40 protein-coding genes (1 of these 40 cut by a window edge) are annotated in these 57671 nt (G+C 68.1%); 18 read left to right on the top strand and 22 right to left on the bottom strand.

What is annotated here, in order from left to right; genetic code table 11:
- Positions 1-25: 25 nt before the first annotated feature.
- Positions 26-421: a holo-ACP synthase AcpS gene (gene acpS, locus CAURIS_RS02715; RefSeq protein WP_290342705.1), complete on the bottom strand. Its 396-nt coding sequence runs from the start codon at positions 419-421 to the stop codon at positions 26-28.
- Positions 422-574: 153 nt separating this feature from the next.
- On the opposite strand from acpS, the gene CAURIS_RS02710 reads away from it, so the two are divergent.
- Entirely contained in the window at positions 575-2200 is a 1626-nt protein-coding gene (locus CAURIS_RS02710) for an acyl-CoA carboxylase subunit beta (protein ID WP_290342704.1), read from the top strand.
- A 39-nt stretch (positions 2201-2239) separates the two neighbouring features.
- Positions 2240-11194 carry a type I polyketide synthase gene (locus CAURIS_RS02705; protein WP_290342703.1) on the top strand — a complete coding sequence of 2985 codons (8955 nt, stop codon included), beginning with the start codon at positions 2240-2242 and terminating at the stop codon, positions 11192-11194.
- 123 nt (positions 11195-11317) lie between these two features.
- Here the strand turns inward: CAURIS_RS02705 and CAURIS_RS02700 are convergent, their stop codons facing one another.
- The 5 genes from CAURIS_RS02700 to CAURIS_RS02680 form a co-directional block, all read right to left on the bottom strand.
- Entirely contained in the window at positions 11318-14446 is a 3129-nt protein-coding gene (locus CAURIS_RS02700) for an exonuclease domain-containing protein (protein WP_290342701.1), read from the bottom strand.
- A gap of 88 nt (positions 14447-14534) precedes the next feature.
- A complete protein-coding gene (locus CAURIS_RS02695; protein ID WP_290342700.1) occupies positions 14535-15461 on the bottom strand; it encodes a polysaccharide deacetylase family protein in 927 nt (308 codons plus the stop codon).
- Positions 15462-15511: 50 nt separating this feature from the next.
- Positions 15512-16675, bottom strand: coding sequence for a type II toxin-antitoxin system HipA family toxin (locus CAURIS_RS02690; RefSeq protein WP_290342699.1), 1164 nt, complete (start codon positions 16673-16675; stop codon positions 15512-15514).
- Positions 16672-16884 carry a type II toxin-antitoxin system Y4mF family antitoxin gene (locus tag CAURIS_RS02685; protein ID WP_290342698.1) on the bottom strand — a complete coding sequence of 71 codons (213 nt, stop codon included), beginning with the start codon at positions 16882-16884 and terminating at the stop codon, positions 16672-16674. Before CAURIS_RS02685 ends, CAURIS_RS02690 begins: the two co-directional genes overlap by 4 nt.
- A 214-nt stretch (positions 16885-17098) precedes the next feature.
- The gene (locus tag CAURIS_RS02680; RefSeq protein ID WP_290342697.1) at positions 17099-18667 is read right to left on the bottom strand and encodes an NAD-dependent epimerase/dehydratase family protein; all 1569 of its coding nucleotides are present in this window, start codon (positions 18665-18667) and stop codon (positions 17099-17101) included.
- Positions 18668-18845: 178 nt separating this feature from the next.
- On the opposite strand from CAURIS_RS02680, the gene CAURIS_RS02675 reads away from it, so the two are divergent.
- The 5 genes from CAURIS_RS02675 (at position 18846) to CAURIS_RS02655 (ending at position 23312) form a co-directional block, all read left to right on the top strand.
- A complete protein-coding gene (locus CAURIS_RS02675) occupies positions 18846-19898 on the top strand; it encodes a GIY-YIG nuclease family protein (protein WP_290342696.1) in 1053 nt (350 codons plus the stop codon).
- 124 nt (positions 19899-20022) lie between these two features.
- On the top strand, positions 20023-21537 hold the full coding sequence (locus CAURIS_RS02670) for an acyl-CoA carboxylase subunit beta (protein WP_290342695.1): 1515 nt from the start codon (positions 20023-20025) through the stop codon (positions 21535-21537).
- A gap of 12 nt (positions 21538-21549) precedes the next feature.
- Entirely contained in the window at positions 21550-21753 is a 204-nt protein-coding gene (locus CAURIS_RS02665; protein ID WP_290342694.1) for an acyl-CoA carboxylase subunit epsilon, read from the top strand.
- The gene (locus CAURIS_RS02660; protein ID WP_290342693.1) at positions 21753-22343 is read left to right on the top strand and encodes a Maf family protein; all 591 of its coding nucleotides are present in this window, start codon (positions 21753-21755) and stop codon (positions 22341-22343) included. Before CAURIS_RS02665 ends, CAURIS_RS02660 begins: the two co-directional genes overlap by 1 nt.
- 570 nt (positions 22344-22913) lie before the next feature.
- Positions 22914-23312, top strand: a complete 399-nt coding sequence (locus tag CAURIS_RS02655; protein ID WP_290342692.1) for a DUF3151 domain-containing protein — start codon at positions 22914-22916, stop codon at positions 23310-23312.
- An 8-nt stretch (positions 23313-23320) separates the two neighbouring features.
- On the opposite strand, the gene CAURIS_RS02650 is transcribed toward CAURIS_RS02655, so the two are convergent.
- Both CAURIS_RS02650 and CAURIS_RS02645 read right to left on the bottom strand, forming a co-directional pair.
- The gene (locus tag CAURIS_RS02650; RefSeq protein ID WP_290342691.1) at positions 23321-25045 is read right to left on the bottom strand and encodes a cation:proton antiporter; all 1725 of its coding nucleotides are present in this window, start codon (positions 25043-25045) and stop codon (positions 23321-23323) included.
- A 14-nt stretch (positions 25046-25059) separates the two neighbouring features.
- Entirely contained in the window at positions 25060-26121 is a 1062-nt protein-coding gene (locus CAURIS_RS02645) for a Cj0069 family protein (RefSeq protein WP_290342690.1), read from the bottom strand.
- A 281-nt stretch (positions 26122-26402) separates the two neighbouring features.
- Here CAURIS_RS02645 and CAURIS_RS02640 point away from each other — a divergent pair, with 281 nt between their 5' ends.
- The gene (locus CAURIS_RS02640; RefSeq protein WP_290342689.1) at positions 26403-27284 is read left to right on the top strand and encodes a sulfurtransferase; all 882 of its coding nucleotides are present in this window, start codon (positions 26403-26405) and stop codon (positions 27282-27284) included.
- Between the two features lie 113 nt (positions 27285-27397).
- Positions 27398-29152 carry an acetyl/propionyl/methylcrotonyl-CoA carboxylase subunit alpha gene (locus CAURIS_RS02635; protein WP_290342688.1) on the top strand — a complete coding sequence of 585 codons (1755 nt, stop codon included), beginning with the start codon at positions 27398-27400 and terminating at the stop codon, positions 29150-29152.
- A 341-nt stretch (positions 29153-29493) separates the two neighbouring features.
- Here CAURIS_RS02635 and CAURIS_RS02630 read toward each other — a convergent pair whose 3' ends face one another.
- Positions 29494-32904: a pyruvate carboxylase gene (locus CAURIS_RS02630; protein ID WP_290342687.1), complete on the bottom strand. Its 3411-nt coding sequence runs from the start codon at positions 32902-32904 to the stop codon at positions 29494-29496.
- Between the two features lie 175 nt (positions 32905-33079).
- Between CAURIS_RS02630 and CAURIS_RS02625 the strand changes: the two genes are divergently transcribed.
- On the top strand, positions 33080-34423 hold the full coding sequence (locus tag CAURIS_RS02625; RefSeq protein ID WP_290342686.1) for a M20 metallopeptidase family protein: 1344 nt from the start codon (positions 33080-33082) through the stop codon (positions 34421-34423).
- 360 nt (positions 34424-34783) lie between these two features.
- Here the strand turns inward: CAURIS_RS02625 and CAURIS_RS02620 are convergent, their stop codons facing one another.
- The 3 genes from CAURIS_RS02620 to prpD are packed head-to-tail and all read right to left on the bottom strand — an operon-like array spanning position 34784 to position 38380.
- Complete coding sequence (locus CAURIS_RS02620; protein WP_290342684.1) at positions 34784-35932, bottom strand: bifunctional 2-methylcitrate synthase/citrate synthase; 1149 nt, start codon at positions 35930-35932, stop codon at positions 34784-34786.
- A 13-nt stretch (positions 35933-35945) separates the two neighbouring features.
- Complete coding sequence (gene prpB, locus CAURIS_RS02615) at positions 35946-36869, bottom strand: methylisocitrate lyase (protein WP_290342683.1); 924 nt, start codon at positions 36867-36869, stop codon at positions 35946-35948.
- Positions 36869-38380, bottom strand: coding sequence for a 2-methylcitrate dehydratase PrpD (prpD, locus tag CAURIS_RS02610; protein ID WP_290342682.1), 1512 nt, complete (start codon positions 38378-38380; stop codon positions 36869-36871). The genes prpB and prpD overlap by 1 nt, the downstream gene beginning before the upstream one ends.
- A gap of 168 nt (positions 38381-38548) precedes the next feature.
- Between prpD and CAURIS_RS02605 the strand changes: the two genes are divergently transcribed.
- Entirely contained in the window at positions 38549-39838 is a 1290-nt protein-coding gene (locus CAURIS_RS02605) for a short-chain fatty acyl-CoA regulator family protein (RefSeq protein ID WP_290342681.1), read from the top strand.
- A gap of 9 nt (positions 39839-39847) precedes the next feature.
- Here CAURIS_RS02605 and CAURIS_RS02600 read toward each other — a convergent pair whose 3' ends face one another.
- From CAURIS_RS02600 to upp, 4 genes are all read right to left on the bottom strand, one after another.
- The gene (locus CAURIS_RS02600; protein WP_290342680.1) at positions 39848-41254 is read right to left on the bottom strand and encodes an NAD(P)H-quinone dehydrogenase; all 1407 of its coding nucleotides are present in this window, start codon (positions 41252-41254) and stop codon (positions 39848-39850) included.
- Between the two features lie 79 nt (positions 41255-41333).
- Positions 41334-42539, bottom strand: coding sequence for an amidohydrolase (locus tag CAURIS_RS02595; protein ID WP_290342679.1), 1206 nt, complete (start codon positions 42537-42539; stop codon positions 41334-41336).
- A gap of 43 nt (positions 42540-42582) precedes the next feature.
- Positions 42583-43047, bottom strand: coding sequence for a helix-turn-helix domain-containing protein (locus CAURIS_RS02590; protein WP_290342678.1), 465 nt, complete (start codon positions 43045-43047; stop codon positions 42583-42585).
- A gap of 63 nt (positions 43048-43110) precedes the next feature.
- Positions 43111-43746 carry a uracil phosphoribosyltransferase gene (gene upp / locus CAURIS_RS02585; protein ID WP_290342677.1) on the bottom strand — a complete coding sequence of 212 codons (636 nt, stop codon included), beginning with the start codon at positions 43744-43746 and terminating at the stop codon, positions 43111-43113.
- Between the two features lie 70 nt (positions 43747-43816).
- On the opposite strand from upp, the gene CAURIS_RS02580 reads away from it, so the two are divergent.
- The 3 genes from CAURIS_RS02580 to CAURIS_RS02570 are packed head-to-tail and all read left to right on the top strand — an operon-like array spanning position 43817 to position 46329.
- A complete protein-coding gene (locus CAURIS_RS02580; protein WP_290342676.1) occupies positions 43817-44125 on the top strand; it encodes a hypothetical protein in 309 nt (102 codons plus the stop codon).
- Positions 44125-45060 carry a C40 family peptidase gene (locus tag CAURIS_RS02575; protein ID WP_290342675.1) on the top strand — a complete coding sequence of 312 codons (936 nt, stop codon included), beginning with the start codon at positions 44125-44127 and terminating at the stop codon, positions 45058-45060. The genes CAURIS_RS02580 and CAURIS_RS02575 overlap by 1 nt, the downstream gene beginning before the upstream one ends.
- A gap of 30 nt (positions 45061-45090) precedes the next feature.
- Positions 45091-46329: a SatS C-terminal domain-containing protein gene (locus CAURIS_RS02570; RefSeq protein ID WP_290342674.1), complete on the top strand. Its 1239-nt coding sequence runs from the start codon at positions 45091-45093 to the stop codon at positions 46327-46329.
- A gap of 13 nt (positions 46330-46342) precedes the next feature.
- Here CAURIS_RS02570 and CAURIS_RS02565 read toward each other — a convergent pair whose 3' ends face one another.
- The 5 genes from CAURIS_RS02565 to CAURIS_RS02545 all read right to left on the bottom strand — a co-directional run bounded on the left by CAURIS_RS02565 (position 46343) and on the right by CAURIS_RS02545 (position 51131).
- Positions 46343-47044: a VIT1/CCC1 transporter family protein gene (locus CAURIS_RS02565; protein ID WP_290342673.1), complete on the bottom strand. Its 702-nt coding sequence runs from the start codon at positions 47042-47044 to the stop codon at positions 46343-46345.
- Positions 47045-47168: 124 nt separating this feature from the next.
- Positions 47169-48263, bottom strand: coding sequence for a YhjD/YihY/BrkB family envelope integrity protein (locus CAURIS_RS02560; protein WP_290342672.1), 1095 nt, complete (start codon positions 48261-48263; stop codon positions 47169-47171).
- Between the two features lie 66 nt (positions 48264-48329).
- Positions 48330-49340 carry a tryptophan--tRNA ligase gene (gene trpS / locus CAURIS_RS02555; RefSeq protein ID WP_290342671.1) on the bottom strand — a complete coding sequence of 337 codons (1011 nt, stop codon included), beginning with the start codon at positions 49338-49340 and terminating at the stop codon, positions 48330-48332.
- A gap of 76 nt (positions 49341-49416) precedes the next feature.
- On the bottom strand, positions 49417-50223 hold the full coding sequence (locus tag CAURIS_RS02550) for a trimeric intracellular cation channel family protein (RefSeq protein ID WP_290342670.1): 807 nt from the start codon (positions 50221-50223) through the stop codon (positions 49417-49419).
- Positions 50223-51131, bottom strand: coding sequence for an exodeoxyribonuclease III (locus CAURIS_RS02545; protein ID WP_290343283.1), 909 nt, complete (start codon positions 51129-51131; stop codon positions 50223-50225). The genes CAURIS_RS02550 and CAURIS_RS02545 overlap by 1 nt, the downstream gene beginning before the upstream one ends.
- A gap of 124 nt (positions 51132-51255) precedes the next feature.
- Between CAURIS_RS02545 and CAURIS_RS02540 the strand changes: the two genes are divergently transcribed.
- The gene (locus CAURIS_RS02540; RefSeq protein WP_290342669.1) at positions 51256-53472 is read left to right on the top strand and encodes an NADP-dependent isocitrate dehydrogenase; all 2217 of its coding nucleotides are present in this window, start codon (positions 51256-51258) and stop codon (positions 53470-53472) included.
- Positions 53473-53480: 8 nt separating this feature from the next.
- On the opposite strand, the gene CAURIS_RS02535 is transcribed toward CAURIS_RS02540, so the two are convergent.
- Positions 53481-54506, bottom strand: a complete 1026-nt coding sequence (locus tag CAURIS_RS02535) for a LacI family DNA-binding transcriptional regulator (protein WP_290342668.1) — start codon at positions 54504-54506, stop codon at positions 53481-53483.
- A 581-nt stretch (positions 54507-55087) separates the two neighbouring features.
- Between CAURIS_RS02535 and CAURIS_RS02530 the strand changes: the two genes are divergently transcribed.
- The 3 genes in view from CAURIS_RS02530 to CAURIS_RS02520 are tightly spaced (at most 3 nt apart) and all read left to right on the top strand, a layout consistent with a single transcriptional unit that may run on beyond the window.
- A complete protein-coding gene (locus CAURIS_RS02530) occupies positions 55088-56170 on the top strand; it encodes an ABC transporter ATP-binding protein (RefSeq protein WP_290342667.1) in 1083 nt (360 codons plus the stop codon).
- The gene (locus tag CAURIS_RS02525; protein WP_290342666.1) at positions 56167-57069 is read left to right on the top strand and encodes a carbohydrate ABC transporter permease; all 903 of its coding nucleotides are present in this window, start codon (positions 56167-56169) and stop codon (positions 57067-57069) included. The genes CAURIS_RS02530 and CAURIS_RS02525 overlap by 4 nt, the downstream gene beginning before the upstream one ends.
- Before the next feature lie 3 nt (positions 57070-57072).
- A protein-coding gene (locus CAURIS_RS02520) for a carbohydrate ABC transporter permease (protein ID WP_290342665.1) crosses the window boundary here: on the top strand, positions 57073-57671 show its 5' portion. It continues 232 nt past the right edge of the window; only the first 599 of its 831 coding nucleotides appear in the window; it begins with the start codon at positions 57073-57075; the stop codon falls past the right edge of the window.

Raw genomic sequence — 57671 nt, 5'->3', positions numbered from 1 at the left:
TCCAACTAGTGAACTTTAATGTTCATCACATTGAATTCTCGCGCGGGAGAACCACGCACACCGCCACCGCATAGTCCCCGTCGTGGGACAGCGACAGCGACACCACAGGCGGCCCCACCCGCGCCAGCGCGCCGCGCAGCACGATGGCGACGCGCCCGAAGGCGTCGGGCACAACCTCGATCTCGGCGAAGTCCACGGCGTCCGCGGCGACGGGCGGCGGGGAGCCGTAGAGCGACTGGGACCACGCCTTGATATAGGCCTCCTTCGCCGCCCACCGAGCCGCGAGAGAGGCCGCGCGGTTGGGCTTGGCGGCGCAGGCACGCAGCTCGCGCTCGCTGAAGACCGCGCTAAAGCGCGACCCGGGCGTGGCGAGCTGCTCCGCGCACCCCGGGATGTGCACTATGTCCGTCCCGACGTACATCCTGACTCCTTCACAGCAATAGAGTGGCGAAAATCACACCGGCAGCATATCAGCACGGCAACGCCATAACTTACCTTTCAGTAACCTACCAATTCGTAGGTTTTGGTGGTTTGCTGGTTCTAACGAGCGCGGCCAAACCTTAGACTCCCCCGCATGACGGTTTCTTCCCACCTCAGCGAACTGGACGCCCTCGACGGGCCCCAGACCACTGCCCAGAAGATCGCGGACCTGAAGAGGCGCCGCGCCGAAGCACAGACCCCGATGGGCGAGAAAGCTCACGAGAAGGTGCGTGAATCCGGGCGCCTCACCGCCCGGGAGCGCCTGGACTACCTCCTCGACGAGGGCTCCTTCGTCGAGACCGACCAGCTGGTGCGCCACCGCACCCACGAGTTCGGGATGCAGGCGCGGCGCCCGCTCACCGACGGCATCGTCACCGGCTGGGGCACCATCGACGGCCGCGAGGTCTGCGTGTTCTCCCAGGACGGCACCGTCTTCGGCGGGGCGCTCGGCGAGGTCTACGGCGAAAAGATGGTGAAAATCCAACAGCTCGCCGTCACCACCGGCCGCCCGCTCATCGGCCTCTACGAGGGCGCCGGGGCCCGCATCCAGGAGGGCGCGGTCTCCCTCGACTGGATCGCCCAAACCTTCCGCCAGAACGTCGAGGCCTCCGGCGTCGTTCCGCAGATCTCCGTGATCATGGGCGCCTGCGCCGGCGGCAACGCCTACTCCCCTGCGCTGACGGACTTCGTGGTCATGGTGGACCAGAAGTCGCGCATGTTCGTCACCGGCCCCGACGTCATCACCACCGTCACCGGCGAGCAGATCACCCAGGAGGAACTCGGCGGCGCGTGGGTGCACATGACGCAGGCCGGCAACTGCCACTACGTCGCCTCCTCCGACGAGGACGCCCTCGATTGGGTCACCGACCTCGTCGGCTACTTGCCCTCGAGCGCGCGCCACACTCCCCCGGCCGAGCCCGCGGACCCCGAGCCCGAGATCACAGCCGCCGACCTCGAGCTCGACGAGATCATCCCCGACTCGCCCAACCAGCCCTACGACGTGCGCGAGGTGATCACGCGCCTCGCCGACGACGGGGAGTTCTTCGAAATCATGGAAAAGCGCGCGGAGAACGTCGTCACCGCGCTCGCGCGTATCGACGGCGAAGTCGTCGCCTTCCTGGCCAACCAGCCGAGCGTCTTCGCCGGCTGCCTCGACATCGACTCCAGCGAGAAGGCCGCCCGCTTCGTGCGCACCGTCGACGCCTTCAACATCCCCCTCGTGCTGCTCGTCGACGTGCCCGGCTTCCTGCCCGGCGCGAGCCAGGAGCACGGCGGCATCCTGCGCCGCGGCGCGAAGCTGCTCTACGCCTACGCCGAGGCCACGGTGCCCAAGATCACCGTCACCATGCGCAAGTCCTACGGCGGCGCCTACTGCGTGATGGGCTCGAAGGGCCTAGGCGCCGACGTCAACCTCGCGTGGCCCACCGCGCAGATCGCGGTGATGGGCGCGGCGGGCGCCGTCGGCTTCATCAACCGCAAAGAAATCAAGGCCGCCCGCGAGTCCGGGATGGACGGCGAGGAGCTCGCCGAGCTGATCAAGAGCTACGAGCGCGAGTACGAAGACGCCATCTTGAACCCCTACCGCGCCGCCGAGCGCGGGCTGATCGACGCCGTCATCCTGCCCTCGGAGACCCGCCAGGCCGTGGCCGCCAACCTGCGCCTGTACCGGGACAAGACCGTCTCTCGCCCCGCCCGCAAGCACGGCAACATGCCGCTTTAACCCCCGCCCCTTTCTCTTCTCACGAAAGACTTTTCGCCGATGTCGCTCACTCCCCTTTCCTCCATCACCACCCCCGCCATCGTCTTCCAGGGCCAGGGCAGCGCCTGGCAGGCCGCGCTTTCCGACGCCACCACTAGCCCCCTCCTCCACTCCCAGCTGACCGGGCTGCTCGCCGCGGCCCGCGAGCTCACCGGCCCGGTCGCCCGCCCGCTGGCCTCCGCGGTACCGGGGGCCGCCCAGCGCCTGCGCACGCTCATAGACCCGGACCAGCCCGCCGACACCGCGGACATCGACGCCTTCCCCGCCGTCAGCGTGCCCGGCATCGTCCTCGCCCAGATCGCTGCGGTGGAGCAGCTGCGCTCGCTGGGCCTCGACGTCGACGGCGCGATCCTCGCCGGCCACTCCCAGGGCAGCCTCGGCGTGGCGGCGGTGCGCCACCCCGAACACGCGCTCGCCTTCGCGCTCATCCTGGGCGCCGCCGCCTCCGCGACCCACGGGGCGGGCGACACGGCCCCCCGGATGCTCAGCGTGCGGGGGTTGCACCGGGGGGACGTCGACAAGCATGCGGGCGAGCTCGTCTCGGTGATCAACGGGCCGCACCACGTCGTGCTGGCGGGCGAGCCCGGCGAGCTCGACGCCGCCCGCGGGCGCATCGAGGCCTTCGCCGCGGCGTACAACGCGCGCCTTGAGGCGGCGGAGTTCGGCGGTTCCGAAATCGCCCCGCTTTTCGACGCCCTCCCCGTCGCCTACCCCTTCCACTCGCCCACCAACACCGCGGCCGTCGAGCTGGCCGCCGAGTGGGCAGAAAAATGCGGCATTGACCTCGGCGAGGACTCCCCGCGCGAGCTGGCCCAGGCGATCCTGGTGGACACCCACGACTGGCCCGCGAAGGTGCGCGAGCTCCTCGGCGCCGCTCCGAGCCACATCCTCTCGCTCGACTCTGCGGTGTCCACCATTACCGCGAAGCTCACCGCGGGCACCGGCGTGGCCGTGGTTACGGTCGATTCCGCCGCCAAGCGCGACAACCTGGCCGTGCCCGGCGCGAGCCTGCCGCAGGCGGCCGACTACTCGCGCTACGCCCCGCGCCTGGTTCGCCTGCCCGACGGCAAGACCTACACCCAGACGCGCTTTTCCACGCTCACGGGTCTATCGCCGGTCATCCTCGGCGGCATGACGCCCACCTCCGCCGACGGCGAGATCGTCGCCGCGGCTGCCAACGCCGGCTACTGGACGGAACTCGCCGGCGGCGGCATGTACTCCGAGGACGTATTCAACGAGCACAAGAACACCCTCGTGGAGCGGCTTGAGCCGGGGCGCACCGCGCAGTTCAACACCATGTTCTTCGACCGCTTTTTGTGGAACATGCACTTCGGGCAGACCCGCATGGTGCCCAAGGCCCGCGCCGCCGGGGCCCCCTTCAACGGCGTGTGCGTCTCGGCCGGCATCCCCGAGGTCGAGGAGGCCACCGAGCTGCTCGCGCAGCTGCACGCCGACGGCTTCCCCTACGTTGCCTTCAAGCCCGGCACCACCAAGCAGATCCGCGACGCGCTGGCCATCGCGGACGCCAACCCCGAGGTGCCCATCATCCTCATGATCGAGGACGGCCACGCCGGCGGCCACCACTCGTGGGTGGACCTGGACGACATGCTCATTGACACCTACGCCGAGGTCCGCTCCCGCGACAACGTCTACCTCGCGGCCGGCGGCGGCATCTTCTCCCCCGAGCGCGCCGCCGAGCTCATCACCGGCAGCTGGGCCGCCCGCTGGGAGCTGCCGCACATGCCCGTCGACGCCGTCTTCATCGGCACCGTCGCCATGGCCACCAGGGAGGCCAAGGCGACCGACTCCGTCAAGGACCTGCTGGTCAACACCGCCGGGATCAAACCGGAGGACAACGGCGGCTGGGTCTCGCGCGGCACCGCCCGCAACGGCGTCGCCTCCTCCCAGAGCCACCTGCTGGCGGACATCCACGACCTGGACAACTCCTTTGCCAAGGCGTCGCGGCTGATCACCAACATGCCCATCGAGGACTACGAGCCCCGGCGCGAGGAGATCATCGCCGCGCTGGCAAAGACCTCCAAGCCCTACTTCGGCGACGTGGAGACCATGACGTACGCCGAGTGGGTCGAACGCTTCGTGGAGCTGGCCCACCCGTTCGTCGACGCCTCCTGGCACGCGCGCTTCCACTCGCTGCTCCAGCGCGTCGAGGCGCGCCTGAACGAGGCCGACCACGGCGAGATTGACACCCTCTTCCCGGAGGCGGGGGTGGACGCCCCTCGGGCCGTCGAGAAGCTGCTCGCGGCCTACCCGCAGGCGCGGGAGGCGACCGTCTCCCCGCGCGACGCCGCGTGGTGGATCGGCCTGCACTACGCCTACCCCAAGCCGATGCCGTGGGTCCCGGCGATCGACGGCGACCTGAAATCGTGGTTTGGCAAGGACACGCTGTGGCAGGCCCAGGACGAGCGCTACACCGCCGACCAGGTGCGCATCATCCCCGGCCCCGTGGCGGTGGCGGGTATCACGAAGAAGAACGAGCCCGTCGCCGAGCTGCTCGCCCGCTTCGAAGGAGCGGCAACGCAGTCGCTTCAGGGCGCCGGCACCCCCGTCCACGGCCTCTACTCCCGCCTCGCGGACGCGGAAAGCGTCGAGGAGTACCTGCGCGCCGCGCCGACGCTGGTCTGGCACGGCCACCTCATGGACAACCCCGCGCACACGATGCGGCCCGAGGCCTACGAGATCGTCCGCGAGGATGACGGCTGGGCCATCCGGGTGATCACCGACTCCGCCTGGGACGACCTGCCGGAGAGCCAGCGCCCCTTCTACGTGCGCGAGGTGACCATCCCCATCGACCTGCCCTCTGGCGTGGCCACTGGCGGCTCGCCGGTGGTCTCCGACGAGCGCCTGCCGCGCTCCGTGTACACGCTGCTCGCCGGGCTGGCCGGCGTGGGCTCCACCTCCGAGGCGGGCGACGCCATCACCGAGATGCCGCGCATCGCCGAGGGCTCCGTCACCGCCGACGCTCCCTTCGGCGTGGCCACCTCGTCCTTCACCTTCCCCGCCTCCCTGCTCCGGGTGCACACCGCCGTCACCGGCGCGGCGCTGGGCACGGACGTGCCCGCCGGCACCCCGGACGCGCTCGTCGGGCCGTGCTGGCCCGCGATCTACACCGCGCTCGGCTCCGGCCTGCTGCCCAGCGGCTTCCCCGTCATCGAGGGCCTGCTCAACGCGGTGCACCTCGACCACGTCATCGACCTGCGCGTGCCGCTCGCTGAGCTTGCCGACGGCCGCACCATCACCGTCACTTCCCGCTGCAGCGCCATCGACGAGTCCGCCTCCGGGCGCATCGTCACCGTGGAGCTCGAGCTCCGCGACGGCGAGCGGCTCGTGGCCACCCAGATGCACCGCTTCGCCATCCGCGGGCGCGCCACCGTGGCCACCCCGCCGCAGCCGGCCCCCGCCTTCGGCGGCGGCGCCGACGCCGGGCTCGTGGAGGCCACGCCGCGCTCCTTCGTCGACCGCGCCACGGTCACCGCCCCGCACGACATGACCCCCTTTGCGCTGGTCTCGGGCGACTACAACCCGATCCACACCTCCTTCAACGCCTCCGGCCTGGTCGGCCTCAAGGCCCCGCTGGTGCACGGCATGTGGCTCTCGGCCACCGCGCAGCACCTCGCCGGGCGCCACGGGGCCGTGACCGGCTGGACCTACTCCATGTACGGCATGGTGCAGCTCGACGACGAGGTGGAGATCACCGTCGAGCGCGTCGGCCGCGTCGGCGTGCGCCCCGCACTGGAGGTGACCTGCCGCATCGGCGGCGAGGTCGTCTCCCGCGGCCAGGCGCTGCTCGCCCAGCCGACGACCGCGTACGTCTACCCCGGCCAGGGCGTGCAGTCCGAGGGTATGGGCGCCGCCGACCGCGACGCGAGCCCGGCGGCCCGCGAGATCTGGCGCCGCGCCGACCGCCACACCCGCTCCCACCTCGGCTTTTCCATCCGCCGGATCGTAGACGAGAACCCGACCTCCCTCACGGTGCGTGGCACCGAGTTCAAGCACCCGCAGGGCGTTTTGCACCTGACGCAGTTCACCCAGGTGGCGCTCGCCGTCGTCGCCTACGCGCAGACGGAGCGCCTGCGGGTGGGCAACGCCCTGGCGTCGGGGGCGTTGTACGCCGGTCACTCTCTCGGCGAGTACACCGCGCTGGCCTCCCTGGCGAACATCTTCGACCTCGAGGCCGTCATCGACATCGTCTACTCCCGCGGCTCCGCGATGGGCTCGCTCGTGCCGCGCGACGCCGAGGGCAACTCCGAGTACGGCATGGGGGCGCTGCGCCCGAACATGATCGGCGTCGCCGCCGACGAGGTCGAAGGCTACGTCGCCCGCGTGGCGGAGCGCACCGGGGAGTTTTTGGAGATTGTCAACTACAACATCTCCGGCCAGCAGTACTCCGTGGCCGGCACGAAGAAGGGCCTGACCGCCCTGGCGCAGGCCGCGAACTCCGTGCGCGAGCGCGCCTTCGTCACCGTCCCCGGCATCGACGTGCCCTTCCACTCGCGCGTGCTGCGCGACGGCGTGCCCGCCTTCGCCGACAAGCTCGACGAGCTGCTGCCCGCCACCATCGACGCCGACACCCTCGTCGGGCGCTACGTGCCCAACCTCGTGGCCCGCCCCTTCGAGCTCACGCAGGACTTCGTCGACGCCATCACCGCCGTCGTGCCCGCCGAGCGCCTGCGCGGCCTCGACGTGGGCGCCGCCGAGCGCGACGAGCTGGCGCGCACCCTCCTCATCGAGCTTCTGGCCTGGCAGTTCGCCTCCCCGGTGCGCTGGATCGAAACCCAGGACCTGCTGCTCGAGCGCGTCGACCAGATCATCGAGGTCGGCCTCGCCTCCTCCCCGACGCTCACCAACCTGGCCAAGCGCGAGATGGACGTCGTGGGCCGCCACGTGCCGGTGCTCAACGTCGAGGCGGAACAGGACCGCGTCATGCTCAACGACGTCGTCGCCGCTCCGGAGCCCGAGGTGGCCGAGCCGGAGCCGGACGTGTCGGAGCCGGACGTGTCGGAGCCCGCCCCCGCCGCGGCGCCCGCTGCAGAGCCCGCGGCGCCCGCGGCCCAACCCGCCCCGGAGGCGGCCGGGACCCCCGCCACCGACCTGCCCTTCGGCGCCGCCGAGGCGATCACGGTGCTCTTCGCCTTCCAGAACAAAATCCGCCCCGAGCAGATCTCCGCTTCGGACACCATCGAGGAGCTCACCGGCGGCGTGTCCTCGCGCCGCAACCAGCTGCTCATGGACATGTCCGCCGAGCTGGGCGTGCCCGCCATCGACGGCGCCGCCGAGGCCGACGTGGCCACCCTGCGCGAGCGCGTCACCACCGCCGCGCCCGGCTACTCCCCCTTCGGCAGCGTCCTGGGCGAGGCCATCACCTCCCGCCTGCGCACACTCCTCGGCGCCGCGGGCCTGAAGCCCGGCTACGTGGCCGAGCAGGTCACCGGCGCCTGGGGCCTGCCCGCCAGCTGGAGCGCGCACGTGGAGGCGGAGATCCTGCTGGGCACTCGCGCGGAAGAATCGGTGCGCGGCGGCTCGCTGACCACGCTGCCGGGCGTGGCCTCCAAGGCGGACGCGGCGGCGCTCGTCGACGCGGCCGTGGGCAACGTCGCCGCCCGCCACGGCCAGGCCGTGTCCAAGGGCGCGGCCGCCACCGGCTCCGGCGGCGGGGTGGTCGACTCGGCGGCGCTGGACGCCTACCGGGCCGAGGTCACCGACACGCTCGTGTCCACGGCGCGCACCCTGTTGAGCAAGCTCGGCGTCGAGGAGGCCTACCCCGAGGTCGAGGCGCCGGACACGACGGTGCTCGACACCATCGAGGCCGAGCTCGGCGCCGGCTGGGTCGAGCAGGTCACCCCGGTCTTCGACGAGCGCCAGGCCGTGCTTTTCGACGACCGCTGGGCGCAAGCCCGCGAGGACCTCGCGCGCGTGGCCCTCGGAGAGGCCGACATCGCGGTCGAGCGCTTCGCCGGCACCGGGCCCGTCGTCGCCGAGCAGGCGCAGTGGTACGCCGAGCGCGGCTACTCCGGCCCGCTGGCGCGGATCGCCGAGGCGGCGCTCGACAGCCCGCAGCTGCCGTACGCCGGCGACGTCGCCCTGGTCACCGGCGCCGCCCCCGGCTCGATTGCCACGGCGCTGGTGGAGCGGCTGCTCGAGGGCGGCGCCACCGTGATCATGACGGCCTCGCGCGTCTCCCAGGCGCGCAAGGAGTTCGCCCGCACCCTCTACCGCGACCACGCCTCGGCGGGGGCCGCGCTCTGGCTGGTGCCGGCGAACCTGTCCAGCTACCGCGACATCGACGCGCTGACCTCCTGGATCGGCGCCGAGCAGCGCGAAACGGTGGGCAACGAGGTCCGCGTGATCAAGCCGGCCCTGACCCCCACCCTGGCGTTCCCCTTCGCCGCGCCCGGCGTGTCCGGCTCGCTGGCGGAGGTCGGCGGCAACGCCGAAACCCAGGCGCGCCTCCTGCTGTGGTCGCTCGAGCGCACCATCGCGCGCCTGTCCGAGCTGGCGCAGGCCGCCGACGACTTCCCGGCCACCCGCACCCACGTGGTCCTGCCGGGCTCGCCCAACCGCGGCACCTTCGGCGGCGACGGCGCCTACGGCGAGGTCAAGGCCGCGCTCGACGCGGTGGTGAACAAGTGGTCCTCCGAGACCGGCTGGCCCGAAGGCGTCACCCTGGCGCAGGCCCGCATCGGCTGGGTCGCCGGCACCGCGCTCATGGGCGACAACGACGTGCTCGTCCCCGCCGCCGAGAAGGCCGGCATCCACGTGTGGAGCCCCGAGGAGATCTCCGCCGAGCTCATGGGGCTGGTCACCCCCGAGGCCCGGGCGCGGGCCGCGGAGGCGCCGCTCGACCTGGACCTCACCGGTGGCCTGAGCGAGGCGGGCATCTCGATCGCCGAGCTCGCCCGCGGCGCGGAGGTTGAGGACGGCGCCGAGGGGGCGTCGACACGCGACAGCGCGATCAAGGCCCTGCCCAACGTGGCCACCCCGGAGCAGCCGGAGGGCGCGCAGGTCGGCGAGGTGGCGTGCAGCCTCGACGACATGATCGTCATCGTCGGCCTCGGCGAGGTGTCCTCCTGGGGCTCCGGGCGCACCCGCCGCGAGGCCGAGTACGGCATCCGCCGCGACGGCTCGGTCGACCTCACCGCCGCCGGCGTGCTCGAGCTGGCCTGGATGACCGGCCTGGTCACCTGGTCCGAAGACCCGACACCCGGCTGGTACGACGCCGAGGGCAACGCCGTCGCCGAGGAGGACATCTACGAGCGCTTCCGCGACGAGGTGGTCGCCCGCGCCGGCGTGCGCGAGCTGACGGACAAGTACTTCCTCACCGACAAGGGCTCCATCGACCTCGCCGAGGTCTACCTCGACCGCGACATCACCTTCACCGTCGACAGCGAGGCCACGGCCCGCGACATCGAGGTCGCCGACCCGAGCAAGACGAAGGTCGAGCTTATCGACGGCGAATGGACCGTCACCCGCCTCGCCGGCGCCACCGCCCGCGTGCCGCGCAAGGCCACGCTGTCGCGCACCGTCGCCGGCCAGATGCCCGACGACTTTGACCCCTCGCGCTGGGGCATCCCCGCGCAGATGGTGGACAACATGGACCGGATCTCCGTGTGGAACCTGGTCACCGCCGTCGACGCCTTCGTCGGCGCCGGGTTCACCCCCGCCGAGCTGCTGCGCGCCGTCCACCCCGTCGACGTCGCCTCCACCCAGGGCACCGGCATCGGCGGCATGGAGTCCCTGCACCAGGTGTTCGTCTCCCGCCTGCTCGGCGAGGAGCGCCAGACCGACATCCTGCAGGAGGCGCTGCCCAACGTCGTCGCAGCCCACGTCATGCAGTCGCTGGTGGGCGGCTACGGCTCGATGATCCACCCGGTCGGCGCCTGCGCCACCGCCGCGGTGTCCATCGAGGAGGCCGTGGACAAGATCGCCGTGGGCAAGGCCGACTTCGTCGTCGCCGGCGGCATCGACGACGTCCAGATCGAGTCGCTCGAGGGCTTCGGCCAGATGAACGCCACCGCAGAGACCGCCGCGATGACCGCGAAGGGCATCTCCGAGCGCTTCATCTCCCGGGCCAACGACCGCCGCCGCGGCGGCTTCCTCGAGGCAGAGGGCGGCGGCACCGTGCTCATCGCGCGCGGCACCGTCGCCGCCTCGCTGGGGCTGCCGGTGCGCGCCGTCATCGCCTACGCCTCCTCCTTCGGCGACGGCGCCCACACCTCCATCCCGGCGCCCGGCCTGGGCGTGCTCGGCGCGGCGCGCGGCGGCACGGATTCCCGCCTGGCCCGCTCGCTGGCCTCGCTCGGGCTCTCGCCCGACGACGTCACCGTGCTGTCCAAGCACGACACCTCCACCAACGCCAACGACCCGAACGAGTCCGAGCTGCACTCCATCCTGTGGCCGGCCATCGGCCGCGACGCCCGCGCGCCCCTCTACGTCATCTCCCAGAAGACGCTCACGGGCCACGCCAAGGCCGGCGCGGCATTGTTCCAGGTCGGCGGGCTTATCGACGTCCTCACCACCGGCACCGTCCCCGCCAACGCGTCGCTCGACTGCGTCGACCCGCTGGTGGGCGCCAAGGCCCGCAACCTTGTGTGGCTGCGCGCCCCGCTGGCCCTGGGCGCCGGCAGCGTGAAGGCCGCCGCCCTGACCTCCCTGGGCTTCGGCCACGTCGGTGCACTTGTGGTGCTGGCGCACCCGGGCGTGTTCGAGGCGGCGCTGGCTGCTTCAGGCGCGTCTGTTTCCGAGTGGCGCTCGCGGGCCACCGCCCGCCTGCGCGCCGGCGCCGGCTGGCTCGAGGCGGGCATGACCGGCCGCCGCGAGCTGTTCACGCAGGTGGAGAACCGGCGCTTCGCCGAAGGCAACGTTCACTACGGCGAGATCGCGCTGCTGCTCGACCCGGACGCGCGGCTCGGGGAGGACGGGGTGTACCCGCGCGGGTAAACCCGCCCCCAGGTTAAGAACTAAACGGCAAGAATCCCCGGTTTCGCTCGTCTCCGGTGGATTCTTGCCGTTTTGTTCTTGCCGAAACCGAGTGAACCAGGCCCGCGGCAGCCTGGATCGCGTCTAGAGGCTGCGCAGGATTTCCGCGAGGTCGTCCTGGCGCCGGTGGCCGAAAATCGCAGTGCTGCGGCGGCGCGGAGCACCAGGGTCAAGCCCAAGGGCCTCGTTGATTGATTCCTGCGCCGCCTCCGGGGTCTCGGCCAGTGCTGGATCGAGGCCCATCGTGGACAGAAGAAGCGCCAGCCCCTGCAGGGATTCGTCGAATGGCGGAGCCGAGACGACGTCGAAAGTATCGGCCCCGAAGCGTAGCCACACGCGTTCGCCCGCAGCCGTTTGCAGGGAGTCGAGGAAACGCCTGATGGTGGAGGTGGAGACCTGCTTCAGCCGGTTGACCCGCACGTGCTGTTCTCCGAGGCGGCTCGGAATTGCCACTGAGTCGTTGACGCCGACTTTGTACAGTCCCGCCACGCCGCGCGGCACGGGGAACCCAGAGCCACGGAGGTGGTCCGCGTTCACCGTTACCAGTAGATGCCAGGCGCCGTCGCGGAAGTAGAGGTGCTTGGAATCTTCCGGCCCGTCCGCGATCACCTCGTCGGTTGCCTCCGCACGCGTCACGACGCCATCAGACAGCGAAAAGTCAGATGACGCCGCATACGCCCGCACGGAGGATTCGCTGATCCGCAGGCGGTCTGCCTCCGCGATCAAATCGCTCAAGAGCACGGAGCCTGTGTCGGATTCATCCACCCGCCGTCCGATCCACTCCGCGATCGTGCTGAAATCTTCCAATCCCCATTCGGTCAGAGCGTAGGTTGAGTTCGCCACACGCGAGATTCTGTCGTCCACGGCAAGCTGATTCGCCATAGACCGCACATTGGCGTCCGATTGGAGGGCCTCGGCAATCTGCTCGATCGTCATAGGTTCGCCGCTCACCGAGAGAACAGCCGCTGCCCTGTCCTGGTGGTTTCGAGCCAACGCCATGGTGCCGTCGGGGAGGTCGATGTAGCCGGGTTTGTCCTCCAACCAGGTGCGGAGAATCTCCTCGGCCAGGTGCAGCTCGGCTGCGACCTCTGCCGGGCTGAAAACACCGTAGGCGTTCGAGTTCCTGGCGAGGAGTGTGTCGACCGTGTCCGCAAACCCGGGGGCGGAGATCCAAGCCCCGTCATTCTCCCACGCGTTGAACATGTGCCGGAAGTACTCCTCCGCGGTGCGCGCGAGTACGGGCTCCTCCTGCCAGAGGCCTGGCAGGATCTCCTGGGCCGCCGAGACCTGCACGAGGGGGCCCAGGCGCTTTGCCAAAAGTTTCGCGGTTTCCGCACTCAGCTGGGATTTCGCGTCAAAACCGTTCCGCAGCTGCTTCTCAATCTGCCTGATTCGCTCCCGCGTGACGCCGAATTGCGCGCCCAGTTCGTCGAGGGTCGCTTCGCCCAGCCAGCGGAGGGAGGCGATCGCGAGGGAGCGTGCGTCGTGGATGCAGACGTCGACAAGCTCACTGAGGCACGCTTTGAGCAGGGTAGATACGGTTTCCTCGCCGCTTCCGGGGAAAGGTGCTCCGGCGAGCGCGGCCCATCCCTTGACCACCTCTAGCTGGTCAATCGGCTTTTCCAAGGAGTCTTCCGCAGCGTAAATGTCGCCGTCGAGGAAACCGCTTGTCTCGCCATAGGCGCCGTCTTCGTCGATGGCGGCGAGCACCACCGCTTCGACGAGGCGCTGGAGCCGCTTTGCGCCCACGCCGGGGATGTCTCTCAAATCGTGCACGGTGGCTTCGAGCATGTGCTCGAAGCGAAAGGCCCACTGCCGGGCAATGCCCTCGGTGCTCGAACGCGAAAGGTCTATGACGTGCCGCGGGCTAAGCACCGAAGAGACGCGGTAGAGGGGTTCGGAGGCTTTGTGCTCGATCCAGAGGGCGGCGACCGTCTCGGCAGTCAACGCGCCGCCGTACACGTCGGTGCCGAGGTGGTCGAGCCACGCGAAACCGAGCCACTCCTCCGTGGGTGTTTCCCCGGTCGGGTGCGGCTCGAGTTGCGAGACAAGTCGTGCAAAGCTCTGCTCGTCGACGATCGGGATCATGAGTTCACGGGCTCGCGCCGCTTTGCCGCTCATCGAGTCGGGGTTGGCCGAGACGACAACGACGGTCTTCTTCATCACACCGCCCGGCACCAGCCCGACCCCGGTTGCTCTGCGCTCCCATTCCTCGCGCGGCAGGTCCAGCGAGCCGGTGAAGGCGACCCGGTCCCCGGTTTTCAGGGCGAAGCGCGCGGAGGCGTCGCCGTCGACGGGCTCCGCCAGGAGCGAAGCGACGAGGCCCGCCGACACACCGAGATCGCCGGCGAGTCGGGTCAAGACACTCCGTTCGCTGTCAGTGATGACTCCGTCGAGCCACGCCTCCACGGCGAGCTGGCGGACGACCTCCTCGTGTGTCTGCTTGATGTCATCGACCGAGAGGCCGTCGGCAAGCGCAATGCTGCCCAGATGCTGAATTTCTGAGGCGGAGAGGTTGTTATCGACCAAGCTGGCCGCGAGCGCACGGCGGTAGCGCTCCGAGGCGCCGGCCCCGGACGCAGGCAGCGAGCCGGCCAACCGCGCCAGCCAGTGCTCCTCGCCCGATACCGTATCTTGGCGGGACAGGGTGCGGGGCTTTTCCACCTGAGGACATTCGGCCGCGATGGCCCTGAGGCGGGGCAGCACAGCCCCGTGTGAGCGCGTCAAAACCCGGAGAAGATCCGCCGTAGCCTGGGCGTCCGCGAGCGCTGAATGCGCGTGGGGGTTCTCCACGCGGGCGAGCGCGATCGAATCCGAAAGCTTGGAAGTACCCAGGTGGCGCTGCGAGAGCACCATGGTGTCGAGCCACTCGATGTGGCGCACGTTAAGTGCGATCCCCGCGGCTTCGAACTCACGGGTAAGGAAGCGTTTTTCAAAGCTCGCGTTGTGCGCAACCGGCACCCGCCCGCTGAGAAGACCGGCAACGTAGGGCGCAACGTCGGCGAATACCGGGGCATGGACGAGCTGAGAGGCCGTCACCTTGTGGATGTGGGTATTCGGGATGTCGCGGTTCGGCTGGACGAGGGTATCCCAGGTCCCCTCAACCTCGAGGTCCGCGTTCAGCAGCACCACCCCGATCTCGACAATCCTGTCGGTCTGACCGAAACCCGTGGTTTCGAGGTCCACCACCGCGTACCCGTGGGAAGCCGCCATCATTACTCCTTGCGATTCGTTGGGGCCGCCGACTGCCAAGTCGTACATGAACCGCACGATGCCTGAAAACGGACACAGGGCATACAGCTCACGCGGTTGTGGCGAGTTTACCGCAGGTGCGATCTCTGCACTCGCCGGGCGCCTCCCCCAGCTTCGCAAACGTAAAACCCGCCTCTCGCAGCTGCGGGATCGCCTCCCTGACACCGTCGGCCGTGCCCCGCCCGGGCTGGTTCATGTGCATGAGCACGATTGCCCCCGGGGCGGCCTGCCGCAGGTGGCTGGCCACAGCGGCGCCGGGCAGGGTGGCGCCCGCGTCCCCGTTGACGGCGAAGCCGGCGAGGCTGACGCCGAGCTCGCGCGCGATGTCCACCGCGACGTCGTCGTAGAAGGCGGTGCCCGAGCGGAACCAGTTCGACTCCACGCCGAGGAACTCCCGCAGGAACCGGCGGTTGCCCTCGATCTCCTCGACCAGCTCCGCGGCGCTTTCGGTGCCGGGGATGCCGTAGGCGGCGCGGCCGTTGACCGACAGCGGCTTGTGCAGGGTGCCGTGGTTTTCGATCTGGAACAGCGGGTTCTGCGCGATGTCCCGCGCCCGCTGCGGGTTCTGCTCGATCCAGCGCTTGTTCCAGAACAGGGTCGCCGGCACGGCCTGCTGCTCGAGGAGGGCGAGCAGGGGGTCGTCGATAAGCGAGCCGTGCGGCCCGCCGCAGGCGTCGAAGGTCAGGGCGATCGACGTCGAGCTCGGGTCGAGCGCCTCCACGATCCCCGGCAGGTCGTAGCCCCACACGCGGGGCTCGGCGCTGTCGTACTTCGCCGCGACGTCCGCGGGCAGAGGCTTATCGACGTCCACCCTCGCCGTTTTGGTCGCCGAGGGCGTCGGCTGCTCCGGGGGCGCCTCCCCGCCTCCCGCGCCCTGCGGCGCCGCGCACGACGCCGCGCCGAGCAGCGGTAATGCCAGGCCCGCGAGGAGGGCGTCGCGTCGGCTCACGAGGCGGGGCGGAGGCACTTTTCCCATGTCAGCGGATTCTATTGGGCGCGCGGTGTTTTCGCTTGCAGTGCCCGGTCTCACCAGTGCTGCCGCCTGCTGCGCAGGGTGCGGGTGAGGTCGCGGGCGCGGCGGGGATCGAAGGAGGCGGCGCTCATAAGCGCGCGGCCTAGGTCATCGGTGGCCGCGAGGGCCTGCTCAGCAATCTTGTGCGCCAGTTTCTCTGACACCCCAACGTTGTGGCACAGGGCTACAAAGCGCTTCCGGCTCAACCCTGCCGTTTGGCCACCGACCTCAAGGGCGAGCGAGTGATCGCCGTAGGGCGCCGTGCTAGGGATGTCGTAGACCGGCGTCAGCTCGTACCCCTTGCCTGTGTTGATCACCGAGATGTTCTTGGCATGCACGTCTCCGTTTCCGCTCAGCCACGCAAAGGCCAGCTGAAGCATGAGGCCGCGGGCGGCAAGCGCGGGCGCCGACACCACCTCGAGGACCCGCTCGCACACTTCCTCGTAACTGACGTTGTACTTATCCGCCGGGTAGATGCCGAGCAACTGCGCTGCATCTTCTACCGGGTACTTGTGAGGAAAGCTGCCGTCGAAGCGGCGCACCACTAAGCCGGGTACGCCGTTGACGTCACGCACGATAGACGCATCGACCACGTTGTTTTTCGCCATCGGCATGGCGCGAAAAGCGCGCAGGCACGTGAGTTCGTTTTCCACCAAACCCGGGTACTCGGGCGGGGACAGTTTGACCAAGGCCTCACCGCCGACGGGAATCGCGATAGTGCGCGCCGACGCCTTGTCTTGCACCCCCGGCAGTGCGTTCGGGTCCCCAACACCGGCATCTGCGAGGATCCGGGAAAAATCGACATCTTTCTTGTCTAGCGCGACGCTGCCGGGGACAGCCTGCGGCCGCTTCCCTTCAGGCAAAACGGAGACGTTGCCCACAGTATTCGCCCCCACGGCCAGCAGCAGACCGAGATCGTCGTCTGCGGAGGTCTTCAGGGACCTCCTCAATGCGCTCAACCTGCGCCCCTCTGGCAACAACCCGGCAAAGAACGGCGGGACCTGACCCGGCGGCAGCGTGAAAGCACGAGCCGTTTTCGGAAGCGTTGTCGCGACCGCGGGACCTTCAGCGCCCAGATACTCCGGGAGGTACTGGAAGGTCGTTCCCAGGGCGTCTCGCGTTATGGTTGCCGCCAAAGCTTCACCCACCCACACATAGGCGGTGGTTGTCGCTGTCATCGCAGCGCCTCGGGAACGTGAACTTGCACCGCGAGCTCGAGCCCGATGGCACTTAAGACCTGCACGGCCTTATCCAGCTGCACCGTTTGCTTGCCGGCCTCAATGGCCCGGACCGTCCGTTCCGCCACCTGCGCCAGGTCTGCGAGTTCTTCCTGGGTCAAGTTCAGTTCGCGGCGGCGTGTGCGCACCGCGGCAGCAAGATCCACCACCTACCCTCACCTACCCCTCTGGAACGCGGATGTTGCGCACAAACCGGTAGCAATCCGGCAACATCGTGCCGCTTTCGCCATTGAACCACACGGGGTGGCCGCATTCCAGTCACTTCCGGCACGAACGTGCCGTTTTAACCAACTTCGCGCTTTCGCTCCGCCCTTGCACGGCACTTTCGGCACGAACGTGCCGCTTTGTGGCCGCTCCGGACCCCTAGGCGGACGCCCCGCGGAACGCGCGCAGCGTGGCGTGCGCGTGGATTTCGTTGAGGGTGTCCAGGAGAGCACGGGTGGCGTCGATACGCGTGTCCAAGAATGCCTCCTCGAGGCCGAGGTCAGGCGCGTGGGTGCGCAGCGTCTCCCACGCACCGATCGTGGCGACGGCCGCGGCGCGCAGCCTCTCGGTGCCGAGCAGCAGCGCCAGGCGCGAGCGCTTCGGCGCCCGGTGCGCGGACTTGACCTGGCCCGCCCTAGCGGTCTTCGGCGTAACGCCGAGGGCGCTGGCCAGCTGCTCCAGAACGTCGCGATCGGTGCGCGCCTGCTGCGCCGCGGCGGCGATCTCGGCGAAGACAGGGCTGTCCTGGTGGTCCAGGGTCATCGCGTCGAGGATGTCCGCCGCCTCGCGGGCCGTGGCAATGTGGTCGGAGAGGTAGGCCCCCAGCAGGTCGGCGTCGACGCCACCCGCCACCTGCGCGCTCTCGACCACCGGGGCGGCGGCAGGGCGGTTTTCCGCCCACAGGCTCGGCGAATCGTGGCCCGCGCCCTCGATCATGGCGCTGATCAGCTCGCGCACCGTGTCTTTCGCCGTTCGGGTGGGCGCCCAGCCGAGCTCGCGTTTGGCGCGGGAATTATCCAGAAGCGGTACGCCCATCGCCATGTCCACCCAGCCCGCGTCCGCGGGCACCGCTCCGGAGGCGTGCGCCGCGGCAAGCGCGGAGCGCACCAGCTTCGGCGGCACCTCGACGAAGCGGCCCTGCCCCACCAGCTCCGCCAGGTCCTTCGGGTAGAGCACGTCGTCGGCGCAGATGTTGAATGCGCCCGTGGCCCGCTTCGTCGCGGCGAGCCGGTAGGCCTCGGCGATGTCGTCGGCGTGGACGGCCTGGGCGCGCACCCCCTTCGGCAGCGGCACCAGCGGCGGGCGCACCGTGTCCAGCAGCCCCACCGGGGCGGCGGAGCCCAGGAAGAAGCGCTTGATCTCGGAGGCGGCGGCCGGCTGGAAGATCAGCCCCGGGCGCAACCGGGCCAGGGTGATCTCGGGGTGGGCGGCCGTGAAGGCGTCGAGAAGCTCCTCGACTGCCCCCTTGTCCTCGCTGTAGTGGGACCCGGCGATGCCGCGCGCGGGGAAGTCCTCCTGCCGCAGCGGCGAGGCGTCCGTAGGCCCGGTGACCTCCCCGCGCGCCGGATCCGCGCTGTACGCACCGACGGAGGAGGCCACCACGATGTGCGGCACTCCGGCCGCCGCACACGCCTCGAGCGTGCGCTGGGTGCCCTCGACGTTGACGCGGCGCAGCAGCTCCCGGTCGTGATTGGGGTAGATGATCCAGGCCAGGTGGATCACCGCGTCGACGCCCTCGAATGCCCTGGTCAGGGCGGTAATCGTCTCGTCTGGCCCGGCTGCGGCGCCGACGTCGACGCTGTGCCACTCCACGCCGGCGTACGGCTCCACCTCGGGCGGCGTGCGCCGCGAAATGCCCACGATCTGCGAGACCGTTTCGTCGGCCTGCAACGCCCTCAGCACTGCGGTGCCGACGTTGCCGGACGCGCCCGTCACTGCGATCTTCATGTGTTCCCTCCGCTTAATAAGACAGAACTAATGCGTCCCAGTAAACACGAAACGCGAAAAGGGCTCCGATTTCGTCGAAGCGCCCACTAAATGCCCAGAGCACAGCGAAATCGCCTCGTGCTGCGGCAGGCCCCTATTTCCCTCGCAGTCCCCGCGAACGCACGCTAGGTTTTCCGGCATGGAAGCACCACACGACGCGAACAAAGCTACCGGCGAGACGTCACCGACCATGACCTTTACGTCCTGGCCCGTCCGCTCGGGCGACAGCCTGGCCCCACTCATTGCAAGCGACCGCCGCCGCGGCATTTACGTCCTCGAGTTCGAGGACGGGTCCCGCTACGTAGGAAAAGCAACCAACGTCCTCTCCCGCTTCAATAGTCACGTTCACGGCTCTCGCCATCACGGCCCATGGGGTGACATTGTTGCCGTGCTCTTCCGCGAAGTCGCGGAAGGCGACCTCGACGTGGAGGAGAGACTGACCATCCGGTACTTCCGCGATCGCGGTCTGCCGCTTCGCAACCGAACTGGCGTTCCCGAGAGCGTCACAGAATCCCCGCTAGAGCAAATCATTGCGGTGGAGAAAGCAAATCACTGGTCTTTGGGAGAGACAACCGACTGCCATCAGGATTTCACTGCGCACGCGATGATCCGCACGCCGAGGACCAGGCTGGCAGAGGCGGCGCGCAAGGACGTATACGAAGCAGTCGTCGCCGACCTGGCCTATGCCATCGAGTTCCTCATACCAAGCGCGCAAACCACCGAGCGCTCTTTTTGGACACTTTCGGATTACCCCTCCACGGCGGGAGGCCGGTATGCGACGTTGAATACCGGAACGTTAGAGTTTCTTGTCTTTCCTCGTAACCTGCGCGCCATGGATATAGAGGGCTGGCCCGGGCATCTACCGGATAAGCACCCGGTCGGCTATCTCAATGTTTTCATCAGCGAGGACGTCGACTGGTCGGATCACGACGTTCTCTCTCCCACTATTTTCGGTTTCGATTTCACGGAGTACGACTCAGTGAGCTGCGACACCCTCTATTACCCCGTCGGCTCACTCGAGCAGCTGCTCAAAGCTCACCCGGAACTCGTGCAGGCTGCTCGCACCTTTTCCCTCACAATGATGCGGTTTCGCCGCTCCGGACTTTTCGCCAGATGGCACAGCACGCCGCTCACCCAAGAGGTTTATTCTCTCATCGGCCACAAGCAATGGACGTCGGAAAGCCCCGCCTAGCACACCGACTGGCAATTGAGACGGAAACATTCCCACCCGGCCCGCCGATAGACCCCACGGCGCTTCTTCCGGGAGGCCGCCGCCGAATACCGTGTCCACCGACCGCACATTAGAGTAAGGGCCTATGAGTTCCTCCACACCCGACATGTCCACGACTGCTGGCCGCCTTCAGGACCTGCGCAACCGCCTGGAGGAGGCGCAGGCGCCGGTCGGCCAGGAGGCCGTCGACGCGACGCGTGCCGCGGGCAGGGCCACGGCCCGGGAGCGCGTGGAGAAGCTCCTGGACGCCGACTCCTTCGTCGAAACCGACGCGCTGGCCCGCCACCGCGTCGAGGCCTACAAGATGGACCGCACCAAGCCGCCGACAGACGGCGTTATCACGGGCTATGGGCTTGTCGACGGCCGCAGGGTGTGCGTCTTTTCCCAGGACCCCACGATCTTCGACGGCGCCGTCGGCGAGGTCTACGCGGAAAAGGTGCTCAAGCTCTACGACCTCGCCACCAAGACCGGCGTGCCGCTCGTGGGCATCTACGACTCCGCCGGCCCGCGCATCGTTGAGGGCGTGATCGCCGCCGCCATGCAGGCGAAGATCCTGCGCGCCGCCACCGAGGCCTCCGGCCTGATCCCCCAGATCGCCGTCGTCGCCGGGCCGACGGCGGGCCTGTCCGCAGCCCAGATCCCGCTCGCGGACCTTGTTGTCATGGCCGACGGCGCGGCCGCGCACCTGGCCGACCCGGACATCGTGACCACCGTCAGCGGCGCCGAGGCCAGCGCGCAGTCCCTCGGTGGCGCGGCTGTCCACGAGGCCACGACGGGCCTGGCCCAGCTCATCGCCCCCAGCGACACCGCTGCCGTAGAACTGGCGCGCGAGCTAGTCGGCTACCTGCCGGAGAACAACCGCGCCGCCTCCCCGCTGTCCGCCCCCGCGGAGCCGGCGCCGGTGGACCTCAACGACTTCATCCCCGACGACGACGCCGCGGCCTACGACGTCCACGACATCATCACCGCCCTCACCGACGGCGACTTCTTCGAGCTCGGCGGCAACTACGCCGACAACGTGGTCACGGGCTTCGCGCACGTCAACGGGCGCGCCGTGGGCGTGGTGGCCAACCAGCCCTCCTCCCTGGCGGGCTGCCTGACCAACGCCGCCGCGCGCAAGGCGGCGCGTTTCGTCCGCACCTGCGACGCCTTCAACCTGCCGCTCGTCTTCCTCGTCGACTCCCCCGGCTTCGTCCCCACCGCCGACGAGGAGCACGCCGGCGTCCTATCCGGGGCGGCCGCGCTGGCCTACGCCTTCGCGGAAGCCCAGGTGGGCACGGTCACCGTCGTCACGCGCAAGGCGCTCGGCGCTTCCTACGCCGTCATGGGCTCGAAGTTCCTTGGCGCGGACCTCGTCTTCGCCTGGCCCACCGCCCAAATCGCGCTTTCCGACGCCCCCACCGCCGCCACCGCCCTCAACACCGACGCGGAGGCCTACGCGGAGGAAAACCTCAACCCCTACGTTGCCACCGAGCGTGGCCTCGTCGACTCCGTGATCGAACCCGCCCACACCCGCTCCCAGATCACCGAGGCCCTGCGCCTGCTGGAGCGCAAGGTGGTCTACCCTGCCATGAAGAAGCACGGCAACATTCCCCTGTAAGGAGTACCCCACATGACTGCACCGACCTTCAGCGTTGTCAAGGGCAACCCGACCGACGAGGAGCTCGCCGCTCTAACCACCGTCCTCGCGGAGCTGCAGACCGCCGCCACCGCGTCCGCCGGCCCCGGCGAGCGCAACCTGTGGGGTCGGCCCTCCTCACTGCGCCACCCCGACGTGTTCAACCCCGGCGCCTTCGCCAACATCAACTACTTCTAATGCGCCTCGTCCTGGCCTCCCAGTCCCCCTCGCGGCGCATGCTGCTGGAAAACGGCGGCGTCACCCCCGTGCTCCACCCAGCGCACATCGACGAGGACGCCCTCATCGCCTCCCTCCCCGCCGCCGCCCCCGCCGAGGTCGTCGGCGCCCTAGCGCGCGCCAAAGCCGAGGCAGTTGCCGGCACGTACCCCGAGGACGTCACCGTGGGCTGCGATTCCATGCTGCTTCTCGACGGCCACCTCCAGGGCAAACCCCACACCATCGACGCCACCATCGCGCGCTGGAAAGCCCAGCGTGGGCGCACCGCCCACCTGCTTACCGGCCACGCCGTACACCACCGCGGCGCCTGGTTTACCGGCACCACCTCCACCGCGATCAGCTTCGGCGACGCCTCCGACGCCGACATCGAGGCCTACGCCCGCTCCGGCGAGCCCCTCGAGTGCGCGGGGGCATTTACTCTCGAGGCCCTGGGCAGCTGGTTCATCGACTCCATCGACGGCGACCCCACCAGCGTCATCGGCCTATCCATGCCCTTCCTCCGCAAAGCGCTCTACTCCTTCGGGCTTTCCGCATCGCAGTTCTGGGATTAGGGCGCCTTTTCGCCTTGCTTTCGTTGGGGTCGACCACGGTCGACCGCAACGCGAAGTCGGGGTTTGCCACCTGGGGATTTGCGCCCCGGTTTTCGCTGCGGTCGACCGGCACCCACGCGAAGTCGGGGTTTAGCGCCCCTCCCTGGTCGACCCCAACGCAAAATCGGGGTTTGCCACTTGGGGTTTGCGCCCCGGTTTTCGCTGCGGTCGACCAGGCCCCACGCGAAGTCGGTGTTTAGCGCCCCCTGGTCGACCCCAACGCAATAAGGGGTCACGCGACCTGGGGATTTACGCCCCAGATTTCGCTGGGGTCGACCAGCACCCGCGCAAAGTCGGGGTTTAGCGCCCCCTGGTCGACCGCAACACAATAAGGGGTCACGCCACCTGGGGATTTACGCCCCGGTTTTCGCTGCGGTCGACCAGCACCCACGCGAAGTCGGGGTTTAGCGCCCCCTGGTCGACCTCAACGCAATAAGGGGTCACGCGACCTGGGGTTTTACGCCCCAGATTTCGCTGCGGTCGACCGGCACCCCAGGCGTCCCGACGCGCCCCATCAGTATGGTGGGGCGCATGAAGATGAAAGACATGATGGCCCCGCCCCCCGTCTACCTGCCGGAGGATCCGGCGCACGGTAAGGACCTGCTGGCTCGGGAAACGGCGCTTGCGCACCCGGACTCGCCCTCGGTCTGGGCCGCCCGCGCCGCCCGCGAGCTGCAGGAGGGTGACACGCTGATCGCTTACGCCTACGCGCGCACCGGCTACCACCGCTCGCTCGATCGCCTGCGGGCCAACGGGTGGAAGGGCTGGGGTCCTGTGCCCGCCAGCCACGAGCCGAACCAGGGCGTTCTCAAGGCGATCGCCATGCTGGCGCTGGCCTCGAAGGCGATCGGCGACGATCCCGAGTACGACCGCTGCCGCCAGATGCTTTCCGACGCCGACCCGCAAAGCGTCGAAGCCCTGCTGAGCTAAGCCTGGGGTCAGGCCCCTTGACGCTCCGCGTACTCGCGGGCTTGCGCCTCAATAGCGAGCTGCTCGACGTCAAGGCGGCGCAGCTGGCTGTCGAAGTCCGAGGCGTCGATGCGCCCGGCGTCGCGCTCGCTTAGGAGCGCCTCGCGCTGCGCGACGACGCGGGCAACGGCGTAGTCAGTCAGCTGGTGTACCACCCCCGCGTCGCGGGCCGCGCGCGCGAGCTCTAGGAGGGTGGCCTGCGGTGCACGCCCCCGGGGCAGCCCACCGGCGGTGAGGGCGCGCGCGAGGTCAGACGGGACCTCGACGTCAGCGGCCGCGCCAGACAGCACCGCGCGGACTCGGCGGCGCTCCTCCGGCGAGCTGGGCACGTCCGTCCCCGGCTTGAGCGCGTCGACGACCCAGCTGAGCGTGCCGCCCTGCACGACGAGGGAGAACGCCGCGACCGCGAACGAGACGAGGATGAGGAAGCTGCGCCCCGGCGTATCCGCGGGCAGCGTCTGCGCGGCGGCGAGCGTCACCGCTCCGCGCATGCCGGCCCAGACCATCACCGCCCCCGCGCGCAGGCCGAGCGGCTTGGCGGCAAAGTAGGCGGAGTCCGCCTCTCCCCTGGCCACCCGCGCGCGGCCGGATTGCACGCGGCGGGAGGCCCGGGGGCTGGAGGTGACGCGCGGGTCCTGCGCGAACTCGTCGAGGCGCTGGCCGAGGGCGCCGAGGCGCTGCGCTCGGCCCTGCATCTGCCCGGCGCCGCGGCGGATGGTCCAGGCCAGCGGCATCATCGTCAGGGTGCGCAGCACCAGAACGGTCGCCCATACCGCAAGCGCCACCACGGCGGTGGCAAGGAAGGTGAACCCGGATGTTCGTGCGGCGTCGATAAGCGCGGGCAGCTGGAGGCCCATCATGACGAAGACGAGGGACTCCAACACCAGACCCATGGTGTCCCAGGTTTGGGTGTCCGAAAAGCGGGTGGCTGGCGAGAGCACGCGCGGGGCTGCCGCGGCGACGACGAGCCCGGCCGCCACCGTGGCCACGAGCCCTGAGGAGCCAATCTCCTCGGCAGGCAGATACGCGGCGAACGGGATGGCGAGGGACAGCACGGTGTTGGAGGTCGGCTGGTGCACGTAGCGGCGCAGGAACATGAATAGCCTGCCCACCGCGTAGCCCACGATGACGGCGCCGGCGACGGCCCAGACGAATTGCCCGACCACAGCCGGGGCAGAGACCTGCTGCGTCGCCGCCAGTAGCGCGGTGCCCAGCACGACGAGTGCCGAGGCGTCGTTTACTAGCCCCTCCCCGTCGAGGATGGCGACGATGCGCCTGCTCACGCCCGCGCGTTTGACAATCCCCACCGCCACCGCGTCCGAGGGGCTGACCACCGCCCCCACCGCGACAGCTACGGCGAGGGGGATCTGGGGCACGAGGAGGTTGATGACCACCCCGACGCACAGCGCGGTGGCCACGACGAGCACCACCGCGAGGGCGAAGATGGCGCCCAGGTTGCGGCGGAAATCGTGGGCCGGCATGCGCATCGCCGTGGAAAACAACAGCGGCGGCAGGATGAGCTGCAGGATGATCTCGGGGTTGATGGTGATATCCGGCACCTGCGGCAAAAACGCGGTGGCTGCGCCGACCACCAGCAGGATGATCGGCGCGACCACTCCAATGCGCTCACCCAGCGGCTCCGCGAAGGCGATGACGAGGAGCGAGGCAATGATGATGAAAAGGAGGAAAGCCACGCTAGGTAGCGTACCTACGCGGCGTGCTCCTCAATGCGCTTGATGGCCTCCTCGGCGACGAGCTGCTGGATGCCCATGTCGAGCTCCGAGGTGAAGCCGACGCAGGAGCAGTTGATCTCGCCGAGGACGTAGGTGTCGGCACCCGTCTCGTCGTCGTCGGCAAGCATGAAGTCGGCGGTCCAGATGAGGGGGATGTTGTCGCCGCCGAGCTTCTCGGCGATGACGGGGCGGGCCTCGGCGAACAGGTCGATGAGCTCCTGCCACTCCTCGGGCTTGTTGTAGGTGTACTTCGCGCCGGAGAACAGGGTGGCGGAGAAGGCGTCGCCACCCTCGGCCGGCTTCTTGTGCACGACGAAGACGGGGTGCGGGCCGACGAGCAGGATGCGGATCTCGCCTTCGACGATGCGCGGCAGAAAGCGCATGTCCACGAGCATGCCGTTGTCGCCGACGATGTACTGGTCGCAGAAGTCCATGAACTCGCCGAGCTGGCGGGTCTCGGTGTGGTTGTCCACGGCCTCGGTGCACTTGATTTCGGTGTCCAGCGGCAGCGCGGTGCCGGGCTCGACGGAGGCGGCGAGGTCGGCATCAGCCAGGCGCACGCGCCAGATGCCGGAGCCGGTGGAGCCACGGTTCTGCTTGAGCACGCGCTCGCCGTAGGACAGGGAGGTCGGGAAGGTGTTGTGGAAGTCCTCGACCTCGTAGTAGGCGGCGGTGTCGGAGGGGACCAAGTCCGTGTCGTTGAGCTTGACCAGGGCATCCTTGGCGCCGTAGGCCATCATCTCGTCCGGGGTGGACATGCCCACCAGGCCGGCCTCGGATAGGCGGGTCAGCAGGTCGAAGTAGCCCTTCTCGCCGCCGGGGACGTTGCCGGGGTTGACGCGGGAGATGTAGCCGTCGAAGTTCTCGGAGACGTAAGAGAAAAGGTCCTCTGCCCACTCGGGACGGAAGTAGACCACCTCGGCGTTCCAGCCCTTCTCCTTGATGGCGTTGACGATGGGCATGGTGTCGCGGCGGTGGCCGTCAAAGTACTTGTCGGAGCCGCCTTCGACCTCGAAGACAACGATTGCCTTGTGCATGCGTGTTCCCTCTCCCTTTCGGTAGCTGTGAGTCGGTTTCAGTCGGTTTCAGTTGGTGGTGTGAGACGTTGGTCCAAACGGAACACAGCCGAGGAGATCTCCGCTGGTTCCCGCGCGTTCCACCTCGGAGTTTATGGGCGTTCACTGTCACCCGCAGGGCAAGGCAATTCAAAGGTGGCTGACCTCACATGGCAACGCCGGAATCGAGCCGGGGTAAGGTTGGCGGGTAGCAAGTCGAGCGTCGAGAAGCGTGCGCATGCGCGCGAGAGGGAAGGTTGCTAATGGGGGTCGAACTCGATCCGCACCCGCTGTTTCAGGAGTACGCGCACCCGGAGAAGTTCGTCTCCGCGGCGTGGCTGTCGGCCCGGCTCGGGATCGAGGGTTTACGCGTCGTCGAAAGCGACGAGGACGCGTTTCTCTACGACATCGGCCACATCCCCGGCGCCGTCCGCATCGATTGGGAGCGCGACCTGAACGACCCGGTGCGGCGCGATTTCATCGACGGCGAGGCCTTCGCCCGGCTCATGTCCGAGCGCGGCATCGCCCGCGACGACACCGTCGTGATCTACGGCGACCGTTCGAACTGGTGGGCCGCCTACACGGCCTGGGTCTTCGAGCTTTTCGGCCACCCCGACGTGCGGCTTCTCGACGGCGGACGCGACGCCTGGATGGGAGAAGAGCGCGACACCTCCTTCGCCGTCCCCGACCTGCCGCCCACGCAGTACCCCGTCGTCGAGCGCACCGACGCCCCTCTGCGCGCCTTCGCCAGCGAGATCATGACCGCTCCCCCGGCGCAGCTCATCGACGCCCGCTCCCCCGAGTCCTACGCCGGCGTGCCGCAGCCGGACCGCGACGGCAAGGCCCCCGGTTTCTTGCGCCACGGCCACATCCCGGGCGCCGTCAACGTGCCCTGGGGCAACGCCGTGCACCCCAACGCCCGCTTCAAAACCCGCGCGGAGATCGAGCGGATCTACGCCGACTTCGAGCCGTCGAAACGCACTGTCACCTACTGTGAAATGGGCGAAAGCTCCGCGCACTCGTGGTTCGTTCTGCGCCACATCCTCGGCTTTTCCAACGCCGCGCTTTACGACGGCTCGTGGGCCGAATGGGGAAACATGGTGCGTGTCCCCATCGAAAAGTCCCACACGGAACCTACGGAGTAGTAAGTTAGGAACTCACACGTTCCCCGGCCGCCCCGGCGGCCGGTAACACTACGGCCCTGAATCCCGTTAACGTTTAGCGGGAACTAACAGAACGAAGCAGACGGGATTATTTCGTGTCTCACTTGACGAAGGTACTGATAGCCAACCGCGGCGAAATCGCTGTCCGGATCATCCGCGCCACCAAGGATGCCGGCCTGGCATCCGTCGCCGTGTATGCGGAACCCGACGCCACAGCGCCGTTCGTCGGCATGGCCGACGAGGCCTTCGCCCTCGGCGGCGCCACCGCCGCGGAGTCCTACCTGGACATCGACAAAATCCTCAAGGCCGCCGCCGACTCCGGCGCCGACGCCGTCCACCCCGGCTACGGCTTCCTGGCGGAAAACGCCGAGTTCGCCCAGCGCGTCATCGACGCCGGCCTGACCTGGATCGGCCCCTCCCCCGCCTCCATCGAAGCGCTCGGCGACAAAGTCACCGCCCGCCACATCGCCGAGGCCGCCAACGCCCCGATGGCCCCGGGCACGAAAGACCCCGTGACCGGCGCCGACGAGGTCGTCGCCTTTGCCAAAGAACACGGCCTGCCCGTGGCCATCAAGGCCGCCTTCGGCGGCGGAGGGCGCGGCATGAAGGTGGCCCACACCCTCGAGGACATCCCCGAGCTTTACGAATCCGCCACCCGCGAAGCCACCGCCGCCTTCGGCCGCGGCGAGTGCTTCGTGGAGCGCTACCTGGACAAAGCCCGCCACGTCGAGGCCCAGGTGCTCGCCGACCAGCACGGCAACGTCGTCGTCGTGGGCACGCGCGACTGCTCCCTGCAGCGGCGCTTCCAAAAACTCGTCGAGGAAGCACCCGCCCCCTTCCTCACCGACGAGCAGCGCGAGCGCATCCACTCCTCCGCCAAGGCGATCTGCCGCGAAGCCGGCTACTACGGCGCCGGCACCGTCGAATACCTCGTCGGCTCCGACGGGCTGATCTCCTTCCTCGAGGTCAACACCCGCCTCCAGGTCGAGCACCCCGTCACCGAGGCGACCACCGGCATCGATCTCGTCCGCGAACAGTTCCGCATCGCCCAGGGCGAGAAGCTGCGCTTCACCGAGGACCCCACCCCCCGCGGCCACGCCATCGAGTTCCGCATCAACGGCGAAGACGCCGGCGCGAACTTCATGCCCGCTCCGGGCACCGTCACCGAGTACGCCGAGCCCTCCGGCCCCGGCGTGCGCGTCGACTCCGGCGTGCGGGCCGGCTCCACCATCGGCGGCCAGTTCGACTCCATGCTGGCCAAGCTCATCGTCTCCGGCGAAACCCGCACCGAGGCCATCGAGCGCTCCAAGCGCGCCCTCGCCGAATACACGGTCGCGGGCCTGCCCACCGTCATCCCCTTCCACCAGGCCGTCCTCAGCGACCCGGCCTTCGTCGGCGACGGCTCCTCCTTCGGCGTCTACACCCGCTGGATCGAGGAGGAGTGGGCCAACGAAATCCCCGCCTACACCGACGCCTCCGACTCCGCGGACGCAGACGCCGAAGAAACCCGCACCTTCGCCGTCGAAGTCAACGGCCGACGCATCGAGATCGCCCTGCCCGCCTCCCTCGTCCTGGGCGCCGGCCCGCGCCGCAAGAAGAGGAAGCGCCGCTCCTCCAGCACCTCAGCGGCCGCCTCCGGCGATTCCGTGGCAGCGCCCATGCAGGGCACCGTGATCAAGGTCAATGTCTCCGAAGGCGACGAGGTCGCCGAGGGCGACGTCCTTCTCGTCCTCGAGGCCATGAAGATGGAAAACCCCGTCAAGGCCCACAAGGCCGGCGTGGTCACCGGGCTCGCCGCCGAAGCGGGCGGCCAGGTGAACAAGGGTGCCGTGCTCATGGAGCTCAAGTAGCGCGTTTTTAGGGCTGCACGCTGGGTAGAAAACGTCGCGGTCAGTCGTGGCTGGGAACCAGGTCGCTTTCTGGTCGACCCCAACGAAAACCAAGGCGCAAAACCCCAAAATACGCTGCGGTCGACCATGGTCGACCCCAACGCAACACAAGAACGCACACCCCGACTTCGCGCAACCCCGAAACGCGCCCTGGTCGACCCCAACGAAAACCAAAGCGCAAAACCCCAGGTCACAAAACCCCGAAACGCGCTGCGGTCGACCATGGTCGACCCCAACGCAACACGCAAAACCGGGCCGCACCCCCCGCAGGGACGCGGCCCGGCCAACGAGCAGCGGGAGCGCTAGCTGATCACCACCACGAGGTCCCCGCCCTCGACCTTCGTAGCGTGGGTTAGGGCGACGCGCTCGACGGTGCCGGCCTTCGGTGCGGAGATCGAGGCCTCCATCTTCATCGCCTCGATAGTGGCCACCTGGTCGCCCTCGGCGACCTCGTCGCCAGCGCTGACGGTGATGTTGACCACGCCGGCGAACGGCGCGGCGACGTGGCCCGGGTTGGACGCGTCGGCCTTTTCCACCTCGGCAACGGTGGACTCGGCACTCTCGTCGCGGACAAAGATGGGCCGGACCTGGCCGTTGACGGTGAGGATGACCTGGCGCATGCCCTTTTCGTCCGGGTCACCGATCGCTTCGAGGCGGACCACCAGCGGGGTGCGCTCCTCCTCGACCTCGCCGAAGTAGATGAGGTTCTCTTCGCCCTCGACGAGGCCGTAGAAGAAGGTGCGGTCGGAGAGCTGGTCGGTGATGCCGTAGGTGCGGCGGTGCTCGAGGAACTCCTCGTACTGCTTGGGAAACAGCAGCTTATCCAGGGTGGCGCGGCGCACCTTGTGGTCCTCGCTGGTCAGAGCCTCCTCTTGCTCGGCGGGAACCTCGACGGTGCGGTTGAGCTCGCTGCGGCCGTCGAGGGCCTTGTCGCGCAGCTCGGGCCAGCCGCCGGGTGGGGTGCCTAGCTCGCCCTGGAGGAATCCGATGACGGACTCGGGGATGTCGTACTTGCGGGGGTTCTCGGCGAAGTCCGCCGGGTCCACGCCCGCGCCCACGAGGTGCAGGGCGAGGTCGCCGACGACCTTGGAGGAGGGCGTGACCTTGGTCGGGCGGCCCAGGATCTCGTTGACGGCGGCGTAGTAGTCCTCGATGAGCTCGAAGCGCTCGCCCAGGCCGAGGGCGTTGGCCTGAGTACGCAGGTTCGACAGCTGGCCGCCCGGGATTTCGTGCTTGTACACGCGGCCGGTCGGGCCGGGGATGCCGGATTCGAAGGGGGCGTAGACCTGGCGCACGGCCTCCCAGTAGGGCTCAAGGTCGGAGACGGCCTGCAGCGACAGGCCGGTGTCGCGCTCGGTGTTGGCGAAGGCCGCCACCAGGGCGGACATCGAGGGCTGGGAGGTGGTGCCGGCCAGCGGCGCGGAGGCGACGTCGACGACGTCGGCGCCCGCGCTGGCGGCGGCGAGGTAGGTGGCCAGCTGGCCGCCGGCGGTGTCGTGTGTGTGGACGTGGACGGGCAGGTCGAAGCGCTCGCGAAGCGCGGACACGAGCTTCGCGGCGGCGGCCGGGCGCAGCAGGCCGGCCATGTCCTTGATGGCCAGGACGTGGGCGCCGGTCTCCACGATCTCCTCGGCCAGCTTCAGGTAGTAGTCCAGGGTGTACAGGTCCTCGGCGGGGTCGATGAGGTTACCGGAGTAGGCCATGGCGACCTCGGCGACGGTGGTGCCGGTTTCCAGGACGGCGTCGATGGCCGGGCGCATCTGTGAGACGTCGTTAAGCGCATCGAAGATGCGGAAGATGTCGATGCCGGAGCGGGCCGCCTCGCTGACGAAGGCGCGGGTGACGGAGTCGGGGTACGGGGTGTAGCCCACGGTGTTGCGGCCGCGCAGCAGCATCTGGATGTTGACGTTGGGCATGGCCTCGCGCAGCTCGTCGAGGCGCATCCAGGGCGACTCGTGGAGGAAGCGCATGCCGACGTCGTAGGTTGCCCCGCCCCACGCCTCGACGGACGTCAGCTCCGGGGTGAGGTGGCCGACGTGCTTGGCGGCCGCGACGAGCGTGTTCGTGCGGATGCGCGTGGCCAGGAGCGACTGGTGGGCGTCGCGGAAGGTGGTCTCGGTGACGCCGAGGGCGGTCTGCTCGCGCAGCTTCTGCGCCCACTTTTCGGGGCCGAGCTCGAGAAGCTCGTCGCGGGAGCCGCGCGGGGTGTCGGTGTAATCGAACGCGGGCAGCTTCTTCGACGGGCTGATGCGCGTCGGCTGCGGGCCGTTCGGCTTGTTCACCGTGACGGAGGCGATGTAGTCAAGGATGCGCCCGGCGTCGTCGGGAGCAACCGGCGTTTCCACGAGGCGCGGATGGTCGGCGATGAAGTTCGTGTTGATGCGCTCGTAGCGGAAGTCCGGGTCGGAGAGCAACCCGCGCAGGAATGCGATGTTGGTGGACACACCCGTGACGGTGAACTCGTTGAGGGCGCGCAGCGCGCGGTCGACCGCGACCTGGAAGTCCTTGCCGCGGCAGGTCATCTTGACCAGCAGGGAGTCGAAGTTCGGGGTGATCTCGGTGCCGACGCCGACGGAGCCGTCGAGACGCACTCCGGCGCCGCCCGGAGAGCGGTAGCCGGTGATCAGGCCCGAGTCGGGCCGGAAGCCGTTGGCCGGGTCCTCGGTGGTGATGCGGCACTGCAGCGCCGCGCCCGTCAGCGAGACGGAGTCCTGGCTCAGGCCGAGGTCCGCAAGGGTCGCGCCGGCCGCGATGTACATCTGGGAGCGCACGATGTCGACGCCGGTGACCTCCTCGGTCACGGTGTGCTCGACCTGGACGCGCGGGTTCATCTCGATGAAGACGTGGTTGCCGTTTTCGTCCACGAGGAACTCGACGGTGCCGGCTCCCTCGTAGTTGATTTCGCGGCAGAAGCGCACGGCGTCGGCGCAGATCGTCTCGCGCTGCTCCTCGGTGATGTGCTGCGCGGGCGCGATCTCCACGACCTTCTGGTGGCGGCGCTGCAGCGAGCAGTCGCGCTCGAACAGGTGGATGACGTTGCCCTGCCCATCCGCGAGGATCTGCACCTCGATGTGCTGCGGGTTAATCACGGCGCGCTCGATGTACACATGGGCATCGCCGAAGGCAGCCTCCGCCTCGCGCGAGGCTTCAGCCGCAAGCTTTTCGACGTCCTCAGGGCGTTCCACGAAACGCATCCCGCGCCCACCACCACCGGCGACCGCCTTGACGAAGACCGGGAACTCGAACTCCTCCGCGAACTTCGCCAGCTCCTGCGGGTCGGTCGAGGGGGCCGAGTCCTTCAGCGTGGGCAGCCCGGCGCGCTCCGCCGCGTTGACGGCCGCGGCCTTGTCGCCGGTCAGGTCGAGGGTTTCGGGCGAGGGGCCGATGAACCTGATGCCGTTATCGGCGCAGGCGCGGGCGAGCTCGGCGCGCTCGGAGAGGAAACCGTAGCCGGGGTAAATGGCGTCGGCCTCGGACTTCTTGGCGGCCTCGATGATCTCGTCGATGTCTAGGTACGCGCGGACCGGCTGGCCCTCCTGACCGATCTGAACAGCCTCGTCGGCAAAGGAGCGGTGGAAGGAGTTACGGTCCTCCCGCGGGTAGACGGCGACGGTCTTCGCGCCGGTCTCAAATGCGGCGCGGAACGCGCGGACGGCGATTTCGCCGCGGTTAGCCACGAGGACTTTGTTGAAGTGTGGGAGCGATTGAGTCACTGGGAACTATTCCTTTACACGTACGAGCGGGGTTAACGCTTCGATTCTACGGTGCCGTCGCTTTCTGCGGCGCCGGATCGAGCGCCAATTCACATCCCGAAACAAAAAACAGCGCGTAACGTGGGAGATACCGCTGCGGGCGGGCGAGAATGTTAAAGACGGACAAGGAGAAACCATGAGCGACAACCAGCTCAGCGAGCTCTACACCAAGATCGACGAGGCGGCAGCCGCGATCGCCGACGACGTCATCGAGTGGCGCCACCACCTCCACCAGAACCCGGAGCTGTCCAACCGCGAGGAAGAGACTGAGCGCTACATCCTCGACTGGCTTGCCGAGTTCGGCATTGACGAGGTGACCAGCGGCATCGCCGGCCACGGCGTCGTCGCGCGCATCAAAGGCGGCGCGGAGGGCGAGGCCCGCACCATTCTGCTGCGCGCCGACACCGACGCTTTGCCCGTGAAGGAAAACTCCGGCGAGGACTTCGCCTCCGAAAAGGTGGACAAGGACTACCCGGGCGGGCCCTTCCCCGTCGCCCACGCCTGCGGCCACGACACCCACATCTCGATGCTGCTGGGCGCCGCTAAGGTCCTGCAGGATCTCCGCGACGACATCAACGGCGACATCCTCTTGGTGTTCCAGCCCGCCGAGGAGGGCCCGCCCGCCGGCGAGGCTGGTGGCGCGGATCTCATGGTCAAGGAGATGGAGGAGCAGGGGTTCTTCGACCCGGCCCCGACGATGGCCTTCGGCATTCACATCGTCCCCGCCCCCGTCGGCGCGATCGCCTACGCCCGCGGCATCCAGAACGCCGCCTCCGAGACCGTGAAGATCACCATCGTCGGCGAGCAGGTCCACGGCTCGACCCCGTGGCAGGGCGTCGACCCCATGCCGGCCGTCGGCGACGTGCTCTCCAACATCGGGCAGATCTACCGCCAGGTGGACACCAAGGAGCGCTTCTCCATCTCCCTCGGCCACATCGTTGACCAGGGCCGCTTCAACATCATCGGCAACCAGGTCGAGATCTGGGGCACCGTGCGTTCCCTGACCACGGACGTCATGGACGACATCAACCAGCGCATCGAGCGCTACGTGACCAACCTCGCCGCCGCCCACGGCTGCGAGGGAACAGTGGAGTTCTTCGACGACATCCCCCCGGTGGTCAACGCCCCCGAGTGGATCGACGCCATCCTGCCCACCTACGAACGCGTCGCCGACGGCAAGCCCATCATGGAGATCCCGCCGAGCATGGGCTACGACGACGTCTCCGAGTTCATTGCCCGCTTCGGCGGCGTCTACGCCCTGCTCGGCGGCCAGAACTTCGCCTTCACCGCCGAAGGCGGCATTGAAAACACCGAGGGCGACACCCGCGGCATGGTCCCTAACCACAGCCCGCGGTTCTACGTCAACGACGACGCCCTCGCCTACGGCGTGCGCCTCCACGCCCAGGTGGCCGTCGACCACCTGATGGGCGAGCTCAACGCCGACGCTCGAGGCACCGAAGCAGAGGCTGCCGACGCGTAGACGTCCTAGTTTTCGCTGCGGTCGACCAGGGCGCATTTTGGGGCGCGCAAAGTCGGGGTTTACGCGCCACGGTCATCGCCACGGTCGACCACAACGCAAAGTCGGGGTATGCGACCTGGGCTTTTACGCCCGGATTTTCGCTGCGGTCGACCAGGACCGAAGCAAAGTCGGGGTTTACACGCCACATTCATCACTGGGGTCGACCACGGTCGACCACAACGCAAAGTCGGGGTATGCGACCTGGTCTTTTACGCCCGGGTTTTCGCTGCGGTCGACCAGGGCGCGTCCCAGGGCCACGCAAAGCCGGGATTGACGCGCCAGCGGTCGACCGCAGCGGCCCCGGCGCGAGTCACCTAGCCCCTAAGCGCCCGGGACGTGGCGCTCGTCGGGGCCGTTGTAGGCGGCCAGCGGGCGGATGATGGTCGGGTTGTTGTACTGCTCGATGATGTGCGCGGTCCAGCCGGTGATGCGCGCCATGACGAACAGCGGGGTAAAGAACTCGATGTCGAAACCCAGGATGTAGTACGCCGGGCCGGCCGGGAAGTCCAGGTTCGGCATGATGTTGATCGAGGTGTTGTCGTACATCGTCTTGGCCATGATGTCGTACATCTCGACCCACTTGGCGGCGTCGCGGTCGGTGTGCTCGGAGGCGAGCTTTTTGAAGCAGGCCTCCATGGTGGGCACGCGCGAGTCGCCCTTCTTGTACACGCGGTGGCCGAAGCCCATGACAAGCTCCTTGTTCTTGAGCTTGTTCAGGGTCCACTCCTCGGTCTTGGCCGGGTCGCCGATCTCCACGAAGTTGTGCATGACAAACTCGTTAGCGCCGCCGTGGAGCGGGCCCTTCAGGGCGCCGATGGCGCCGGTGACGGCGGACCAGGTGTCCGAGTTGGTGGAGGTGATCACGCGGGCCGCGAAGGTGGAGGCGTTGAAGGAGTGCTCGGCGTAGAGGATCATGGACTTTTCGAAGGCCTCGACGTCGGAGGGGATGGAAGCCGGGGAGTCCTCGCCGTCGCCGAAGACCATCCAGAGGAAGTTCTCGGCGTAGCCGCGCTCGGGGTCCGGTTCGATGTAGCCCTCGCCCCGGCGGCGGCGGATGTCCAGGGCGACGATCGTCGGCAGCTTGGTCAAAAGCGTCAGCGCGATCTCCCGGATGTGATCGGCGTTGGGGGTGAACTTGTGCTCGTCGCGGGCGCCGAGAAATGACACGGCGGTACGCAGGACGTCCATCGGGTGGCAATCCTGGGGCATCGACATGATTACGTCGATAAGCGCCTGGTCGAGACCGCGGCGGGCGCGGGCCTTGGCGTAGAACTCCTGCAGCTCCTCCTCGCTCGGGAGCTCACCGTTCCACAGCAGGAGGGCCACCTCTTCGAAGGAAACGTGCTCGGCGAGCTCCTGCACCGGGTAGCCGCGGTAGAGCAGCGAGTTGGTTTCGGGGTTGACCTTGGACACGGCCGTGTAGTCGGCGACGACGCCGTAGAGGCCCTTGCGCACTTCTTGCTCAGTCATGGGGGTTTCCTTTCTATTTCACGAACTTTTGGCTGTAGCTGTCCACCGAGTAGGTGAACACGGCCTCGTCGAACTGGTTGTACTCGTCGTAGCGGACGAGTTCGTAGAGCCGGGAGCGGTGCTGCATCTTGTCCAGCCACGGCTCCTGCGTGCCCGTCTGCGCGATGTCGCGCAGCATCTTTTCCGTCTGCCCCATGGCGAGGCGGAAGGTGGTCACTGGCCAGATGACGGCGTTGTAGCCGAGCTCCTGCAGCCTGGATGCGGGCAGGAGGTCGGTCTTGCCGAACTCGGTCATGTTGGCCAGCAGCGGCACGTCGACGGCGGCGCGGAAACGCTCGAAGTCCGCCTCCGAGTAGAGGGCCTCGGTGAAGATGAGGTCCGCGCCGGCGTCGGCGTAGGCCTTGGCGCGCTCGATGGCCTCGTCGATGCCCTCGATGCCGGCGGCGTCGGTGCGCGCGCAGATGACGAAGGCGTCGTCGCTGCGCTCGCGCACCGCCGCAGTGATGCGGCGCAGCATGAGGTCGCGCGGAACGACCTCCTTGCCGTCGAGGTGGCCGCAGCGCTTCGGGTTGACCTGGTCCTCGAGGTGGAGCGCTGCAACCCCGGCCGCCTCGAACTCGGCCACGGTGCGCGCCGCGCTCATGGGTTCGCCGAAGCCGGTGTCGGCGTCGACGAGCACGGGCAGGTTGGTCACGCGGGCGATCTGGCGGGAGCGGTGGGCGACCTCGGTCAGGGTGGTCAGCCCGATGTCGGGTAAGCCGAGGTCGTTGGCCACCACCGCGCCGGAGACGTAGACGCCGCCGAAGCCGCCGATGTCCTCGATGAGGCGCGCCACGAGCGGGGAAAACGCCCCAGGCAGCGTCGTGATCTGCGGCGCGGCGAGCGATTCGCGCAGCGCCAGCCGCCGCTCGTGCGGCGTTTTTTCCGGGGTGAACATCAGAAGATGCCCCCGGGGATCTGCGGTGCCTTCGCCGCGGCGGACTCGGTGACCGTGATGTTGAGCTCGCGCAGGTCGGTGAGGTTTTCCAGGTCCTGCACGGCAGCGAGGAAGCGGTCCTGCTCCTCGGGGGCGACGATGCCCTCGGCGAGGGTGCGGAACTTGGCAATGTAGTTCTCGCGCTCGAACGGGCGGGCCCCGAGCGGGTGCGCGTCGGCAACGGCGAGCTCGTCCTCAATGACGGTGCCGTCGGAGAAGGTGATCACCGCCTTCGCGCCGAAGGCCTTTTCTTCGGGGTCGGTGGAGTGGTAGCGACGGGTCCACGCCGGGTCCTCCACCGTCGAGATCTTGTGCCACAGCTCCACCGTGTCGGCGCGACCGGCGCGCTCCGGGGTGTAGGAGTCCACGTGGTGCCACGTGCCGTCCTGGAGCGCGACGGCGAACATGTACATGATGGAGTGGTCGAGGGTCTCGCGCGAGGCCGTCGGGTCCATCTTCTGCGGGTCGTTGGCGCCGGTGCCGATGACGTAGTGGGTGTGGTGCGAGGTGTGCAGGACGATGGACTCGATGTCCGCGGTGTCGAGGCCGGCCTCGGCGATGGTCTGCTTCATCCGGCGCGCGAGGTCGATCGGCGCCTGCGCCTGGTACTCAGCGGAGTGCTCCTTGGTGTAGGTGTCCAAAATGGCGCGCTTGGCCTCGCCCTCGGCGGGCAGGGGCACGACGTAGGTGCGCTCCGGGGAGTGCAGCAGCCAGGCGATCACGCCGTCCTCGCCCTCCCAGATCGGAGCCGGGGCGCCCTCTCCGCGCATGGCGCGGTCGACCGCCTCGACGGCCATCTTGCCGGCGAAGGCCGGGGCGGAAGCCTTCCAGGAGGAGATCAAGCCCTTCCGGGACTGGCGGGTGGCTGTGGTGGTGTGCAGCGCCTGGCCAACGGCCTGGTAGATCGTGTCCACGTCGAGGCCCAGCATGGTGCCCAGGCCCGCCGCAACGGAGGGGCCGAGGTGGGCGACGTGGTCGATCTTGAACTCGTGGAGGGAGATTCCCTTGACCAGGTTGACCTGGATCTCGTAGCCGGTGGCGATGCCCCGGATGAGCGCCTTTCCGTCGAGGCCCTTGTGCTGGGCAACGGCGATGATCGGCGGGATGTTGTCGCCGGGGTGGGAGTACTCGGCGGCGAGGAAGGTGTCGTGGAAGTCCAGCTCTCGCACGGCGGTGCCGTTGGCGAAGGCGACCCACTCAGCAGAGTAGTTCCCGTCGACGCCGAAAACCTGGGCGCCGCCTTTGCTGACGGGGTGCGCCTGCGCCATGACGCGGGCGGTGGTGACGGGGCGGCGGGCGAAGGAAGCTACGGCGACGGAGGCGTTGTCGATGATCCTGTTGATGATCATCTCCTTCGTCTCCTCCGGGACCTCGACCGGGTCGGCCGCGACCTTGGCCACCTTGTAGGCCAGGTGCTCCTCGATGGGAAAGTCTTCGGCGGAGCGGCGGGTGCGTACTTCGTGGTTGATCATGTGCAGGTCAGTCTCCTCACTCGAGAGTTCTATGCTGCACCTCATAGTAGGGAGGCCACTGTGTCGCGTGCCATGTTTTAAAAGAGTGAAAATATGCAGCAGCAAAGCGCTATTTTTGTAAAACTTGTAAAAGCACAGTTCAACGACAACGACGGGAGGCGGCCAGCGGTGGCGAAGCACTACGCGGGGGGCAGAATCCGGACGCTGCGCCAGCAGCGCGGCTTGACGCAGGTGGACATGGCCCGGCGCGTCGGTATCTCCACCAGCTACCTCAACCAGCTCGAAAACGACCACCGCCCGCTCACGGTCTCCGTGCTTGTGCAGCTCTCACGCGCCTTCAACCTCGAGCCAACCTTCTTCTCCGGCGACGACGAGCGCCGCGCGGTCACCGAGCTCGCGGGCCTGCTGCCCGGCGTGCCCACGGAAACCCTCAGCGACCTCGCCACCCGCTACCCCGGCGTCGCCGACGCGATCCTCGCGCTGCCCGAGTCCTTCGGCGCCGCCGCGCTCAACCCCTACGTGGTGGTGCGCACCTTCTTCCAGGACAACCGAAACTACTTCCACGACCTAGACATCCGCGCCGAGCAACTCGCGGGCGGGGCGCGGGGGCGCCAGCTGCGCCTGACCCACCTCGCGGCCACCTTCGACGGCGACATCGGCTACACCGTGCGCTTCAACCAGCCCGCCGAGGGCCCGCGCTCCCTCCTCGACCCCGCCAACCGGGAGGTGCGCCTGCGCGCGGGGCTCACCGAGGCACAGCAGTGCTTCGAGCTCGCCTACCACTTCGCCTCACTCACCTTGAGCACGCTTATCGACGCCCACCTGGACGCCCACCCCGGCACCAGCGAGCCCGGCCCCGCCCGCCGCATCGCCCGGCACGGGCTATGCCAGTACTTCGCCGCCGCCGTGACCATGCCCTACGGGGAAATCCTGGATGCAGCCGAGTCCACGCGCTACGACATCGAGGTCATCTCGGCGCGCTTCGGCACCAGCTTCGAATCCACCTGTCAGCGCTTGGGCACGCTGCAGCGCCCCGGCGCGCGCGCCGTGCCCTTCTTCTTCATCCGCACGGACCGGGCCGGTAACATCTCGAAGCGCCAGTCCACTACGTCGTTCCCCTTCGCCGTTTCCGGCGGCACGTGCCCGCTGTGGGTGGTGCACCGCGCGTTCGACACTCCGAACCGCGTGACGCGGCAGGTTTCCGTCATGCCGGACGGCAGCGCGTACTTGTGGGTGGCGCGGATGGTGCAGGGCCCGACGGCCGGTTTCGGCGTGCCGCGCCAGGAAAACGCCGTCGCCCTTGGCTGCGAGCTCACCCACGCGGGCCGCCTCGTCTACGCCGACGGCCTCGACCTCACGCCGTCCTCCGCCGCACCTATCGGGCCGGGCTGCGCCACCTGTCCGCGCACCGGCTGCCCGCAGCGGGCTTTCCCCGCGTTCCGGGCGGGCACGGCGTAGCGCCGGGGGCTAGTCCAGGTCGGTGCTGGTCACCAGGCGGCGCGCCGCCTCGGTGATGGAGCCGGAGAGCGAGGGGTAGACCGCCATCGACTCGGCGAGCTGGGAGACGGTGAGGTTGTTCGTCACGGCGATGGTGATAGACAAGATGAGCTCCGAGGCGGTCGGCGCGACGATGACGCCGCCGAGGACCTGGCCGGAGCCCTTGCGGGCGAAGATCTTGACAAAGCCGTGCTGCAGGGAGCGCATCTTGGCGCGCGGGTTGGTGGACAGGTCGAGCTTGATCACGTCGGCATCGACCTCGCCGCTGGTGATCTGCTTTTCGCTCACCCCCACCGCCGCGATCTCCGGGCGGGTGAACACGGCGTTGCCCACCGTCTTCAGGCGCAGCGGCTCCACGCCCTCGCCGAGGGAGTGGTGCATGGCAATGCGCCCCTGCATGGCCGCGACGGAGGCCAACGGCATGAGGTCCGAACAGTCGCCGGCGGCGTAGATGCCGGGCACGTTGGTGCGCGAGACGCGGTCGACGTGGATGTGGCCCGAGGGCGTGGTGGCCACGCCGGCGCCCTCGAGGTTGAGGTCCGCGGTGTTCGGGATGGAACCGATGGACATGAGCGCGTGGCTGCCCGTGATCTCGCGGCCGTCCTTGGTGCGCACGATGACGCCGTCGCCGGTGTTGACCACCGAGTCGGCGTAGGCGTCCTTGACCAGCGAGACCCCGCGCCCGGCGAGGACCTCCTCGAGCACATCGGCGGCGTCGGCGTCGTCGTGGGGCAGGATACGGCTGCCGGAGGAGACCATGGTGACCTTGATACCCAGCTCGGCGAAGGCCGAGACCATCTCCGCGCCCGTCACGCCGGAGCCAACGACAATGAGGTGTTCGGGCTGCTCAATCAGGTCGTAGACCTGCCGCCAGTTGAGGATGCGCTGCCCGTCCGGCTCGGCCCCCTTGATCACGCGGGGGTTCGCGCCGGTGCAGACGAGAACGACGTCCGCGTCGAGGCGCTCGAACTCGCCGCTGGGGTACGTCACCTTGACGCTGTGGGTGGTGTGGCCGGTCTGCGCGGTGGAAAAGGCTCCGTGGCCCTTGACAATCTTCACACCCGCGCGCTCCAGCTGGAGGCGGATGTCGCGCGACTGCTCGGAGGCGAGCGCCACGACGCGGTTATTCAGGGCGGTAAAGAGCAGCTTGGCCGTGCCGATGCCGTGGTTGAGGCCCATATCCGCGGCGCGGCGCAGGTCCGTCTTGATGTTTGCTCCCGCGATGAAGCCCTTGGAGGGCACCACGTCCAAGTTGATGCCGGAGCCGCCGATGGCGCGATCTTCCACCAGGGTGATGTCGGCCCCGTACGTCGAACCAACCAGCGCTGCCTCGTAGCCGGCCGGGCCACCACCGATGATGACGATCTTCTTTGACACCTAAGCTCTTCTCCTTCGCGGGGCGTAGACTTTCCTCTTCGGCACATTTTCGGCGCAGCGCAAGCCGCCCCGGCCAAAATCAGGGGCCAGTGTACAGCCCCTCCCCCTGGCCTGCGACCGCAGCAAAGTACTTGTCTACCAGCGACGCGAAAAGCCTCACGCCAACGGGTATGCAGCGCTCGTCGACGTTGAGGTCACCGCGGTGCAGGTCCTGCTTCGCGCCCTTGCCCGACCACGCGCCGAGCCGGACCATGGCGCCCGGGACGTGCTCGAGGTACCAAGAGAAGTCCTCGCCGCCGGACGACTGCTGCGCGGAGACCACGGCGTGCGGGTCGATCGCGCGCCCGGCGTCGACGACCAGGGCGGTAGCCAGGTCGTCGTTAAGCACTGGCGGCACCCCGCGGACGTAGTCGAGCGTGAAGGAGCAGCCCGTCGGCGAGACCACCTGCTCGACGAGCTCTCCGAGCAGGTCCTCGAGCGTGCGCCACGTCGTGATGTCCGTGGTGCGCACGGTGCCGCGCACGAGGCCGCGCTCGGGGATCGCGTTTGCGGCGAGGCCCGCCTCGACGTTGCCGAAAACCAGCACGGTGCCGGTGCGCGGGTCCACCCGGCGCGACAGGAGGGCCGGCAGCTGGGTAATAAGCGCCCCGAGCGCGTAGACCACGTCGGCGGTCAGGTGCGGCCGCGAGGTGTGCCCGCCGGGGCCTGTGATCTCGATGCTTAACGTATCCGCCGCGGACGTGATGGCCCCGGCGCGCACCCCGATCTGGCCGACGCGCAGGCCGGGCTCGACGTGCAGCGCGTAGATCGCGGCGACGTTGTTGAGCCCGCCCCACTCGATGACGTCGACGGCACCGCTGCCCATCACCTCCTCCGCCGGCTGGAAAATCACGCGCACGCCGTAGGGCAGTTCCAGCTCCACCTCCGCCAGGGCACAGGCCAGCGCGAGCATGATCGTGGTGTGCACGTCGTGGCCGCAGGAGTGCGACACCCCCGGGGTGCCCGAGGCGTACTCGAGGCCGGTGAACTCCGAAACGCCGAGGGCGTCAATGTCGCCGCGAAACGCCAGGCGCTCCCCGTCGGCGGGGCCCAGGTCGACGTAGAGGCCGGTTCCGGGAAAGGGGACGGGGCTCAAGCCGTGCTCGGCGAGAACGTCGGAGATGAACTGGGTGGTCGCGACCTCCTGGTTCGACAACTCCGGGTGGGCGTGGAGGTGCCTGCGCCAGCCGATGACTGTATCGTGATGTGTTTCCAGCCAGGCGTTGACGGCGGCGGCGATGCGCACGGGGGTCCTCCTTCATTTGGGCTAACGTGTGCCTCCCGGCAGTTTAGCAACCAGCGTGGATGGCCCCGGCTCCCCCTTCGCGCTCGCAGCCCGAGTCGAGCATGAGCGCGAAGGGTGGCCGCTCCTGCGCCGGGCCGGTGAGCAGGTAGGCGCTGTCGAAGCGCGCGGTGTCCTCGGGCAGCAGCGGCCACTCGACGCGCAGCGGGGACAGCGACAGCGGCCGGTCCGCGCAGCGCGTGCCCACCGCGTCGCCCACGCCGGGCAGCAGCGCCGCGGGCGGCACGTGCAGGGCGTGGGCAATGCGGTAGAGCGTAGACAGGGTGGGATCCGCGCTGCGGGCGCAGTTGTAGTGGTTGCGCTCCAGGTTGGAGATGAGACTGCGCGACAGGCCGGACAGCTCCGCGAGGCGGCGCTGCGTCAGCCCCCGCATCACGCGCAGTGTGCGCAGCCGCACGGCAAGCACGTAGCCGTAGCTTGCCCAGTACGATTTCGGCAGTACATCAGCCATTTCCCACCACAGCCCCCCGCTGTCGTCCCCATTGGTGGCACTAGTGTACTACAGGTCGGAGTACTACAGGTCGATGTTGCGCGGCCCGTACAAACGGTCCCCGGCGTCGCCGAGGCCCGGCACGATGTAGGCGTCCTCGTTGAGTTCGGGGTCAACCGCCGCCGTGACCAGCCGAAGCGGCCCGCCGAGGGCTTCAAGCTTAGCGACGCCCGGCCGGGCCGAGACCATACAAATGCACGTAATGTCGTCTGCCCCGCGCTCGCGGAGCAGCCGGATGGAGTGGACGAGGGAGCCACCAGTAGCCAGCATCGGATCCACCAAGAACACGGGCTGGCCGGACAGGTCCTGCGGGAGCGCCTCGAGGTACGGGACGGGCTCGTGGGTGACCTCGTCGCGGGCGAGGCCGATGAACCCCACCTGGGCGTCGGGGATCATCGACAGGGCGGGGTCGATCATGCCGAGGCCGGCGCGGATGACGGGCACGATGATCGGCGGCTGCGCCAGGCGCTGGCCCTCAGCGGTGGCCACGGGGGTGATGCACTCGAAGCTTTCCACCTCGAGGCCGCGCGACGCTTCGTAGATGAGCATTGCTCCAAGGTCGGCCAGCGCCGCCCGAAAGGTGGTGTTGTCGCTGCGCGCGTCGCGCATGATGGACAGCCGCGCGGCGGCGAGCGGGTGGTTGATGACGGTGATCTCCATGCCCCTCATGCTAATGCCGGGTTCACGCGGCGAGGGAACCGTTTGCCCCGGCGCGCAGTCTAATAAAGGCATGAGGCCCGCACATTCAGCTCCGCTCGCCGTCTTCCATCTCGACCCACCCGCCGTCGCCGCGCTCACCGACGCGCTGCGCCGCGACGCCGTCGGCCTGGTTCCTCTTCGCCTGGCCCCGCCGCCTGCCGTTGGTCCGCTCCGCCCCTTCGCCCAGGCCTGCGCCGCGGCGGTGGCAAGCGTCAACGAGCGCACCGCCGCGCTGCGCGGCGAGGCGGAACGGCTCGCCTCCGCGGTGGACACCGCGACGGCGGCTGCGGTGGCCGTGGACACCTCGCTCGGGCGTTCCCTGGGGGTGCTGCGCCCGTGATGACCCCAGCGCAGATCGCCGCGGCCATCATCGCCCGCGCGCCCGCCCCTCTCCCCGTCCCCGTCGCGGTGCCCTCGCCGCTTCTCGACGCCACCCGGGAGCTCGCTCCCCTTTTCGGCGCGGACCCCTCCCGAGTCCTCGGCGCCGCGGCCTCGCTCGCCGCCGACCGGGAGACCATCACCCGCAGCTGCGCGGCCGCCGCACTGCTGGCCGCCGAAGCCGGCGCGGACCTCGTTGCCCTGGCCACCCGCTACCAGCAGCGCGCAGCCCCTCTCGTCGCGCTGGCCCTCACCCCGCCGAGCGCGCCCGGCGCGGCCGCCGGCCTTGTCGCTCTCACGGCGGAAACGCTCGCGCTTGCCCACGCGCGCCTGGCACGCCTCGAGCGCGAGCTTGCCCCTGTGGCCGAAAAACTGGAGGCGGTGGCCCAACGCGCGGCCACCCAGCCCGACATCGCCGCGGGGCCGGCAGCCCACGAAGCGACACACACCCTGCGCACAATCGCGGCCTCCGCGGAAGAGGAGAGACCGGCCCCGGCCGCCGAGCCCGCCCCCGTTGCCACCCCGGTTACCGCCCCCTCCGACGGGGAGGGACCGGCCGCGGGCCGCGCTGCGGTAGCGGCCGCGAAATCGCAGCTGGGCACGCCGTACGTGTGGGGCGGAACCGGGCCCGGGGGCTTCGACTGCTCCGGCCTGACCTCGTGGGCGTACCGCCAGGCGGGCGTCGAGCTGCCCCGGATGGCGCACGAGCAGGCAATCGGCAGGCAGGTGACCTACCAGGAGCTGCAGCCCGGAGACCTCGCCGTCTGGGATGGGCACGTGGCGATGTACGCCGGCGACGGCATGTACATCGAAGCGGGAGACCCGGTGCAGCTGAACCCGGTGCGCACCGAAAACATCGGAATGCCCTTCCGCGGGTTCTGGCGGCCTACCGGCTAAGCGGGGAGGCGTTCAGTAGAGTTACCTGGCATGAGCACCCGCGCAATTCTCCCCGTCAAGATCTCCCTGACCGAGGGCGATGTCTACACGCTTTGGGCCCCGGCATGGAAGGAACACGGCTCCGAGTGGCAGGCGTTCCTCGGCGACGGCGATACCGTCCTCGCGTTCTCTTCCCCGGCAGAGCTTTTGGCCTACCTGGAGGCCACCCCGCGCCACGACCTGAGCGACCACCCTGCCTGGGAGTCCTTCCAGGCCTCCGGCGACGACCGGGTGGTCCCCTCCGAGGAGCAGTACTACGACATCATTGGCGCGCCGGAGTTCCTCGCGCAGCGCCCCTCCTACGCCAACGTCGCCGCGCTCAGCCGCGTTTTCCAGATCGCGCGCTCGCTCGCCGACGTCACCGGGGCCGAGCAGGCCCAGATCTTCTTCGCCTCGCACTCCATCCTCAACAACGTCAGCCGCGGCTCCGAGCACTACGCGGGTTCCAACGGCGCCAGCGAGTGGTCCGGCGTGGGCCGCGTTGTGCTGACCAACTGGGAAAACGTCGTCCACTCCCTCGACGAGGCCGTCCGCCTGGCCGAGGAAGGCCAGTTGGGCGAAGCCGCCGTGAGCGAGGCCGCGGCGCGCATCGAAAGCGCGCAGGAGCAGCGCGAGGCGGACCGCCGCGCCGCGGAAGAAGAGAAAAAGGCGGCCGCGGAGGCAGCCGACCCCTACGACACCTCCATCTGGTCCCAGGCCGGCATTGACCCGGTGCGTATCAGTGTGCAGGGCAAGAGCGTCTACACGCTGCGCACCTACATGGACGGCGCGCCTGTGTTCCTGGGCAAGTACGGGGAGATCTTCACGTTCCCCAGCGCGAAGCACCTCACGCGCTGGATCGTCGAGAACGACGACCACGACCTCGCCCGCGCTTCGACGTGGTCCGAGCTGACCACCGCCGCGAACTCCGGCGAGCTGGACGTGGTGGTGCACCCCGACAACGCCTACGCCTTCACCGGCATCGCCGAGGACATCGCCAAGGGCCCCGACGCCGTGGACACCGCCCAGATGGGCAAGGCCTACGAGCTGATCGCGGACGCGGCGGACTGGGCAAAGGACGACTCGCTGAACGCCTTCTTGCTGTCCAACCCGCGGATGCAGGACTATTTGGCCTACATGCTCGGCTCCACCCAGACCGCCGGCTACGTCCCCTCCGCGCCCTTCGACGATAAGGTCGAGGCCTGGCGCGAGATGGAGAACCAGCTGGTCAAGCGCTTCTCCAAGTTCTAGCCCGTCGGGGCGGCTACAACGCGGCGGTGCCGAAGAGGTTGCCCACGCCGTAGGTGACGGCCAGGCCCAGAGCCCCGCCAATGATGAGGCGCGCCACCGCGCGCTTCGGGTCGGCGTCGCCGATCTTGGCGGAGATCGCCCCGGTGATCGCCAGCGCGAGCAGCGTGACCACGAACGTCACGGGCACGCGCGCCGACTCCGGGGGCAAAAGGACAGCGGCCAGGGGCAGCATCGCGCCGAGGAAGAAACTGAGAAACGAGGCGATCGCCGCGCTCCAGGGGCTGACGATGTCCTCCTCGTCAATGCCGTAGTGCAGCTCGAGGTGCGCCTTGAGCGGGTCAGCGGCCGTGCGCTCCTGCGCCACCCTGGTGGCGGTTTCCGCGCTCAGGCCGTCGCGCATGTAGCCCCGCACGAGGTGGGCGAACTCGCCCTCCGGGTCCTGTTCGTGCAACGCGGTCTCCTTGGCCACGTAGGAGCGCTCCGTATCGCGCTGGGAGGAAACGGAGACGTACTCCCCCAGCGCCATCGAGACGGCGCCGCCGACGACGGCGGCGATGCCCGCGGTGGCGATGGCGCCAACGTGGGAAGTTGCGCCCGCGACGCCGAGGACGACCGCGGCGGTGGAGACGATCCCGTCGTTCGCACCGAGGACTGCGGCGCGCAGCTTATTCAGTTTTTCGTTGAGGCCGATGGAGGTCACATCAGGTGTGGTCATACTGAAAGTTCTAGCGTGCCCCGCACCCGGCCGCAACGAAGGAAAGGCTACGTTACCGCAGGTCACGGCCGTTTTTTAGGGGAGGCAATCACAACTTCGCGCGCCTCGGCCAAGTTGGGGGCGGCTAGTCGCGGGTCAGAAGCGAAATCACGCCGGCGCCGACGGCCCCCACCGCGGCGCCGATCCCAAGCAGCGCCCCGTTGCGGTCCTTCTTGCTCAGGCCCTGCCCCGCGGCGGCGGCGCGCACGTTAATCACGGCCGGCTCCGGGACCTCCGCAGGCTGCGCGGCGAGAGATTCGGGCGTGGTGGCAGTCCAGGCGGCAACGTAGAGGACGACGCGCCAGATGAGGTAGAGCACGACCATCAGGGCGATGATCGGCCCGAAGATCGCGCCGGCGGGGTTGTTCGCCGCGGAGCTGACGATCAGGGTGGCAAACTGCTTGATCAGCTCGAAGATGACGGCGCCGATGAGAGCGCCCTGCAGACCCGACTTGCGGGGCACCGACGTGCGCGGCATGAAGATGTTCAGCCACGACATGACGAGGAAGTTGGCCACAAGACCGACGGCAAAGCCGACGAGCCACACGACGAAGCGCGCCCCGGGGAAATCGCCGACGCCGAGCCAGTCCATGAGGTCCGAGGTAAAGCGCGAGGCGCCGACGCCGGTCACGGTGAAAGCGAGCAGCAGCAGCGCGATGAGAACGAGCAGGCCGACAAGGTCGCCGAGCTTCTTCTTGACGAAGTTGCCGCCTTCGTCGCCACCGATCTTCCACATCCCGGAAATGCCGATACGCAAGTGGTTCATCCAGCTAAGGCCCGACCACAGGGTGGTCAGCAAACCGATGCCGGCCACCGCGCCGCGCTGGTCGATGGCCGATTCCACGAGGCCAGCCAGGGCCTCGCCCACGTCGCCTTCGGCCGAGTCGAGGATCTGCTGCTGCACCTGCTGCAGGATGTCAGGGCGTGCCGCGAGGAAGAAACCAAGGCCCGCGAACAGCAGCATGGTCAGCGGGAAGATCGCCAGGACGGAAAAGTACGTAATGCCCGCGGCCAGCTGGTTTCCGCCCTGGGCCACGAAGCGCTCGTTCATCCGCATCAGGCGGGCGGCGAGGGGGACGCGCTGCGCGATGTCGCTGTCGCTGGCCTTCTCCGGCTTGCGGGAGCGTTCGATGCCCTGCTCGTCCGTGTACGCCTCGTAGGGCGATGTCGCGGTTGCCATGGTTGTCCTCCTCCGATTGTGTCTAACAGCACTTCATCGTAGAGGAACTTCCCCGCGCGGCGCGCACTAGCGCCGCGGGGCGAGGAATCCGACGCGCTCGTACACCCGTTCAAGAAGCGGCGCGGCGACCTCGCGGGCGCGCTGCGCGCCGGCGGCGAGGATGGCTTCCAGCTCCGCGCGGTCCGCCATCAACTCCTCGTAGCGGGAGCGCAGCGGGGTGGTGAACGCCTCTAGCGCCTCGGCGGTGTCGGTTTTCAGGGCGCCGTAGCCTTGGCCTTCGTAGGCGGCGACGAGGGCGTCGATAGGCGTGCCGGTGAGCGCGGACTGGATGACGAGCAGGTTGGATACCCCGGGCTTGGCCTCCTTGTCGTAGGCGACCACGCCGTCGTTGTCCGTGACGGCGGACTTGATGCGCTTGGCGGAGGTCTTCGGCTCGTCGAGGAGGTTGATGATGCCCTTCGGGTTCGACCCCGACTTGCTCATTTTCGCGGTCGGTTCCTGCAGGTCCTGGATCTTCGCCGCCCCCTCCGGGATGAAGCCCTCGGGCACGGTGAACGTCTCGCCGTAGCGGGAGTTGAAGCGGGCGGCGAGCGTGCGGGTCAGCTCGAGGTGCTGGCGCTGGTCCTCACCGACGGGCACGAGGTGCGGGGAGTAGAGCAGAATGTCGGCGGCCATGAGCATGGGGTAGGTGAACAGACCGACGGTGGTGCGCTCCTGGCCCTGCTTGGCGGACTTGTCCTTGAACTGCGTCATGCGGGAGGCCTCGCCGAAGCCCGTGATGCACTGCAAGACCCAGGTCAGCTCGGCGTGCTCGGGCACGTGGGACTGGACAAAGAGGGTGGACTTCGCCGGGTCGATGCCCAGGGCGATGAGCTGGGCGCAGCCCTTGAGTGTGCGCTCGCGCAGCTCCTGCGGGTCCTGCTCGACGGTAATCGCGTGCAGGTCGGGGATGAAGTAGAAGGCCTCGTAGCGCTCCTGCAGGTCGATCCACTGCTTCAGGGCGCCGAGGTAGTTGCCCAGGTGGTAAGAGTCCGCGGTGGGTTGGATGCCGGAGAGAACACGCTGCCTGTCAGTCATGGTTTCCGATTCTATAAGGCCCCTCCCCGAAAGCCGCGGACCAGCCGCACAGCGCCACCTAGTGCAGCGCCCCCTGCTAGGTCCCCTCCCCGTCGGTCCGCTTGGGGCGCTTGCGGCGTAAGCCCCGGTTGCGGGGCCCGCTTTCGCGCATGCGGCGCAGGCCGCGGTAGGCCTGTCGCGCCCCGGGGATGAGGCGGCCGTTGCTGTAGAGGAAGTGCTGCATCTCCTCGCGGGCGGAGCGGTCCTTGATTTCCTCCTCGTCGTAGTCGTAGACGGGCAGCCCCCAGCCGTACTTCACGGAGAGCAAGCGCAGGGTGAGCACGACGGTAAGTGTTGCCAGCACGACGATCCAATTGGGCACGTTGAGCAGCATGAGCCCCCACCACACGGCGGTGCCGATCACGGCGGTGGCGGCGTACATCTCCTTGCGGAACACCAGGGGCACGCGGCCGGAGAGGACGTCGCGCATAACGCCGCCGCACACGCCGGTGGTGACGGCGCCGACGCAGCTGATGATGAAGCCGTGGCCCTGCGACAGGGCGACCTGGATGCCCAGCACCACGAAGGTCGCCAGCCCGATCGCGTCGGCGATGAGGAAGTAGCGTCTCAGGTGGTACATCAGCCAGCTGATGCGCGAGGTGATCACCGAGGCCACGACGACCACGATCAGGTACTCGGGGTGCTCGACCCAGGTCAGGGGGTAGGAGTCCAAGAGCACGTCGCGCACCGTTCCGCCGCCCAGGGCGGTCAGCGCCCCGAGGGTGATCACGCCGAACAGGTCCATGCGCATGCGCCCGGCGGAGACCGCCGCCGTCATGGCCTCGGCGGTGATGCCGATGAGGTAGAGGACCGCGAGGAGCGCGTCCGTGTCGTAGTTGGTCATCAGCGGTACGTCACCACGAGGGGTGAGTGGTCCGACCAGCGCTCTTCGACGCTTCCGGCTCTGTCGACCCAGGTGCGTTCGGCGCGCTCGAGCATGGCCGCGGTTACCGCCTGGTAGTCGATGCGCCACCCGGCGTTGTTGTTGAAGGCCTGCCCGCGGTAGGTCCACCACGTGTACGGCGCGTCCTCGGGCTGCAGCCGGCGCGCGACGTCGAACCACGCGGGGTGGGCATTCGCTTCACGACGCCCCGTTGACGCGTACTCCACAGCCCCCGCCCACTGGGCGGTCTGCTTGGCGTCGACGTCCTGGGCCTCGGCGTCGGGGAAGGCGCCGAACACGGCGTCCATGAAGGCGCGCTCGTCGGGCAAAAAGCCCGACTTGGTGCGGTTGGTGCGCCAGTTCTTCAGGTCCTCGCGGCGGTGGCAGATGTTCCAGTCGCCGCCGATGACCATGTTCTCGTACTGCTCGGCCCAGGCGGCCAGCAGGGGCTCGAAGCTGTCGAGGAAGGCGTACTTTTCGTCCTGCTTGGCCGTGCCGGCCGACCCGGAGGGTAAGTAGAGGGAGGCGACGCGGGTGCCGTCGTCAAGCGAGCCCGCGATGAAGCGGCCGGCGTTTTCGAAGCCCGGGATGCCGACTGTGACGTCGGAAAGCGGCGCGCGGCTCAGGATGGCCACGCCGGCGCGGCCCTTTGCCCCCGGCTCTTCGGCGGGGGCGGCGACGAGGTGCCAGCCTTCGTCGAGCGCGGGCTGCAGGCTGGCTTCTGCCTGCTCGCGGGAGGCGCGCACCTCCTGCAGCAGCACGACCTCGGCCGGGGTGCGCCTTAACCAGTCGAGCATCCCCGGGTTGACCTCGCTGCGGACCTTGGTGGCCGCGCGGATTCCGTTAACGTTGACGGACGCGATGCTCAGGCTCATGCGCAACAGACTACAGTGCGCCCCGCGCGGCGGCGGGCGCGCCTTGGAGTTACCCGAATGGGCGAGATAGGTATCCTGTGCAACAGAATTGTCACGAGATAATTAGAGGAGCAAAATAGTGGCTAAGATCATCTGGACTCGCACCGACGAAGCACCGCTGCTCGCGACGTACTCCCTCACACCGATCGTCGAGGCCTTCGCCTCCAACGCTGGTGTCGAGGTGGAAACGCGCGACATTTCCGTCGCCGGCCGCATCCTGTCCCTGTTCCCCGAGCGAGTACAGGACGAGGCCTACGCCCACGACGCGCTCGCGGAGCTCGGGAAGCTGAGCGAACAGCCGGAGGCCAACATCGTCAAGCTCCCCAACATCTCGGCCTCCCTCGTGCAGCTGAAGAAGGCCATCGCCGAGCTGCAGTCCAAGGGCTTCGACATCCCCGACTACCCGGACAACCCCACGACCGACGAGGAGCGCGACATCCGCAAGCGCTACGCCACGGTCACCGGCTCCGCCGTCAACCCGGTGCTGCGCCAGGGCAACTCCGACCGCCGCGCCCCCGAGGCCGTGAAGAACTTCACCCGCAAGCACCCGCACTCCATGGGCGAGTGGTCCAGGGACTCGAAGACGAATGTGGCCACGATGGACGCCAACGACTTCCGCCACAACGAAAAGTCCGTCATCATGGACGCCGACGACACGCTGCGCATCACACTGCGCACCAAAGACGGCGGCGAGGAGGTGCTCAAGCCCGAGCTGAAGGTACTCGCAGGCGAGGTTATCGACGGCACCTTCATGTCCGCCAAGGCGCTCGACGCCTTTCTCCTCGACGCCATCGCGCGCGCCAAGGACGAGGGCGTGCTCTTCTCCGCGCACCTGAAGGCCACCATGATGAAGGTCTCCGACCCCATCATGTTCGGCCACGTCGTGCGCGCCTACTTCAAGGACGTCTACGACCGCTACGGCTCCGAGCTGCTGGCCGCCGGCCTCAACGGGGAGAACGGCCTGGGCGCCATCCTCGACGGCCTCGACTCCGTAGACAACGGCGAGGAGATCAAGGCCGCCTTCGAGCAGGCGCTTCTCGACGGCCCCTCCCTCGCCATGGTCAACTCCGCGCGCGGGATCACCAACCTGCACGTGCCCTCCGACGTCATCGTCGACGCCTCCATGCCGGCCATGATCCGCACCTCCGGCCACATGTGGAACGCCGACGACCAGGAGCAAGACACCCTGGCCACCCTGCCTGACTCCTCCTACGCGGGCATCTACCAGGTTGTCATCGATGACTGCCGCGAAAACGGCGCCTTCGACCCCACCACCATGGGCACCGTCCCCAACGTCGGGCTCATGGCCCAGAAGGCCGAGGAGTACGGCTCCCACGACAAGACCTTCAAGATCCCCGCCGACGGCACCGTCGAGGTCACCAACTCCGCCGGCGAGGTGCTCATCTCCCACGACGTCGAAGCCGGCGACATCTGGCGCGCCTGCCAGACCAAGGACGCCCCGATCCGCGACTGGGTCAAGCTCGCCGTCAGCCGCGCCCGCAAGTCCGGCATGAAGGCCATCTTCTGGCTCGACGAGGACCGCGCCCACGACCGCAACCTCATCTCCCTGGTGAACAAGTACATGGCCGACCTCGACACCGAGGGCCTGGACATCTCCATCGCCTCGCCTGTCGAAGCAACCCGCACCACCGTCAAGCGCCTGCGCGCCGGTGAGGACACCATCTCCGTCACCGGCAACGTGCTGCGCGACTACAACACGGACCTGTTCCCCATCCTCGAGCTGGGCACCTCCGCCAAGATGCTCTCCATCGTCCCGCTCATGGCGGGCGGCGGCCTCTTCGAAACCGGTGCCGGCGGCTCCGCACCGAAGCACGTGCAGCAGGTGCAGGCGGAAAACCACCTGCGCTGGGACTCCCTCGGCGAGTTCCTCGCCCTCGCCGAATCCCTGCGCATGGAGGCCGACCACGGCAACGCCAAGGCCGGCGTCCTGGCTGGCGCCCTGGACAAGGCCACCGAGACCCTGCTCGAGGAGGGCAACTCCCCCTCCCGCAAGGCAGGCGAGATTGACAACCGCGGCTCGCACTTCTACCTCGCGCTGAACTGGGCCGAGGAGCTGGCGAAGCAGAGCGAGGACGAGGAGATCGCCTCCACCTTCGCCCCCGTCGCCGAGGCGCTGCGCTCCAACGAAAAGACCATCGCGGACGAACTCCTCGCCGTGCAGGGCTCCCCCGCCGACCTGGGCGGCTACTTCCTGCCCGACGAGGAGAAGACCTCCGCCGTCATGCGCCCGTCCGCGACCTTCAACAAGATCATCGACGAGCTGGCGGCGAAGTAGGGTTCGCGCTACATCGCGGTCGACGCGGCCAAGGTACGGCCGCGAACGACCTCCCCGGGGATCTTGATACTGATCAGCTCGCGCGGATTGTCGGGGGTTCCGTGCCGTTGGATCAGGCCGATGATGGAGTCCACGGTGGCCTGGGCCAAACGGCGGATCGGCCAGCGGTACGTTGTGAGGCCCAAAATGTCTGCCCCGTGTAGCGCACCGTCGCAGCCGGTCACGCTGACATCCTCCGGAACGTTCAGCCCATGAGAGTCAAATAACCTCAGGAACGCGAGTTGCCGCAGGTCGGTAGGACACATGACAACGCTCACGGCGCCGCTCTGCACGAGCGGGAGAATGTACTCCTCGCCGGTGTTGTTGCCTACCTCTACGACGAACGGCTCAAGGCCCGCGGCCCGGATCGTCGTAATCATCGCCTCCGCGCGCAACCATTCGGGCAGCGAGATCTCCTTTCTGGTCCGGATCACAGCGATGCGAATGTGCCCCTCCCCCAAGACAAGCCGGGCCAGCGTCCGCCCCGCCGCTTCAGCGTCGTAGGAAACAGCGTGCACCAGCCCCTGCGGCTCGGGGCGCCCCGCCCGCAGGATCGGAACTTGCTCAAGGAAGGGCGCAAGCAGTTCGCTGGGTAGGTCCCCCGTAGACACGATGAGGCCCGCCACCTGCATCCCCACCAGGTTGTACAGGCTCTCGATTTGTACGTGGTCATGCTTTCCTGTCGCGACGGTCATGGTCGCAAGGCCCCATCCTCTCTCCGCGGCTGCGAGGTGGAGTTCAGAAAATAATGACCCGTAGGTGGGGTTCGCGGCGTCGCGAAGCAAAAGCCCGATTGTGCGGTTGTCTTTCAAAGCCACGCGCCGGGAAACGGAGTGCGGGACGTAGCCAATCTCGTTGGCTACTTTCAGAACCCGCCGCCTTGTCTCCTCGGAGACCTTCTTCTGCCCGAGAAAAACCCGCGAGGCGGAGCTCGGCGACACCCCCGCCAGACGAGCGACGTCGGACAGAGTTGGCCTGGCGTCCTTTTCAACCATCGTGGATTCCCTTCACCGCCCCGGCGCGAAAGAACAGCCGGGCGCATCGAGCACTCAGATACGGAATAGGGAACGTTCCCATACAGCGAAGGGTACTCGTAACGGAGCCTCCTTACACCTCGGCGAGGCCGCCTCCCCATCAAGACCGCGGAAACGAGCCTTTTTCGGCACAATCGGGCTACCTAATCGAGCAAGGACCACCCCCATTACCTACCCCCGTCCCGGAATTCGCCGCCGCGAGGCGTCGAAGGTTGGGAAAGTTCCCACTTTTCCAACGCCGATCTAGCACCCCGCAGGTTAACTAGTCCCGCCCGTTTACTCCCGGGTGAACAATTTTCGCCCTTTGTTTCCTTTGCCCCCTATGGGCTCCCCCGCCCGCGGTGCCATTAGCCCAGTTCACATGCCGACGTTCAGCTTCACCAAGGCTCTCGCCTGCACAAACGCACAACATTTCGTATTAGCCCCGCGTTTACCTTTTCGACAGCTCGAGGCAACACGCCGCTGACAGTCTTTGTTCCGCTCCGCTGCAGCGAGCAACTGCTACTGAATCAGCCCTTGTAGACACACCGGGAAGTTGAGTCATGTCAGAAATCCTCTTCGACGCTGCAACCCTGCAGTACCCCGGCAATCCGCAGCCAACCATCAACAACCTCGATCTCAAGATCGACGATGGCGAACTGATTGCCGTTGTCGGCCCCTCCGGGTCAGGAAAGTCGACCACCCTGCGCATGGTCGCGGGCCTGGAAGCTTTGACCTCCGGGGAGATTTACATCGGCGGAGAACCCGCCTCAAAAACCGCTCCCTCCAAGCGCGACGTCGCCATGGTCTTCCAGTCCTACGCCCTGTACCCGCACATGACAGTCGCGGAGAATATGGCGTTCGCGCTCAAGATGCAGAAGGTGGAGAAGGAGGAGCGCGAGCGTCGCGTCAGGGAAGCCTCCCGCCTGCTCGAGCTCGACTCCTACCTCGGCCGGCTGCCCACGGCACTCTCGGGCGGCCAGCGCCAGCGCGTGGCCATGGGCCGCGCCATCGTGCGTGAGCCCAAGGTCTTCCTCATGGACGAGCCCCTGTCCAACCTCGACGCCAAGCTGCGAGTGAGCACCCGCACCCAGATCAGCCAGCTGCAGCGCACGCTGGGCACGACCATGCTCTACGTCACGCACGACCAGACCGAGGCGATGACAATGGCGCACCGGATTGCCGTCCTCGAAGGCGGCAACATGCAGCAGGTGGGCACCCCCGAGGAGCTCTACCTGCGTCCGGCGAACGTCTTCGTCGCCACGTTCATTGGCTCCCCCTCGATGAACCTGCGCCGCGGCATGATCACTGAGGACAAGCTCCTCGTGGGCTCGGCCTACCTCCCGCTTCCACGCCTCACCTCAGCCGGCGAGGGCCGAGCCGTCATCTTCGGCATCCGGCCCGAAGACACGGAACTGAGCAGCGAGGCCGAGGCCGACCTCACCGGGGAAGTCGTGTTCGTGGAGAACTTCGGCTCGGACAAGTTCGTCCACGTCAAGGCCGAGGAGCTGGGCACGACCGATGAGTTGATCGTGCGCGTGCCCAACACCGAGCGCTTCACCGAGGGCGCACCGATTTCGCTGCGCGTGAACCGGGCCAAGATGCACGTCTTCGACGCCGAGACCGAGGAGCGGATCGCCGAATGACGTCCACGGTCGCACCCAAGCAGGAAACTCGGCGGCAGTCCATCGACTGGATCGCCTGGGCGTTCCTCGTGCCCAGCCTGATCCTGTTCCTGCTGTTCGAGTTTTACCCCTTCCTCCGCGCCCTGTACCTGTCTTTTTCTACGGTGGACCTGTTCGGGCGCCCCAACGGCTTCGCTGGCGTTTCTCACTATGTGGACATGCTCGCGGACCCGACCTTTTTGTCCACCCTTGCTCGTACGCTTATCTTCACCGTGGTATCGGTCGTGCTCAAGCTTGCCCTGGGCCTGGCCATTGCTCTGCCGCTGAGCTACAGGCTGAGGGGCACGATCTGGATGCGCTCCCTCGTCCTGGTGCCCATGGCGGTATCCACGGCGATCGGCACCCTCGTCTTCCGCAACATGTTTGCGCCCCTCGTTGGTCTTTTCGACCAGATTGCCATTTCGCTCGGTTTCGACCAGGTCGGGTGGCTGACCAGCCCCAACATTGCCCTGTGGTCGGCGATCATCGTCGACCTGTGGATCGGCATTTCCTTTGTCATCCTGCTTCTCATGGTGGCCATCGACACCATCTCCCCGGAGGTGGTCGAGGCGGCGAACCTGGACGGGGCAACCGGCGGCAGGTACATCCGGCACATCGTCATCCCGGGCATCGCCCCCATGCTCCTGTTCCTGGCCGTGACGCAGTCGATGTCAGCGATGAAAGAGTTCACCATCTTCCACGTCTTAACCGGCGGCGGCCCCGGCAACTCCACGAGGACGTTGGTGCTGGACATTTACGACAAGGCCTTCGGCGGAGGTACAGCCGACTTCGCAGGTGCTTCGGCCCGCGGCATGGTGCTGTTCATCATCATCCTCGCGCTCACGCTCATCCAGTTCCGACTGACCAGAAAGAAGGCCTAGGCCGTGAACTCCCAACTTCGCTCACCAGTCACCACCGTCTTTTTGTGGATATGGCTGCTCATCGCCTGCGTATTCATCATCTTCCCCGTCGTCTACGCGGTCATCGGTTCGTTCCGGTCCACCCCTGACATCCAGGGCGGCATCCAGAGCCTCCTCTTCGGCGATTTCGTCGCCTCGAACTACCCCCGCGCATGGAATCAGTCCGAAGTCGGGCAGCAGATGATCAACTCCGTGATCGTGACCATCATGCAAACCGGCGGCCAGTTCATCACCGGGGTGCTCGCGGCCTTCGCCCTCGCGTTCGGTCGCATCCCCGCGCCGGGCAAGATCCTCGTGTTCTTCCTCGTCCCCATGATGATCCCTTCCGAGATCTCCGTGATCGGTAACTACCTCACCGTTCGCGAAATGGGGCTGTACGACACGGTGGTCGCGATCTTCCTGCCCTACGTCGCTTCGTCCTTCACGATCTTCCTGTTCTACCAGGCGTTTAAGCAGTTCCCGAAGGAGATCCTCGAAGCGACCCGCCTCGAGGGCGTCGGACCCCTGCGTTTCCTGTTCACGTTCCTCATCCCCCTCAACCGTTCCGTGTGCATGACCGCACT

Source organism: Corynebacterium auris (genome assembly GCF_030408575.1).
In the GTDB taxonomy this organism is placed as follows: Bacteria; Actinomycetota; Actinomycetes; order Mycobacteriales; family Mycobacteriaceae; genus Corynebacterium; species Corynebacterium auris.
Note: the sequence above shows the minus strand (reverse complement) of the source record. Positions and strands in the feature narration are given on the sequence as shown.

What these genes read in the sequence shown, in the direction of transcription:
- upp (WP_290342677.1), bottom strand. Translation starts at nt 43,746, where the DNA reads ATGGAGATCACCGTCATCAACCACCCGCTCGCCGCCGCGCGGCTGTCC.
- CAURIS_RS02620 (WP_290342684.1), bottom strand. Translation starts at nt 35,932, where the DNA reads ATGACTGAGCAAGAAGTGCGCAAGGGCCTCTACGGCGTCGTCGCCGAC.
- trpS (WP_290342671.1), bottom strand. Translation starts at nt 49,340, where the DNA reads ATGACTGACAGGCAGCGTGTTCTCTCCGGCATCCAACCCACCGCGGAC.
- CAURIS_RS02590 (WP_290342678.1), bottom strand. Translation starts at nt 43,047, where the DNA reads ATGGCTGATGTACTGCCGAAATCGTACTGGGCAAGCTACGGCTACGTG.
- CAURIS_RS02535 (WP_290342668.1), bottom strand. Translation starts at nt 54,506, where the DNA reads ATGGTTGAAAAGGACGCCAGGCCAACTCTGTCCGACGTCGCTCGTCTG.
- CAURIS_RS02700 (WP_290342701.1), bottom strand. Translation starts at nt 14,446, where the DNA reads ATGGCGGCTTCCCACGGGTACGCGGTGGTGGACCTCGAAACCACGGGT.
- CAURIS_RS02695 (WP_290342700.1), bottom strand. Translation starts at nt 15,461, where the DNA reads ATGGGAAAAGTGCCTCCGCCCCGCCTCGTGAGCCGACGCGACGCCCTC.
- CAURIS_RS02645 (WP_290342690.1), bottom strand. Translation starts at nt 26,121, where the DNA reads ATGCACAAGGCAATCGTTGTCTTCGAGGTCGAAGGCGGCTCCGACAAG.
- CAURIS_RS02705 (WP_290342703.1), top strand. Translation starts at nt 2,240, where the DNA reads ATGTCGCTCACTCCCCTTTCCTCCATCACCACCCCCGCCATCGTCTTC.
- CAURIS_RS02570 (WP_290342674.1), top strand. Translation starts at nt 45,091, where the DNA reads ATGAGCACCCGCGCAATTCTCCCCGTCAAGATCTCCCTGACCGAGGGC.
- CAURIS_RS02670 (WP_290342695.1), top strand. Translation starts at nt 20,023, where the DNA reads ATGAGTTCCTCCACACCCGACATGTCCACGACTGCTGGCCGCCTTCAG.
- CAURIS_RS02690 (WP_290342699.1), bottom strand. Translation starts at nt 16,675, where the DNA reads ATGACAGCGACAACCACCGCCTATGTGTGGGTGGGTGAAGCTTTGGCG.
- CAURIS_RS02530 (WP_290342667.1), top strand. Translation starts at nt 55,088, where the DNA reads ATGTCAGAAATCCTCTTCGACGCTGCAACCCTGCAGTACCCCGGCAAT.
- CAURIS_RS02640 (WP_290342689.1), top strand. Translation starts at nt 26,403, where the DNA reads ATGGGGGTCGAACTCGATCCGCACCCGCTGTTTCAGGAGTACGCGCAC.
- CAURIS_RS02675 (WP_290342696.1), top strand. Translation starts at nt 18,846, where the DNA reads ATGGAAGCACCACACGACGCGAACAAAGCTACCGGCGAGACGTCACCG.
- CAURIS_RS02660 (WP_290342693.1), top strand. Translation starts at nt 21,753, where the DNA reads ATGCGCCTCGTCCTGGCCTCCCAGTCCCCCTCGCGGCGCATGCTGCTG.
- CAURIS_RS02625 (WP_290342686.1), top strand. Translation starts at nt 33,080, where the DNA reads ATGAGCGACAACCAGCTCAGCGAGCTCTACACCAAGATCGACGAGGCG.
- CAURIS_RS02580 (WP_290342676.1), top strand. Translation starts at nt 43,817, where the DNA reads ATGAGGCCCGCACATTCAGCTCCGCTCGCCGTCTTCCATCTCGACCCA.
- CAURIS_RS02680 (WP_290342697.1), bottom strand. Translation starts at nt 18,667, where the DNA reads ATGAAGATCGCAGTGACGGGCGCGTCCGGCAACGTCGGCACCGCAGTG.
- acpS (WP_290342705.1), bottom strand. Translation starts at nt 421, where the DNA reads ATGTACGTCGGGACGGACATAGTGCACATCCCGGGGTGCGCGGAGCAG.
- CAURIS_RS02665 (WP_290342694.1), top strand. Translation starts at nt 21,550, where the DNA reads ATGACTGCACCGACCTTCAGCGTTGTCAAGGGCAACCCGACCGACGAG.
- CAURIS_RS02565 (WP_290342673.1), bottom strand. Translation starts at nt 47,044, where the DNA reads ATGACCACACCTGATGTGACCTCCATCGGCCTCAACGAAAAACTGAAT.
- CAURIS_RS02710 (WP_290342704.1), top strand. Translation starts at nt 575, where the DNA reads ATGACGGTTTCTTCCCACCTCAGCGAACTGGACGCCCTCGACGGGCCC.
- CAURIS_RS02560 (WP_290342672.1), bottom strand. Translation starts at nt 48,263, where the DNA reads ATGGCAACCGCGACATCGCCCTACGAGGCGTACACGGACGAGCAGGGC.
- prpD (WP_290342682.1), bottom strand. Translation starts at nt 38,380, where the DNA reads ATGATCAACCACGAAGTACGCACCCGCCGCTCCGCCGAAGACTTTCCC.
- CAURIS_RS02575 (WP_290342675.1), top strand. Translation starts at nt 44,125, where the DNA reads ATGACCCCAGCGCAGATCGCCGCGGCCATCATCGCCCGCGCGCCCGCC.
- CAURIS_RS02550 (WP_290342670.1), bottom strand. Translation starts at nt 50,223, where the DNA reads ATGACCAACTACGACACGGACGCGCTCCTCGCGGTCCTCTACCTCATC.
- prpB (WP_290342683.1), bottom strand. Translation starts at nt 36,869, where the DNA reads ATGTTCACCCCGGAAAAAACGCCGCACGAGCGGCGGCTGGCGCTGCGC.
- CAURIS_RS02655 (WP_290342692.1), top strand. Translation starts at nt 22,914, where the DNA reads ATGAAGATGAAAGACATGATGGCCCCGCCCCCCGTCTACCTGCCGGAG.
- CAURIS_RS02525 (WP_290342666.1), top strand. Translation starts at nt 56,167, where the DNA reads ATGACGTCCACGGTCGCACCCAAGCAGGAAACTCGGCGGCAGTCCATC.